Source organism: Streptomyces sp. NPDC052701 (genome assembly GCF_040678355.1).
Taxonomy (GTDB): Bacteria; Actinomycetota; Actinomycetes; order Streptomycetales; family Streptomycetaceae; genus Streptomyces.
In genome coordinates, this window is record NZ_JBFATO010000001.1 from 640,211 (window position 1) to 695,260 (window position 55,050).

55 protein-coding genes and 5 pseudogenes (2 of these 60 only partly in view) are annotated in these 55,050 nt (G+C 71.5%); 36 read left to right on the forward strand and 24 right to left on the reverse strand.

Going from position 1 to position 55,050, the window contains the following annotated elements; genetic code table 11:
* Positions 1-537, forward strand: the 3' portion of a protein-coding gene (locus tag AB0L29_RS02620) for a TetR/AcrR family transcriptional regulator (protein WP_365822522.1). Its footprint begins 57 nt before the window's first position; the window shows 537 of its 594 coding nt (coding positions 58-594); the start codon falls outside the window, past its left edge; it ends in the stop codon at positions 535-537.
* A 324-nt stretch (positions 538-861) separates the two neighbouring features.
* Here AB0L29_RS02620 and AB0L29_RS02625 read toward each other — a convergent pair whose 3' ends face one another.
* Positions 862-1,308 carry a hypothetical protein gene (locus AB0L29_RS02625; protein WP_365822687.1) on the reverse strand — a complete coding sequence of 149 codons (447 nt, stop codon included), beginning with the start codon at positions 1,306-1,308 and terminating at the stop codon, positions 862-864.
* 97 nt (positions 1,309-1,405) lie between these two features.
* Between AB0L29_RS02625 and AB0L29_RS02630 the strand changes: the two genes are divergently transcribed.
* Complete coding sequence (locus AB0L29_RS02630; protein ID WP_365822689.1) at positions 1,406-1,810, forward strand: HEAT repeat domain-containing protein; 405 nt, start codon at positions 1,406-1,408, stop codon at positions 1,808-1,810.
* Between the two features lie 60 nt (positions 1,811-1,870).
* On the opposite strand, the pseudogene AB0L29_RS02635 reads toward AB0L29_RS02630, so the two are convergent.
* Positions 1,871-1,993 (reverse strand): annotated as a pseudogene (locus AB0L29_RS02635) (IS110 family transposase); the annotation flags it as partial.
* 461 nt (positions 1,994-2,454) lie between these two features.
* Here AB0L29_RS02635 and AB0L29_RS02640 point away from each other — a divergent pair.
* From AB0L29_RS02640 to AB0L29_RS02655, 4 genes are all read left to right on the forward strand, one after another.
* Positions 2,455-2,973 carry a hypothetical protein gene (locus tag AB0L29_RS02640; protein WP_365822524.1) on the forward strand — a complete coding sequence of 173 codons (519 nt, stop codon included), beginning with the start codon at positions 2,455-2,457 and terminating at the stop codon, positions 2,971-2,973.
* Positions 2,974-3,055: 82 nt separating this feature from the next.
* Entirely contained in the window at positions 3,056-3,904 is an 849-nt protein-coding gene (locus AB0L29_RS02645; RefSeq protein ID WP_365822526.1) for a DUF4097 family beta strand repeat-containing protein, read from the forward strand.
* A gap of 62 nt (positions 3,905-3,966) precedes the next feature.
* On the forward strand, positions 3,967-4,968 hold the full coding sequence (locus AB0L29_RS02650) for an ATP-binding cassette domain-containing protein (RefSeq protein ID WP_365822528.1): 1,002 nt from the start codon (positions 3,967-3,969) through the stop codon (positions 4,966-4,968).
* Positions 4,965-5,756, forward strand: coding sequence for an ABC transporter permease (locus tag AB0L29_RS02655; RefSeq protein WP_365822530.1), 792 nt, complete (start codon positions 4,965-4,967; stop codon positions 5,754-5,756). Before AB0L29_RS02650 ends, AB0L29_RS02655 begins: the two co-directional genes overlap by 4 nt.
* Before the next feature lie 159 nt (positions 5,757-5,915).
* Here the strand turns inward: AB0L29_RS02655 and AB0L29_RS02660 are convergent, their stop codons facing one another.
* On the reverse strand, positions 5,916-6,527 hold the full coding sequence (locus AB0L29_RS02660; RefSeq protein WP_365822532.1) for a TetR/AcrR family transcriptional regulator: 612 nt from the start codon (positions 6,525-6,527) through the stop codon (positions 5,916-5,918).
* Positions 6,528-6,721: 194 nt separating this feature from the next.
* Here AB0L29_RS02660 and abc-f point away from each other — a divergent pair, with 194 nt between their 5' ends.
* The 5 genes from abc-f to AB0L29_RS02685 all read left to right on the forward strand — a co-directional run bounded on the left by abc-f (position 6,722) and on the right by AB0L29_RS02685 (position 10,769).
* Positions 6,722-8,338 (forward strand): ribosomal protection-like ABC-F family protein, encoded by a 1,617-nt coding sequence (gene abc-f / locus AB0L29_RS02665; protein WP_365822534.1) that lies wholly within the window; start codon positions 6,722-6,724, stop codon positions 8,336-8,338.
* Between the two features lie 94 nt (positions 8,339-8,432).
* Positions 8,433-9,047, forward strand: coding sequence for a CatB-related O-acetyltransferase (locus AB0L29_RS02670; RefSeq protein ID WP_365822691.1), 615 nt, complete (start codon positions 8,433-8,435; stop codon positions 9,045-9,047).
* Positions 9,048-9,085: 38 nt separating this feature from the next.
* On the forward strand, positions 9,086-9,391 hold the full coding sequence (locus AB0L29_RS02675; RefSeq protein ID WP_365822536.1) for a hypothetical protein: 306 nt from the start codon (positions 9,086-9,088) through the stop codon (positions 9,389-9,391).
* A gap of 91 nt (positions 9,392-9,482) precedes the next feature.
* Positions 9,483-10,145: an erythromycin esterase family protein gene (locus AB0L29_RS02680; RefSeq protein ID WP_365822538.1), complete on the forward strand. Its 663-nt coding sequence runs from the start codon at positions 9,483-9,485 to the stop codon at positions 10,143-10,145.
* 195 nt (positions 10,146-10,340) lie between these two features.
* Positions 10,341-10,769, forward strand: coding sequence for a VOC family protein (locus AB0L29_RS02685; protein WP_365822540.1), 429 nt, complete (start codon positions 10,341-10,343; stop codon positions 10,767-10,769).
* Between the two features lie 88 nt (positions 10,770-10,857).
* On the opposite strand, the pseudogene AB0L29_RS02690 reads toward AB0L29_RS02685, so the two are convergent.
* From AB0L29_RS02690 to AB0L29_RS02700, 3 genes and pseudogenes are all read right to left on the reverse strand, one after another.
* Positions 10,858-11,450, reverse strand: a pseudogene (locus AB0L29_RS02690) (transposase family protein); the annotation flags it as partial.
* Positions 11,451-12,379: 929 nt separating this feature from the next.
* Positions 12,380-12,922 carry an NUDIX domain-containing protein gene (locus AB0L29_RS02695; RefSeq protein ID WP_365822542.1) on the reverse strand — a complete coding sequence of 181 codons (543 nt, stop codon included), beginning with the start codon at positions 12,920-12,922 and terminating at the stop codon, positions 12,380-12,382.
* Positions 12,923-13,565: 643 nt separating this feature from the next.
* On the reverse strand, positions 13,566-14,621 hold the full coding sequence (locus tag AB0L29_RS02700) for a YihY/virulence factor BrkB family protein (RefSeq protein WP_365822544.1): 1,056 nt from the start codon (positions 14,619-14,621) through the stop codon (positions 13,566-13,568).
* Between the two features lie 558 nt (positions 14,622-15,179).
* On the opposite strand from AB0L29_RS02700, the gene AB0L29_RS02705 reads away from it, so the two are divergent.
* From AB0L29_RS02705 to AB0L29_RS02720, 4 genes are all read left to right on the forward strand, one after another.
* Positions 15,180-15,722 carry a hypothetical protein gene (locus AB0L29_RS02705; protein ID WP_365822546.1) on the forward strand — a complete coding sequence of 181 codons (543 nt, stop codon included), beginning with the start codon at positions 15,180-15,182 and terminating at the stop codon, positions 15,720-15,722.
* A gap of 268 nt (positions 15,723-15,990) precedes the next feature.
* Positions 15,991-16,248, forward strand: coding sequence for a hypothetical protein (locus AB0L29_RS02710; RefSeq protein ID WP_365822547.1), 258 nt, complete (start codon positions 15,991-15,993; stop codon positions 16,246-16,248).
* A 23-nt stretch (positions 16,249-16,271) separates the two neighbouring features.
* On the forward strand, positions 16,272-17,333 hold the full coding sequence (locus AB0L29_RS02715; RefSeq protein ID WP_365822549.1) for an NAD(+)/NADH kinase: 1,062 nt from the start codon (positions 16,272-16,274) through the stop codon (positions 17,331-17,333).
* A gap of 180 nt (positions 17,334-17,513) precedes the next feature.
* The gene (locus AB0L29_RS02720) at positions 17,514-18,545 is read left to right on the forward strand and encodes a helix-turn-helix domain-containing protein (RefSeq protein ID WP_365822550.1); all 1,032 of its coding nucleotides are present in this window, start codon (positions 17,514-17,516) and stop codon (positions 18,543-18,545) included.
* 40 nt (positions 18,546-18,585) lie between these two features.
* On the opposite strand, the gene AB0L29_RS02725 is transcribed toward AB0L29_RS02720, so the two are convergent.
* Both AB0L29_RS02725 and AB0L29_RS02730 read right to left on the reverse strand, forming a co-directional pair.
* A complete protein-coding gene (locus AB0L29_RS02725; protein WP_365822552.1) occupies positions 18,586-19,950 on the reverse strand; it encodes an N-acetylmuramoyl-L-alanine amidase in 1,365 nt (454 codons plus the stop codon).
* 186 nt (positions 19,951-20,136) lie between these two features.
* Positions 20,137-21,261 (reverse strand): SH3 domain-containing protein, encoded by a 1,125-nt coding sequence (locus AB0L29_RS02730; protein WP_365822693.1) that lies wholly within the window; start codon positions 21,259-21,261, stop codon positions 20,137-20,139.
* Positions 21,262-21,741: 480 nt separating this feature from the next.
* On the opposite strand from AB0L29_RS02730, the gene AB0L29_RS02735 reads away from it, so the two are divergent.
* Positions 21,742-22,557 carry a M23 family metallopeptidase gene (locus AB0L29_RS02735; RefSeq protein ID WP_365822554.1) on the forward strand — a complete coding sequence of 272 codons (816 nt, stop codon included), beginning with the start codon at positions 21,742-21,744 and terminating at the stop codon, positions 22,555-22,557.
* 137 nt (positions 22,558-22,694) lie between these two features.
* Here AB0L29_RS02735 and AB0L29_RS02740 read toward each other — a convergent pair whose 3' ends face one another.
* The 5 genes from AB0L29_RS02740 to AB0L29_RS02760 form a co-directional block, all read right to left on the reverse strand.
* A complete protein-coding gene (locus AB0L29_RS02740; protein WP_365822556.1) occupies positions 22,695-23,303 on the reverse strand; it encodes a hypothetical protein in 609 nt (202 codons plus the stop codon).
* Between the two features lie 299 nt (positions 23,304-23,602).
* Complete coding sequence (locus tag AB0L29_RS02745) at positions 23,603-24,463, reverse strand: endo alpha-1,4 polygalactosaminidase (RefSeq protein ID WP_365822558.1); 861 nt, start codon at positions 24,461-24,463, stop codon at positions 23,603-23,605.
* Positions 24,464-24,524: 61 nt separating this feature from the next.
* Positions 24,525-25,370 (reverse strand): HAMP domain-containing sensor histidine kinase, encoded by an 846-nt coding sequence (locus AB0L29_RS02750; RefSeq protein WP_365822560.1) that lies wholly within the window; start codon positions 25,368-25,370, stop codon positions 24,525-24,527.
* A 30-nt stretch (positions 25,371-25,400) separates the two neighbouring features.
* Positions 25,401-25,856: a hypothetical protein gene (locus AB0L29_RS02755; RefSeq protein ID WP_365822562.1), complete on the reverse strand. Its 456-nt coding sequence runs from the start codon at positions 25,854-25,856 to the stop codon at positions 25,401-25,403.
* 107 nt (positions 25,857-25,963) lie between these two features.
* Positions 25,964-26,638 carry a response regulator transcription factor gene (locus AB0L29_RS02760; protein WP_365822564.1) on the reverse strand — a complete coding sequence of 225 codons (675 nt, stop codon included), beginning with the start codon at positions 26,636-26,638 and terminating at the stop codon, positions 25,964-25,966.
* A 309-nt stretch (positions 26,639-26,947) separates the two neighbouring features.
* On the opposite strand from AB0L29_RS02760, the gene AB0L29_RS02765 reads away from it, so the two are divergent.
* Complete coding sequence (locus tag AB0L29_RS02765) at positions 26,948-27,418, forward strand: hypothetical protein (RefSeq protein ID WP_365822566.1); 471 nt, start codon at positions 26,948-26,950, stop codon at positions 27,416-27,418.
* Between the two features lie 136 nt (positions 27,419-27,554).
* Here the strand turns inward: AB0L29_RS02765 and AB0L29_RS02770 are convergent.
* The 3 genes and pseudogenes from AB0L29_RS02770 to AB0L29_RS02780 all read right to left on the reverse strand — a co-directional run bounded on the left by AB0L29_RS02770 (position 27,555) and on the right by AB0L29_RS02780 (position 28,631).
* Positions 27,555-28,081: pseudogene (locus AB0L29_RS02770) on the reverse strand (serine hydrolase).
* 12 nt (positions 28,082-28,093) lie between these two features.
* The gene (locus tag AB0L29_RS02775; protein WP_365822568.1) at positions 28,094-28,237 is read right to left on the reverse strand and encodes a hypothetical protein; all 144 of its coding nucleotides are present in this window, start codon (positions 28,235-28,237) and stop codon (positions 28,094-28,096) included.
* Positions 28,238-28,346: 109 nt separating this feature from the next.
* The gene (locus AB0L29_RS02780) at positions 28,347-28,631 is read right to left on the reverse strand and encodes a hypothetical protein (protein WP_365822570.1); all 285 of its coding nucleotides are present in this window, start codon (positions 28,629-28,631) and stop codon (positions 28,347-28,349) included.
* Between the two features lie 349 nt (positions 28,632-28,980).
* On the opposite strand from AB0L29_RS02780, the gene AB0L29_RS02785 reads away from it, so the two are divergent.
* Positions 28,981-29,202, forward strand: a complete 222-nt coding sequence (locus AB0L29_RS02785; protein ID WP_365822572.1) for a hypothetical protein — start codon at positions 28,981-28,983, stop codon at positions 29,200-29,202.
* 497 nt (positions 29,203-29,699) lie between these two features.
* The gene (locus AB0L29_RS02790) at positions 29,700-29,999 is read left to right on the forward strand and encodes a DUF3566 domain-containing protein (RefSeq protein ID WP_365822574.1); all 300 of its coding nucleotides are present in this window, start codon (positions 29,700-29,702) and stop codon (positions 29,997-29,999) included.
* Between the two features lie 203 nt (positions 30,000-30,202).
* Here AB0L29_RS02790 and AB0L29_RS02795 read toward each other — a convergent pair whose 3' ends face one another.
* A complete protein-coding gene (locus AB0L29_RS02795) occupies positions 30,203-30,868 on the reverse strand; it encodes a ScbR family autoregulator-binding transcription factor (protein WP_365822576.1) in 666 nt (221 codons plus the stop codon).
* Between the two features lie 526 nt (positions 30,869-31,394).
* Between AB0L29_RS02795 and AB0L29_RS02800 the strand changes: the two genes are divergently transcribed.
* Positions 31,395-32,153 (forward strand): HAD family phosphatase, encoded by a 759-nt coding sequence (locus AB0L29_RS02800; protein WP_365822578.1) that lies wholly within the window; start codon positions 31,395-31,397, stop codon positions 32,151-32,153.
* A 215-nt stretch (positions 32,154-32,368) separates the two neighbouring features.
* On the opposite strand, the gene AB0L29_RS02805 is transcribed toward AB0L29_RS02800, so the two are convergent.
* Positions 32,369-32,956, reverse strand: a complete 588-nt coding sequence (locus AB0L29_RS02805; protein WP_365822580.1) for a dihydrofolate reductase family protein — start codon at positions 32,954-32,956, stop codon at positions 32,369-32,371.
* A gap of 70 nt (positions 32,957-33,026) precedes the next feature.
* Between AB0L29_RS02805 and AB0L29_RS02810 the strand changes: the two genes are divergently transcribed.
* The 5 genes and pseudogenes from AB0L29_RS02810 to AB0L29_RS02830 all read left to right on the forward strand — a co-directional run.
* Entirely contained in the window at positions 33,027-33,617 is a 591-nt protein-coding gene (locus AB0L29_RS02810; protein WP_365822582.1) for a TetR family transcriptional regulator, read from the forward strand.
* A 340-nt stretch (positions 33,618-33,957) separates the two neighbouring features.
* Entirely contained in the window at positions 33,958-34,389 is a 432-nt protein-coding gene (locus tag AB0L29_RS02815; protein WP_365822583.1) for an NfeD family protein, read from the forward strand.
* Positions 34,390-34,392: 3 nt separating this feature from the next.
* A complete protein-coding gene (locus AB0L29_RS02820) occupies positions 34,393-35,442 on the forward strand; it encodes an SPFH domain-containing protein (RefSeq protein WP_365822585.1) in 1,050 nt (349 codons plus the stop codon).
* A gap of 135 nt (positions 35,443-35,577) precedes the next feature.
* The gene (locus tag AB0L29_RS02825; protein ID WP_365822587.1) at positions 35,578-36,471 is read left to right on the forward strand and encodes a universal stress protein; all 894 of its coding nucleotides are present in this window, start codon (positions 35,578-35,580) and stop codon (positions 36,469-36,471) included.
* An 819-nt stretch (positions 36,472-37,290) separates the two neighbouring features.
* Positions 37,291-37,728, forward strand: a pseudogene (locus AB0L29_RS02830) (transposase family protein); the annotation flags it as partial.
* Positions 37,729-37,815: 87 nt separating this feature from the next.
* On the opposite strand, the gene AB0L29_RS02835 reads toward AB0L29_RS02830, so the two are convergent.
* On the reverse strand, positions 37,816-39,018 hold the full coding sequence (locus AB0L29_RS02835) for an MFS transporter (protein WP_365822589.1): 1,203 nt from the start codon (positions 39,016-39,018) through the stop codon (positions 37,816-37,818).
* A 93-nt stretch (positions 39,019-39,111) separates the two neighbouring features.
* Here AB0L29_RS02835 and AB0L29_RS02840 point away from each other — a divergent pair, with 93 nt between their 5' ends.
* Positions 39,112-39,717: a TetR/AcrR family transcriptional regulator gene (locus AB0L29_RS02840; RefSeq protein ID WP_365822591.1), complete on the forward strand. Its 606-nt coding sequence runs from the start codon at positions 39,112-39,114 to the stop codon at positions 39,715-39,717.
* Positions 39,718-40,178: 461 nt separating this feature from the next.
* Here the strand turns inward: AB0L29_RS02840 and AB0L29_RS02845 are convergent, their stop codons facing one another.
* Positions 40,179-40,754, reverse strand: coding sequence for a CGNR zinc finger domain-containing protein (locus AB0L29_RS02845; RefSeq protein WP_365822593.1), 576 nt, complete (start codon positions 40,752-40,754; stop codon positions 40,179-40,181).
* A 205-nt stretch (positions 40,755-40,959) separates the two neighbouring features.
* On the opposite strand from AB0L29_RS02845, the gene AB0L29_RS02850 reads away from it, so the two are divergent.
* The gene (locus AB0L29_RS02850) at positions 40,960-41,583 is read left to right on the forward strand and encodes a LysE family translocator (protein WP_365822595.1); all 624 of its coding nucleotides are present in this window, start codon (positions 40,960-40,962) and stop codon (positions 41,581-41,583) included.
* Here the strand turns inward: AB0L29_RS02850 and AB0L29_RS02855 are convergent.
* The gene (locus AB0L29_RS02855) at positions 41,558-42,142 is read right to left on the reverse strand and encodes a transposase (RefSeq protein ID WP_365822597.1); all 585 of its coding nucleotides are present in this window, start codon (positions 42,140-42,142) and stop codon (positions 41,558-41,560) included. The two genes, AB0L29_RS02850 and AB0L29_RS02855, sit on opposite strands and share 26 nt — an antisense overlap.
* 3 nt (positions 42,143-42,145) lie before the next feature.
* Here AB0L29_RS02855 and AB0L29_RS02860 point away from each other — a divergent pair, with 3 nt between their 5' ends.
* The 4 genes and pseudogenes from AB0L29_RS02860 to AB0L29_RS02875 all read left to right on the forward strand — a co-directional run.
* Positions 42,146-42,271 carry a hypothetical protein gene (locus AB0L29_RS02860; protein WP_365822599.1) on the forward strand — a complete coding sequence of 42 codons (126 nt, stop codon included), beginning with the start codon at positions 42,146-42,148 and terminating at the stop codon, positions 42,269-42,271.
* A 400-nt stretch (positions 42,272-42,671) separates the two neighbouring features.
* Positions 42,672-45,167: a hypothetical protein gene (locus AB0L29_RS02865; RefSeq protein WP_365822601.1), complete on the forward strand. Its 2,496-nt coding sequence runs from the start codon at positions 42,672-42,674 to the stop codon at positions 45,165-45,167.
* A gap of 240 nt (positions 45,168-45,407) precedes the next feature.
* Positions 45,408-46,388 (forward strand): LysR family transcriptional regulator, encoded by a 981-nt coding sequence (locus AB0L29_RS02870; RefSeq protein WP_365822603.1) that lies wholly within the window; start codon positions 45,408-45,410, stop codon positions 46,386-46,388.
* Positions 46,389-46,915: 527 nt separating this feature from the next.
* Positions 46,916-47,326, forward strand: a pseudogene (locus tag AB0L29_RS02875) (DUF1707 domain-containing protein); the annotation flags it as partial.
* Between the two features lie 508 nt (positions 47,327-47,834).
* Here the strand turns inward: AB0L29_RS02875 and AB0L29_RS02880 are convergent.
* Positions 47,835-48,017, reverse strand: coding sequence for a hypothetical protein (locus AB0L29_RS02880; RefSeq protein WP_365822605.1), 183 nt, complete (start codon positions 48,015-48,017; stop codon positions 47,835-47,837).
* Between the two features lie 222 nt (positions 48,018-48,239).
* Here AB0L29_RS02880 and AB0L29_RS02885 point away from each other — a divergent pair, with 222 nt between their 5' ends.
* The 3 genes from AB0L29_RS02885 (at position 48,240) to AB0L29_RS02895 (ending at position 50,953) form a co-directional block, all read left to right on the forward strand.
* The gene (locus tag AB0L29_RS02885; RefSeq protein WP_365822607.1) at positions 48,240-48,917 is read left to right on the forward strand and encodes a maleylpyruvate isomerase N-terminal domain-containing protein; all 678 of its coding nucleotides are present in this window, start codon (positions 48,240-48,242) and stop codon (positions 48,915-48,917) included.
* A gap of 42 nt (positions 48,918-48,959) precedes the next feature.
* Positions 48,960-49,811: a GNAT family N-acetyltransferase gene (locus tag AB0L29_RS02890; protein WP_365822609.1), complete on the forward strand. Its 852-nt coding sequence runs from the start codon at positions 48,960-48,962 to the stop codon at positions 49,809-49,811.
* Between the two features lie 620 nt (positions 49,812-50,431).
* The gene (locus AB0L29_RS02895; RefSeq protein ID WP_365822611.1) at positions 50,432-50,953 is read left to right on the forward strand and encodes a DUF4232 domain-containing protein; all 522 of its coding nucleotides are present in this window, start codon (positions 50,432-50,434) and stop codon (positions 50,951-50,953) included.
* 394 nt (positions 50,954-51,347) lie between these two features.
* On the opposite strand, the gene AB0L29_RS02900 is transcribed toward AB0L29_RS02895, so the two are convergent.
* Complete coding sequence (locus tag AB0L29_RS02900; protein ID WP_365822613.1) at positions 51,348-51,974, reverse strand: TetR/AcrR family transcriptional regulator C-terminal domain-containing protein; 627 nt, start codon at positions 51,972-51,974, stop codon at positions 51,348-51,350.
* A gap of 64 nt (positions 51,975-52,038) precedes the next feature.
* Here AB0L29_RS02900 and AB0L29_RS02905 point away from each other — a divergent pair, with 64 nt between their 5' ends.
* Both AB0L29_RS02905 and AB0L29_RS02910 read left to right on the forward strand, forming a co-directional pair.
* Positions 52,039-53,508, forward strand: coding sequence for an FAD-dependent monooxygenase (locus tag AB0L29_RS02905; RefSeq protein ID WP_365822615.1), 1,470 nt, complete (start codon positions 52,039-52,041; stop codon positions 53,506-53,508).
* Positions 53,509-53,749: 241 nt separating this feature from the next.
* The gene (locus AB0L29_RS02910) at positions 53,750-54,529 is read left to right on the forward strand and encodes a DUF5995 family protein (RefSeq protein ID WP_365822617.1); all 780 of its coding nucleotides are present in this window, start codon (positions 53,750-53,752) and stop codon (positions 54,527-54,529) included.
* A 215-nt stretch (positions 54,530-54,744) separates the two neighbouring features.
* On the opposite strand, the gene AB0L29_RS02915 is transcribed toward AB0L29_RS02910, so the two are convergent.
* Positions 54,745-55,050, reverse strand: partial view of an MFS transporter gene (locus AB0L29_RS02915; RefSeq protein WP_365822619.1) — the 3' end only. It continues 1,065 nt past the right edge of the window; only the last 306 of its 1,371 coding nucleotides appear in the window; its start codon lies off the right edge, out of view; its stop codon occupies positions 54,745-54,747.

Genomic DNA, 55,050 nt, shown 5'->3' on the forward strand with positions numbered 1-55,050 from the left:
ATCCTGGAAGTGGCCCTCACCGAACTCACCCGCTCGGCGGAGTGTCCGCTGAGCGTGATCGCCAAGAAGGCGGGTGTCGGCCAGGGCACCCTCTACCGCAATTTCCCGAGCCGTGAGGCGCTCGTCCTGGAGATCTACCGGCACGAGATGCAGCAGGTCGCCGACAGTGCGGCCAGGTTGTTGAGCACCCGGGAACCCGACCGGGCCCTGCGCGAGTGGATGGACCGGCTCGCCCGGTTCGCCATGGCCAAGGCCGGGCTGGCCGACGCCATCCGGCAGGCCACCTGCGGGCCGGGAAGCCTCGCGAAGCCGGGCCACAGCCCGGTGACCGAGGCGGCCGAACTCCTGCTGCGCGCCTGTGAGGAGGCCGGAGTCATCCGCCCGGGGGTGACCGCGGACGACTTCGTCCTCGCCATCGGCGGCCTGTGGCAGCTCGACCCCGCCGACGACTGGCAGCCACGCGCCACCCGGCTGCTGGACCTCGTCATGGACGGCCTGCGCGTGGGAGCACCCGGACGGCAGCGCTCCGCCGGGTGACCGCCGTCGGCGACACCTCCCGCAGTTCCGGCAGTTCCGGCAATTCCCGAAGAGCGGCCTCCACCGCCGGGCGGGCGGAAGGCGCCCGCCGAGCCGCCCACGCCGCCGGAGGCGGGGACGAGGTCCTGCGCGGGAGGGTCCGCGAGCCGGGGGAGGAGCACGGGATCCCGCGGAAGACGGCCGGGCATCTCGTCGGGGAGACACGCCGGTGAACCGCTTTCCGGCTCGTCGCCGGCCGCCGGCGCCGCCACGACGCGAAGCGGCCGTGCCCCGTCCCGGGCGTCGCCCGCTGCGGCTCGGGTCCGTGATGTCGCGGGGCCGGGGTCACGCCTCCCTGCCGGCGCGCCCCAGGCGGAAGGCGGAGGCGAGGAAGAAGGCGCCGCCGAGGAAGGCGTAGCCGGCCGGAGCGCCCACGGAGGCGCCGTCCTTGCCTGCCTGCGCGAAGAAGGACGCGCCGGCGACGGTGGAGATGGCGTCGCCGGCGATCATCACCCACCGGCCGCCCAGCCGGCGTCGGGTGGCGCCGACGACGAGCTGGACGATGCCCGCGGTGACGGCCCGGGCGCCCCAGACGCGCAGGACGGCCGGGATGCCCGACGTGGCTGCGACCGCCAGGCCGATGCCGGTGAGGCTGCTGAGCGCGATGTTCGCGTACGGATCCCGGACCGGGCCGCCGTTCGCCCGGGTGGACCGGACGTCGACGACCGCGCACGCCACGTCGAACAGGGGGTAGACCGCCAGCAGCGTGAGGCGGGCCGTCGGTCCCTCGATCCGGGGGCCGCTATGTCCTTCGTCAAGCGTGCGGGCGGCTTCGGTTCGGGGTTCGGCCTTCTTCAGGGTATGAGACTGTCTGGTTGTGCCAGAGATGATGAGCGGGTTGGCGGCGGCCTTGGCCGAGGCTTCGTCTCCTTCGTGGTCGCAGCGTGTTCGTGCCGGGCGCGACCTTGCTTCCTTCGCTGATGTTCCCGAGGCTGCGGAAGCGTTGGTGAGGCTGCTGCTGGACGTCGAGGACACGGCGGTGACCCGGCAGACGGCGGAGGCCCTGGCCCGGGTGGGGACGGTGGCCGCCGTAAGGCTCCTCGCTCTCGCGGTTGCCGCGGCTGACGACGGCCAGGCGGACTGGCTGCGGACCGGGGTGCATGACGCGCTCGTGGGACCGGACGGTGCGCCGGACGTCGCAGCGGTCTGCGGGCAGCTCGCCCGGGACCCGGAAGAAGCCGTCCGCCGGGGTGCCGTGGAGATCTCGGCATGGGCGCACGACACGAGATGGTGATCCAAGTCGACCCGCTTGGGGACTGGTTCATGCGGCCGTCACCCGGAGGACGTGGGATTAGTGGAGCAGGGCCTCGATCCGGGCTTCCGGGGTCCGACGCTGTTCGTGGACGGCGGTGGGCGAGCGGGCCAGGGGCGGGATCACGATGCCGAGGGTGCCGGTGCCCGGGACCACGGCGGTCTGCCCGGAGTCCGTCCGCCGACTGCGCAAGGCGCCGGGCGTGAGCGCGCAGGCAGACGACGACGTCCTCGGTGCCGTCGACGGCGAACACGGCGCGGCGAATGCCCAGCGTGCTCGCCGGAGCGTCCTTCGGCTCGGCGCTGACCGTCCGAGGTCCCTCGATCGGTGCCTCGCCTTCCAAGAGCCTCTTGACGCAGCGGTCCCCGTCGCACGTCGGTCGTACCGCTTCGAGGGCGACCGCTTTGTCGAGGCGTCGCGTGGCATCACATGGCGTCGCATGGTGCCATCCAGTGCCACGCGGCGCCACTCTGTGCCCTCAGAGGTGTATGGGCGGTCATGGTGCCACCGTGAGCCGGATCGTCCTCTTTGTATTTCCGCAGGTCAGAGCGATCATGATCGAGCTTGTTCGGTAGGAGCGCCCTCTGGTCTTGCGCGTGACGCCATCATGGTGCCATGATGGCGTCATGGACCTCACCCCGTATGTCGACACCCTCCGCCGTGAACTCGCGGTGGCCGCCGAAGCCGGCGGGGACGAAGCCCGCGAGCTGGCCGAGCGGCTCACCGCTCCGCTGGAGTCGGCGGCCCGGCTGACCCTGCTGAACGTGCTCTCCGCCGCGATGGACGAGATCACCCGCGAGCTCGCCCCCGGCTCGGTCGACGTACGGCTGCGCGGGTTGGACCCCGACTTCGTGGTGACGCCGCCACCCACCGACGGCGGTACCGCCGCGGAGCCGGCCGCGCCCGTGGAACCGCTCATGACCCCGGCTCCGGCCGACGGGGAGGAGGGCGGCACCGCCCGCGTCAACCTGCGTCTGCCGGCCCACCTCAAGGCGCGCGCCGAGGAGGCCGCGAGCCGCGAGGGCCTGTCGGTCAACGCGTGGCTGGTGCGGGCCGTGTCGGCCGCGGTCGGCGGCGGGGCCCGGCCGCGGCCGACGGAGAAGGCCCAGAGCGTCGGACAGAGCTTCACGGGCTGGGTGCGCTAGCCGCACCCCCGCCCGCATCCCTTCACCCACACCACGTCCCACCAGCGGGGACGCCCTGAAGACCCAAGAGGACGGGACAGCCATGCCTTCTTTCGACACTCCCGAACCGATTTCGGCCACCGCGCGCGTGGAGGCCGGTTCCATCCAGTTCACCGCGAGCGACCGCCCCGACACCGTCGTCGAGGTGCGCCCCCGCGACCCGAAGAAGGACCAGGACGTACGGGCGGCCGACCAGACCGAGGTCGCGTACGCGGGCGGTGCCCTGACCGTCCGCACGCCCAAGCCCAATCTGCTCGGCCTCGGCCGCACCGGCACCGTCGACGTGACGGTCGAACTGCCCACGGGCTCGCACATCGACCTGACCGGCGCCTGGGCGCAGGTGCTCGGCGAGGGCAGGCTCGGTGAGGTCCGCGTGAAGACCTCCTCCGGCGACGTCCGCCTCGATGCGACCGGGCCGCTGCAGCTGACCGCCTCGCACGGCTCGATCACCGTGGACCGGGTCGAGGGCATGGCCGAGATCACCACCAGTTCCGGCAGCCTGCGCGTCGGCCTCGTGGACGGCCCCGCGGTTCTGAAGAACTCGCACGGCACCACGACCGTCGGCACCGCGACCGGCGAACTGCGGATCAGCGGCGCCAACGGCGACATCGACATCGCGCGCGCCGAGGACTCCGTCACCGCCACCACCGCCCACGGCACCCTGCGCGTGGGCGAAGTGGCCCGCGGAACCGTCCAGTTGGAGACCTCCTACGGTGCCATCGAGGTCGGCATCCGCGAGGGAACGGCCGCCTGGCTCGACGTCCACTCGGGCTCCGGCCAGGTGCGCAACACGCTCACCGTGTCCGAGACCCCGGAGAACACCGAGGACGCCGTCAAGGTCCGCGCCCGCACCCGGTACGGCAACATCGACATCCGCCGCGCCCGGGGCTGAGCACCCGCCCCGCCAACTCGCCCCTCACCCCAGTCACTTCCCCCTTCGAACGGGAGGGCTCCATGCCTTCATCTGTCATGCCCACGCCCAGGCGAGGTGACGGTCCGCAGTCACCCGCCGCCGTCTCCGCCGTCGGTCTGCGCAAGGCGTACGGCGACAAGACCGTCCTCGACGGCATCGATCTGCACATCCCGGCCGGCTCCGTGTTCGCGCTGCTCGGCCCGAACGGCGCCGGCAAGACCACCGTCGTCAAGATCCTCTCCACGCTCATCACCGCCGACGGCGGGCAGGCCCAGGTCGCGGGCCACGACATCGCCACGTCACCGGACGGGGTGCGGGCCGCGATCGGTGTCACCGGGCAGTTCTCCGCCGTGGACGGGCTGATCACCGGCGAGGAGAACATGCTGCTCATGGCGGACCTGCACCACCTGCCCAGGCGCGAGGGGCGGCGCATCGCCGCCGAGCTGCTGGAGCGCTTCGACCTGGCCGAGGCCGCGAAGAGGCCCGCCGCCACCTACTCCGGCGGCATGAAGCGCCGCCTGGACATCGCCATGACCCTGGTCGGCGACCCGCGCATCATCTTCCTCGACGAGCCGACCACCGGCCTGGACCCGCGCAGCCGCCACACCATGTGGCAGATCATCCGCGACCTGGTCGCCGGCGGCGTCACCGTCTTCCTCACCACCCAGTACCTGGAGGAGGCCGACCAGCTCGCCGACCGCATCGCGGTGCTCAACAACGGAAGGATCGCCGCCCAGGGCAGCGCCGAGGAGCTCAAGCGGCTGATCCCCGGCGGGCACGTCCGCCTGCGCTTCACCGACCCTTCCGCCTACCGCTCCGCTGCCGCCGCGCTGCGCGAAGTGCAGCGGGACGACGAGGCGCTGGCGCTGCACATCCCCAGCGGCGGCAGCCAGCGCGAGCTGCGCGCCCTCCTGGACTGGCTGGATTCGGCCGGCGTCGAGGCCGACGAGCTGACCGTGCACACGCCCGACCTCGACGACGTGTTCTTCGCCCTGACCGGCCCCGCCGCCGCCCCCCACCAGCCGAAGGAAGATGCCCGATGAGCGCCCTCTCCCTCGCCGTGCGCGACTCCTCCACGATGCTGCGCCGCAACCTGCTGCACGCCCGGCGCTACCCCTCCCTCACCCTGAACCTGCTGCTCACGCCGATCATGCTGCTGCTGCTCTTCGTCTACGTCTTCGGCGACGCGATGAGCGCGGGCATCGGCGGCGCGGGCGCCGACCGCTCCGCCTACCTCGCCTACCTCGTCCCGGGCATCCTGCTGATGACCATCGGCGGCACCGTGGTCGGGACCGCCGTGTCCGTCTCCACCGACATGGCCGAGGGCATCATCGCCCGCTTCCGCACGATGGCGATCCACCGCGGCTCGGTGCTCATCGGGCACGTCGTCGGCAGCGTGCTGCAGTCGGTCGCCAGCGTGGTCCTGGTCGGCGCCGTCGCCGTGGCCATCGGCTTCCGCTCCACCGACGCCACGGCCCTGGAGTGGCTGGCGGCGCTCGGGCTGCTCGCGCTCTTCGCCCTGGCGCTCACCTGGATCGCGGTCGGCATGGGCCTGATCAGCCCGAACGCCGAGGCCGCCAGCAACAACGCGCTGCCGATGATCGTCCTGCCGCTCATCTCGAGCGCCTTCGTCCCGCTCGACGCGATGCCGGGCTGGTTCCGGCCGATCGCCGAGTACCAGCCGTTCACGCCCGCCATCGAGACCCTGCGCGGGCTGCTGCTCGGCACCGGGATCGGCCACCACGGGTGGCTCGCCCTCGCCTGGTGCCTGGGCCTGACCGTGCTCGGCTACGTCTGGTCGAAGGCGGTCTTCAACCGCGACCCGAAGTAGCCGGCCGGGTCGGCCGCAGGCGCGGCTTCCCGCGGCTCGCTCCGCTCGAGGGCGGCGTACTCCGGCACCGCGTCGGCGTACGCCGCCCCGTCCGCGTCCGTAGCCTGCCGGGCCGGGGACGCGGACAACGTCGCCGACGTGGAACCGGTGAAGTCCCCCTCAGGCGCCGTCCGCTGACGGCGGCTCGGTGAAGGCGCCGGCGGCCGCGGCGAGGGCGGCGGTCCTGGCCGCGTGGCCGGGCAGCCGCGGGTCGGGTGGCGTGCGGAGGAGCACCAGCTGGTGGTACAGCGGCGCGGTGGCGGCGATGAGCAGTCGCCGAGCGTCGGTGTGCGCGGGCAGCCCGCCGCGCCGGACGGCCCGGCTGACGATGATCTCGCAGCGCGCGTACCGGTCCTCCCAGAGCCGCTGTTGGGCACGGGCGGCTTTCTCGGAGCGGAACGAGGCGGCGATCAGCGCCGCCACGATCGGTGGCTGCGCAGTCAGGGCCGTCTGGATCTCCTGGTTCAGCGCCGTCAGGTCGCCTTCCAGCGAGCCGGTGTCCGGCGGCTGCCAGTCGTCGTCGCTCGCCGCGTCGAGAACGTCGGCGAGCAGGCCGCCGACGTCTCCCCAGCGCCGGTACACCGTTGCGCGGTGCACGCCGGCGCGGGCGGCGACGGCGTCCATGGTGAGCCCGTCATAACCGTGTTCGCCGAGTTCCGCGAGGGCCGCGTCCAGCACCTGCGTACGGATACGGGCGGTACGGCCGCCGGGGCGGCGCCGGGTCGGTGGCACGGGCCGGACGTCCTTTGGGCGTGGAGCTGGGGGAGTCATCGCCGGTAATTCGGTTGCTCGGGGGACGGCATCGTGACAGCATCTTAAAGCAACAGTTGTCGCACTAGTGGAGTCTTCGATGCTCTTCCGAAACGTTCGCCCGGCCACGCGGCCCCTGACGGCCGCCTCGTCCTCGAATGCTTCGGAGCGTCCCCATGCCCACACAGATCACCGCGCTCGCCGTCAGCAAGTCCTTCCACGGCAGGCTCGTCCTTGACTCGGTGACCTGCTCGCTCGCCGCGGGCGAGCGCACCGGGATCGTCGGTGAGAACGGATCGGGCAAGACCACCTTGCTGCGCCTGCTCGCCGGACGTGAACGGCCCGATCAGGGCGAGGTCGTCGTCCAGGCCGCCGGCGGCGTCGGCTATCTCGCCCAGGACGAGCGGCCGGAGCCGCGGACCACCGTCCAGCAGCTCATCGACCGGGCCCTCGGTGACCTGCGCGCCCTCGAAGGGCGGATGCGCCGCCTGGAGGCGGCGATGGCCGACGGCGACGAGTCGGGGATGGCTGAGTACGGCGAACTGATGACGGCCTTCGAACTGCGCGGCGGCTACGACGCCGACGCCCGCGTGGAACGCGCCCTGCACGGCCTCGGCCTGGGACCGGTGGGCCGTGACCGTACCGTGGACAGCCTGTCCGGCGGAGAACAGGTCAGGTTGCGACTGGCGGCCCTCCTGGCGGCCGCGCCCGAGGTGCTGCTGCTGGACGAGCCGACCAACCATCTCGACGACGACGCCCTGAACTGGCTGGAAGAACACCTGCGCACCCGGCGGGGCACCACGGTGGCGGTCTCCCACGACCGGATCTTCCTCGAACGTGTCGCCACCAGCCTGCTGGAGGTGGACGCCGACCGGCGCCGCGTCGTCCGGTACGGCAACGGCTACACCGGCTACCTCGCCGAGAAGGCGGCGGCCCGGCGGCGCTGGGCCCAGGCACACGACCGGTGGCGGGCCGACGTCGACCGGCTCCGCGAGGCCGCCGCGACCACCGCCCGCCAGGTGGCCCCCGGCCGTGCGATGAAGGACGGCAACAAGATGGCCTACGACCGGGCGGGCGGCCGGGTGCAGCAGTCGCTGGCCAGCCGGGTGCGCAACGCCGAGGAACGGCTGCGCCGCCTCCTGGCGGATCCGGTCCCGCCCCCGCCGCAGCCGCTGCGCTTCACCCCCGTCCTGCGGGCCCGTCGCCTGCGGGGCGTCGTGCTCGACGCCGCAGACATCGCCGTCGCCGGCCGGCTCGACCGCACGAGCCTCACCGTCACGGCGGGCGAGCGCCTGCTGATCACGGGGCCGAACGGAGCGGGCAAGAGCACCCTGCTCCGCGTCCTGGCCGGAGAACTCGCGCCCGACAGCGGGAGCGTCACCCGTCGCGGGAGGATCGGCCACCTTCCCCAGGACCCGCAGCCCGGGGAACCGGACGAGACCGTGCTGGCCGCCTTCGCACGCGGCCGGGCGGGAGACGCCGCCGGGCACGCCGAACGGCTGCTGTCCCTCGGCCTGTTCGACCGCGAGCAGTTCCCGGTACCGGTCGGCCGGCTGTCCACCGGACAGCGGCAGCGTCTCGCCCTGGCACGCATGCTCAGCGAGCCGTCAGAGGTCCTGCTGCTCGACGAACCCACCAACCACCTGTCGCCCGCCCTGGTCGAGGACCTGGAAGCCGCCCTGGCCGACTACGACGGCACCCTCGTCGTCGTCAGCCACGATCGCCGGCTGCGCCGGCGCTGGCAGGGCACCCACCTGGCCGTGCGGCCGGCAACGGCGCCCGCCGACGCCTGACGCCCCAGAGCCCCGAAGCCCGCGCACACCCCTTGCCGAAAGGAGACGACCGGTGACGCCGACCGTGCCCGCCGACCCGACCGTGGTGCACCCGATGCCCGGGCAGCCGCGTGTGGTGCTGCTGAAACCGCTGATCACCTCACCGCTGATCGAGGTCGGGGAGTTCTCCTACTACGACGACCCGGACGATCCGACCGCCTTCGAGACCCGCAACGTGCTGTACCACTACGGGCCGGAAAAGCTGGTCATCGGGAAGTTCTGCGCGCTGGGCGAGGGCGTGCGGTTCATCATGAACGGCGCCAACCACCGCATGGACGGCCCCTCGACGTTCCCCTTCCCGATCATGGGCGGTTCCTGGGCCGAGCACTTCGACCTCATCACCGGCCTGCCCGGACGGGGCGACACCGTGGTCGGCAACGACGTCTGGTTCGGTTACCGGTCCACGGTGATGCCCGGCGTCCGCATCGGCCACGGAGCGATCATCGCCTCCGGCTCCGTCGTCGTCGACGACGTCCCCGACTACGGGATCGTCGGCGGCAACCCGGCCAGACTCATCCGCCGCCGTCACAGCGACGCCGACATCGACCGCCTGCTGGCCCTGGCCTGGTGGGACTGGCCGCTCCAGCACATCACCGAACACCTCCGCACGATCATGTCCGGCAGCATCGACGACCTGGAGAACGCGGCGCCCGCGTCCCCGCACCGATGATCCACCCACCTTCCAGCACCCGGAATCGAGCCGCCGGCATGCCTGCTCAGCCCCGCCCCGACCCGTTCACCGACTGGCTCCGCGACCATGCCGTCCCGCTCACCCGCCTCGACCCCGAGGCGCCGCTCGACGACCTGGAGCCGCTGCGCGGCATCATCGGCGATGCGCGCGTCGTCGCGATCGGCGAGCACTCCCACTTCATCGGCGAGTTCGCGCTCATGCGCCGGCGCATCCTGCGGTTCCTGGCCGAACGCTGCGGTTTCACCGCCCTGGCCTTCGAATACGGCTTCAGCGAAGGCTTCCCCCCTCGACGCCTGGGCCCGCGGGGAGGGCACGGACGGTGATCTCGCGGCCCACCTCGCCGCGGCGATCCCCGTGGGACTCGACGAGCCGCTGCGCTGAATCCGCCGGCACAACCGCACAGCCTCACCACCGGTGCGCTTCGCCGGCATCGACATCCCCGCTGCCGGCGGATCCCTGCTCCCCGCCCTGGCTCCGGTCGCCGACTACCTGCGCCGGACCGATCCCGAGGCTCTGCCGGTGCTCCGGACAGCGATGGGCATCGCCGAATCGTTCGCCGGCGGCTCGGGGGCCGTGGCCGCACCCGCGTGGGCGCGCCTGACCACCGCCGACCAGGACGCCCTCACCGCGGCCCTCACGCGCCTGCTCATCCGATTCCGCTCCCTCGAACCGCTGTACGTCTCCCGCGGCGACCAGCACGGCTACGACATCGCCCTGCGCCGCCTCGAAGGCGCCTGCCACGCCGACCACACCTTCCGCGCCATGGCCGACCTCTTCGCCGGAAGAGGACTCACCGCCGACACTTCGGCCCGGGACGTCTACATGGCCGGGTCGGTCCTGTGGCACCTGGAGCGCTTCGAACCCGTAACCCTCCACCGGCCAAGACCGTGTCCCGTGTGGTGGGGCGGACGAGTCGCTTGCAGCAGCGCAGGGCTGCGGCCAAGCCGGGAAGACCAGGCCGGTGCGGGGACCGCGTCCGCAGCGGTGGTTGAGCCCGCGGTGGCCGGTCGGCCAGGTGGCTGTGTTCATGAGAATGGACAGCAGATGTCCGACCCTCAAGGGCTGCCCCGTGACTGACCTTGGCATGGGAGCGGTGGGTCAGGACCGCATCCTGGGGCCACCGGTGAACTGCGCCGCCAGGGCCGCGTCGTTCTGGTGGCAGGTCCGGTTCGATCGCTCGGCGTCCAAGGTGGCCCAGAGCGCGGCGGGGGCGCGGGCGCACCCACCTGGAAATGGGTGGAGCGGCAGAGTCCGCCCTGGTACGGTGCCTCGATGTCAGAGATCAGGAAGTTCCAGGTCACCTTTGACTGCGCAGAGCCTGAGCGCCTGGCTCGTTTCTGGTGCGAGGTGTTGGGGTACGTCGTACCGCCGCCGCCGGAGGGGTTTGCCACTTGGGACGATTACAAGCAGTCGCAGCCTCCTGAGCAGCGGGATTCATGGTTCGCCTGCGTCGACCCCACAGGTGTGGGCCCGCGCCTGTACTTCCAGCGTGTCCCCGAGGGGAAGGCTGCCAAGAACCGGCTGCATCTTGATGTGCGGGTCGCCACCGGACTCGTGGGTGAGGAGCGCCTCGCCGCACTTGAGGCCGAATGTGCGCGACTGGTCCCGCTCGGTGCGGTACACGTGCGAACGCTGTATGACGGCAACGATGCGTGCATTCCCATGCAGGACATCGAGGGCAACGAGTTCTGTCTTGACTGAGCATTCTCGAGCCGGGGAGGCGGGAACCGCCTTCCCTTGACCTCTCCGGTCTCGTGTCGAGCGGGAGTCGCTCCGTGAGGGTGGGGGTGTGCGGCCGGGCGATGCCGGGCATCGCGGTGTGAACGCCGTCGCCCTTCAGACGGCGGTCGCGAAGGACCTTCCAGGCCTTCATCCGCGCGGGAACGCGCTCGGCGCGGGCCCGGACCCTGCGGTGGGAGGTGTTGTGTTCCTCCTTCCCAAGCACACGGTTCGGTCCGGCCGTGTTCACGGCGGTGCGGGATGATCAGGCCGGTGCCTCGCGGTATCCGCCGTCCGCGATGACCGTGGCCCGGCCGGTCGCGGCCTTCACACCGGACGGTTCCCACGCCTTGCAGTCGTTGCGGTTGCCCGTGACTGGCCGGCCGACGGCGACGACGAGCCGAGGCCGTCGACGATGCGGTCCGCGGCCGGCTTCGACACCCCGAACAGTGGCGCCAATTGGCGCAGGGTGAGGTTCGTGCGCCAGTACGCGGCGACCGGCAACACCCGGCCTTGAAGCGGCAGGCTCCAGGGCCGGCCCGTGCGCACCGGGCCCGCGCCCTCGCGCCGCAGTGCGGTGACCAGCTTGCCGAACTGCCGAGGGATCAGCCCGGTGAACGGGTCTATCAAGGACGGCTGCGACACCGTGATCGCACCAGCCACACATTGATCGTCTCACCACAGCTTGGGCTCCTCAGCCGGCTTCCCGGCCGCCGGCCAGACGGCGCCGCCACCAGCGGTCAGAACGCCACTGCCGATGAGTGGCGAACGGATCCGGCAGCGTGCGCTCGACGTACCTGGCATCCAGGACACGCACTCGGCGTCCAAGTTCGGCGCAGGCCCTACGAGGCAACTGCCGCAGGACCTCTTCAAGCACGTCACGGGCGTGCCGCACGTCGTCGAAGGAACAGCCGCGGCACGAACACTCCGCATCCTGTGGATAAAGGGGCCGTCGTCCCGGTGGTTGCAGAAACGCTCGATACCGCCGCAGCGCACGGTCGGTGGCGCCGGGGTAGATGTAGTGGTCGCCCGAGAGTCTCTCTACTCGATCTATCGCGTCGCTGGTTCGGGCGGAGAGGCCGTGGATCCGGTCTGGAGGCAAGCTCCACGCGACACGGAGGGACTGTTCTGTGCGCAGCGCGCCGGGCCGCTTACGCGGCATCGGCCTTTCGGTACGTGGACATGGACATCATCATGCCAGCAGCTACGGTCGCTGACAGCCAGGAAGCCGCATCCAGCATCGGCCCATCGCCCCAGGGCTCCAACCCCGCAGGCTGTCCGGGACGGAGCAGCGGGACAGCCCTTTAGCCATTCGCTGAAGCCGATTCCCTCGCGGGCGATGCGTACGCCGACCCGCTTGCCACGCAGCCACCCGTGCAAGGGGGAGACGTCGCAGGCCTTGTCCGCGTGGAGACCGCTGGCCTTGAAGTACCTTCCCCGAGAGCGGTGCGTCTCGTTCGGGGCCCCTCCACCGTGGCCCCCATTGCTTCGCCGCCGTGAGTGCTGCCGGCCGCGTCCCCGACTCGGCCGGGACAGCAACGGACGGATGAACTCCAAAGTCCGTGAGTTCACCAACACCGACGTGCTGACCATTAAGAACCCACAGGTGAGGGCCGATGAGGGCCCTGACCCAAGGGCCGCTCCGTCCGGCTCAGGTTGCGGTACCGATCGAATGCCTCGCGGGCGTCCGAAACGAACTCCTGCTGCCGTACAAGGGATTCGAGCTCCGTCTGGGTAAGCCAGCCGTGCCAGGCGACTTCCTCGATACTCGGCCGGATGGGCGTCGTGATGACGACCTCGTGCAGTCCCAGCCAGTAAGGGCTGACAGCGCCCGCGCACAGGAATTTGAGCACGAAGCGCGGGGCGGCATGAACCCCCAGCTCCTCCGACAGTTCTCGGGCTGCTGCGTCCTCGTACGACTCGCCGACATCAGCGGCACCCCCGAGCATCCAGTTGTACTGGCCCGGAAAGCGGGAGGAATCGTCCGGTCGGCGGTGGACGAGGAACCGTCCGCCTTCGTCGCGGCACACGATCGTGGCGATGCGATGCAGCCAACCCTGACGAATCGCCTCGGCTCGGTCAACGACTCCCAGCACCTGATCCTGTTCATCGACGCGGTCAACCAGTTCACCCATGGGACACACGATCTCAGGGGGCGCTCGTGGCAGAGCCAGCGGGTATTCGCGCTGGCTCGCACCGGGGACTGTCAACGCGTGGCTCTGCCGCACATTCGGTGGTAACGGACAGTGAACGTTGACTATCTCTACCTACAGAGAGCGCGGTGGCGCTCTGGCCTTGATGCTTCGAGGCGGGCGACATTACGCCGGGTCACCGACCTTGTCGCGTAGAACTCCCACGACCAGACACAAAGTCGATCGGTCGATTCCGGGGAACGCCAGCTGCGGGGCGTAGGCCTGCGGTTTTGCAACCGATGGTCTGTCCGTCGTCGTCATGACCTACCGTCATCGCCGAATGTGGGACAGAGCCGAACGTCTTGCCGTCCCCTTTGCCGGTGCCGGATGTCCTACGGTGCGGAGCGACCGGCAGAACGCCGGTGTTCACGCGGTTTCACGATCGGTCCTCAAGGATGGCGTGGGCCTCACGGGCCGGGTCGCGGAGCCGGCGGCGAGCCGCCCGCACACACCGTCGGGGACCAGTTGGGCCACTGCCACGGGCCTGGCCTCCGTGGCAGTGGCCGCACCGCACCACAGGCGGGCTCCTTATGTCATCCCCTCCATGGACCACCGGCCATGTCCGAGGGCCGTTGCGCGCCGTGCGTCAGGCTCCGTCCACGCGACGGCGGTCCTCCTCGTCCCACTTGCTGGTGTCGCGCGGCGGGACGTAGGGCTCTTCCTCGGGCGGCAGGCCGCCGGCGATGGCACGCTGACGGGCCATCTCCGCGTCGAACTCCAGGCCCAGCAGGATGGCGATGTTGCTGATCCACAGCCACACCAGGAAGACGATGACGCCGGCCATGGTGCCGTAGGTCTTGTTGTAGGAGGCGAAGTTGGCGACGTAGAACGCGAATCCGGCGGAGGCGATCAGCCAGATCACCAGCGCCACCACGCTGCCCGGGGTGACCCACTTGAAGCCGCGGCCCTTCACGTTCGGTGTGGCCCAGAACAGAATCGCGATCATGACGGTGACCAGCACGACCAGCACGGGCCACTTCGCGATCGACCACACCGTCAGCGCCGTGTCCCCGATCCCCAGCGCGGAGCCGGCCTGGTGGGCGATCCCGCCGGTGAACACCACGATCAGCGCACTGGCCACGGCCAGGACCAGCAGCACCACCGTGACGCCGACCCGCACGGGCAGCACCTTCCACACCGGGCGTCCCTCGGGCATGTCGTAGACGGCGTTCGCGGTGCGGATGAACGCCGCGACGTACCCGGAGGCCGACCACACCGCCAGCAGCAGACCGATGATCGCCATGATCGAACCGGTGCCGCCGTTGCCCTGCAGCTGCTGGACCGCGTCGCTGATGATGTCCCGCGCCGATCCGGGCGCGAGCTTCTGCAGGTTCTCCAGCACCTGATCGGTCGCCGACTTCCCCGCGATCCCCAGCAGTGACACCAGCACCAGCAGCGCCGGGAACAGCGACAGCACCCCGTAATACGTCAGCGCCGCCGCCCGGTCGGTCAGCTCGTCGTCGTTGAACTCCTTGACCGTGCCCTTCAGCACCGCCCACCAGGACCGCTTCGGCAGCTTCGTCGGCTCGTCCGGAGCTCGCTCCTCCACCTCGGCGTCCGGTCCCACGACCGTCTCCGGCTCGTGCCCACCCGTGTCCGGACCGCGCCGGACCTCCTGCTCAGCATCTGACGTTCTTGCCATACCAACCGGAGTAACCTCCGGCCGGGCCTCCATGCTTGCGGGATCGGAAACCGGCCCGGTTGCCCGGTCCTGCCGGTGCCCCCGACGAGCCCTTTCCCGCCTCGTCCGGATTGCTGACGCGGCTCATCCCCGGCTGAGGGGGGCAAAGGTGCCGAGGCGGGACGGACCCCGTGCCCACCACGGTTGTCGAGATCCACGTACCGCTGCTGCCGGCGCCGAACCTGCCGGACGGCGCCTGCCCGTTCCCGTCGGATGTCCTCCAGCGGCGGGGCGTCGTCCAGGCGTCGCCGAACGACCTCTGCTGTGCCGGAACCGCGCAGCGCCTTGGCGCACTGGAGGCAGAAGGGCCCACTCGCGCGGGAGTGACGACCCGACGGCCACTCAGCCAGCATCGTTGAACGTTCACGCTTTGGTCGCGGTTGCGCCACTTCCCCCTCCTCGCCGCTTTGCCGGGGCATCCCACCCCTTACGGTCATCTGGCGCCAACTGACCCATAAGAAACGCGTGTTGTACAACCGGCCGCCGCCTGCCCAGCCGCCCTACCCGGGACCGCCGTCCATGACGCCGCCCGGCAGGCCCGGGCGGGCGCGGAAGCGGGTCGCCCTCCCGGCCGCGGCCCTCGTCTTCTTCGTCGGCGTCGGCATCGGAACCTCCGGCGGCAGCGACCGGGAGGAGACCGGCGCCGGCGGCAAGGCCGAGCCGCAGCCCACCGTTACCGTCACGAAGACCGCCGCCGCCAAGCCGGCCGGGGACGAGGGCGCGAAGCCGGTGAAGGTCGACAAGCCCGCGGCCGACGAGGACAGGAAGGCGACCGTTCCCGACTTCGTGGGCATGGGCCTGCAATCCGCGCAGGACAAGGCGCAGAAGGCCGGCTTCCACGGGCTCGCCTCGCACGACGCGCTCGGCCGGGACCGGATGCAGGCCTTCGACCGGAACTGGAAGGTGTGCAGCCAGAACGTCAAGGCCGGCACCGCGACGTCGACCGACACCACCCTCGACTTCGGAACGGTGAAGCTGGCGGAGGACTGCCCGGCGAAGGAGGAGAAGCCGCCGACCGCGAAGGGCGGCAGCGGGCCGGCCAACGGTGCGTCCAGCCAGTAGCGGGGCCGGCCGGCAGTGCGTCCGGCCGTCGTCCGGCCGGCCCTCGGCCGGCTTCGTTCCCGGCTCGGGAGGCACGCCCCGGTCGGCGACCGCGGCTCATCCGACACGATCCGCGGCCGCGACCGCCCCTTCCCACGGTCCGGCCGGCGAGCGGACAGGCGCGGCCACCTGATCAACGGTTCTTGCCGGAGCCAGTGGGAAGCCATGAGCCAGGGGGACACCGAGGCTCTCGACGACTATGCTCGACGACGGCTTTACCCTGACCGATATGACCGGCGTGACCGGCTATGTGCAGCCGAAGGCCGACTGGATCTCCCAGGTGCGGGACGGGTGCTCCGTCCACCACGCGACGGACGGGGAGGACACGGCACCCGGCACCGCGGGCGACACCGCCCGTCTCGCCGTGCGGACCGTCACGGATGCCACGGCGGACGGCACCCGGGCGAACCGGGGACTGCGACCGGCCACCGCCTGCGCCCGTGACGGCGGGGCACGGAGGACGCTGCACACCGTGGCCACCCGGTGACCACGCACGTCCAGGAGGCAGATGTGACAGTGAACCGGCTGGGCCTGGTCGTGCACGGCGGGCGCGCGGAGGCCCTGGAGGCGGCGGAAGTGGTCCGCGCGTGGTGCGAGGAGCACACCGTGCGGTGCACGGACATCGACGTGTGGCACGACGGGGGGCGGCGCACCGCCCGCGAGGAGGTGGACGCCGCCGGTGATCCCGACCTCATCGTGACCCTGGGGGGCGACGGTACGTTCCTGCGCGGTGCGCGCCTGGCCGCCCAGAACGACGCCCTGGTGCTGGGTGTCGACCTGGGGCGGGTCGGTTTCCTCACCGAGACGTCGGTGTCCGCGGTCCGCTCGGCGCTGGACGCGGTCCGCGAGGACCGGATCAGGATCGACAGCCGCATGCTGCTCACCTTGCGCGCCTCCCGCCGCCTGGAGGTGCCGGCGGAGATGGAAGCCCTGATGGGGTACGGCCGGGGACCGCTCCTGCCGCCTCCACAGGTGCGCTCCGATTGCGAGGTCGACGACGAGTGGGGCATTCCGCTGAGCGTGACCGCGCTCAACGACATCGTCCTGGAGAAGCTCTCCCGGGACCGCCAGGTGTCGGTCGGGGTCTACGTCTCCGGCCGGCTTCTGGCGTCCTACTCGGCCGACGCGCTGCTGGTGGCCACACCGACCGGTTCGACGGCCTACAGCTTCGCGGCCGGCGGGCCCGTCGTCTCGCCGCGCGCGGAGGCGCTCGTCTTCACGCCGGTCGCCCCCCACATGGCCTTCGACCGGTCGGTCGTCACAGCCCCCGACGAGCCGATCGGGCTGCGCCTGCTGGAACGGTCGGGAGGGGCCGCCGTCAGCATCGACGGCCAGCTGCGGGGCGTGCTCGACCCCGGGGACTGGATCGGCGTGTACGCCGCCCAGCGCCGGCTGCGGGCCGTCCGGCTGGGGCCGACGGACTTCTACGGCCGGCTGCGCGAGCGGATGAACCTGACCGACGCTCCGGCCGCGGTCGCCGACGGAACCCCGGCGCCGCTCTGGTCGGTGACCACGCCTCCGCCCGGGGACCTCGCCCATCTGGCACTGCTGACGGTCCCGGACGGTCCCTGACCGCGCGGGACTTGTCCGGGCGATCATGGGCGGAGCCGGACGGCCAGGGCCGCGGCGGCCTGCCGGGACGGCGGCTGCCGCTGTCCGATCGGCCCTTGACGCGACCGGGTGTTCACTATAGTGGCCACCGATTCCGCGACGGTCGTGGCCCTTTCAGGGGGTGCGTGCACGGTGCTGCAAGTGGACTTCGACGAAGGGGCGTTGGCTCGGTTACGTGTCGCCTGCGGAACGGATCCGCTGTGGGACGTGTCGCTCAGCCTGCACCTGCTGCAGAACAGGCAGGAGTCACTGGTGTACGACGCGTGGCGGCGCGAGGTGCGTGCGACCCTGCACCGCGAGGGACTCACCGAGGACGTCCGGGCGTTGATGCCGCTGTGCCCGGCCTCGGGTTACTTCCCCGACTTCCTCACGCCCGGCACCGGCGAGGCGAGTCTGGAGCACGGCATCGACCGGGTGATGTCCACACCCCGGCGCAGACTCGTCACCGAACTCACCCGGCTCTGCGCGGACCTGCGGGGACCGGTGCCGCGCAGCGTGCGCTGGGTGGCCACCGGGGACCCGGCCGCCCTGCGCTGGCTCGGCACCACCTTGCGGCGGTACCACGCCGTGGCCGTGTCGCCCTACCTGGGCGCGATCGGGGCACGGGTCGCACAGGACCGGGCCCGGCGCGCCGAGGCGGTACTCGGCGGCGGCGCCGAGGGGTTGCTCGCCAGCTACACCGAGCTCCCCGGCTGGCAGTGGCACGGCACGCGCCTCGCGGCCCCTTACCCGGAAGCCCGGCTGATGCGGTTGCGCGGCCGTACGCTCACCGTGGTGCCGGGCTTCTTCTGCGTACGGGCCCCGCTGACCCTGGTGAACGAGACGTTGCCGCCGGTTCTGGTGTACCCGGTGCCCCCGGACCCCGGCTGGCTGCCGCGGCTGCGCGCCGGGGCGGGCAGGCCGTCCATGGCGCAGCTGATCGGCACCTCGCGTGCGCAACTCCTGGAACTGCTCCACAGGCCGATGACGACGACGGCGCTGGCCGCGGCGCTGCGGCTCGCGCCGTCGACCGCGAGCCGGCACGCGGCGGTGCTGCGGGAGGCGGGGCTCGTCGTGACGCGCAGGGAGGGCAACCGGGTGCTGCACCGCCGGACCGCCCTGGGACGGGCGCTGCTGGAAGGAACGGCCCCTGAGCCGGCGACCGCCCCCGGCGCGTCGCCGGACACACCGTAGGGTGCGGGCGGATGCGGGGCATCCGCCCGCCGGGGTGGGCTCAGCAGGTCGGGACGCCCGGGAGCCAGGCGTCGGGGACGTCGATGAAGATGTTGGAGATGTAGCCGCCGTAGTCGGGCAGGTAGGACCAGGCGTCGTTGCTGTGGCCGTCGTAGGTGACGAGTTGCCCGTGGACCTGGCACCCGACGCGCACGGTGGTCGGGCCGGGCAGGGTGGCCACGCGGGTGGAGTCGGTGGTCGCCTGCCGGCGGATGCTCACGTCCGCGCCCCAGGTCGGGAACGACGTGGTGCCGCCGCCCTCCCCGCGTACGAGGCTCATGTAGTACGACCAGTCCCAGTACGGGCCGGGGTCGGTGTGGTCGTTGCCGGGCACTTCGCTGTGGCCGACGATGTGCGCACGGTCCCGTGGGATGCCGTATCTGTCGGTGAGGTGGCGGGTGAGCGCGGCCGAGGACCGGTACATGCTGTCGGTGAACCAGGAGGGGGTGCTGACGTAGCCCTCGTGCTCGATGCCCACGGAGTAGGGGTTGGCCGAGCGGGCGTGCCAGGCGGTGTCGCGTTCCCGGACGGTCTGGGTGACCTGGCCGTCGGAGGACCGGATCACGTAGTGCGCGCTGACCTTCGCGGCCGGGTCCTTGAACCAGCTGATGGCGCCCGCGTAGGAGCCCTGCGTGACGTGGAGGACCACCGTGGTGACGGCCGAGCTGCGGCCGGCCGTGTAGTTGCCGGCGTAGGCCGCGGACCAGAGCGCCGGCGGATAGTCGACGGCGCCGGCCAGTCCCTCCGCGGCGGCCTCGGCGTACTTCCCGCGCCGGGGGTTCACCCGGTGCGGGGCGATGCGGACCTCCTCGCCGCCGGCCACGTGGGCGCGGACGCCCTGCTCCAGGACGTCGTAGACCGCGTCCGCGTACAGGCGGCCCGCCGTGTCGCTGCCGGGCGCGCCGTAGCGGGCGGCGACCGGGTACCAGGCGTCGAGGCGGTGCCGGCCGGCGGCGCGGAGACCCGACTCGTCGGCCATGGCACGCAGTACGGCGGCCCCGCCGCGGATGTTGGCCGCGGGGTCGTGCTTCAGTTCGGCGACCGTGGCGGTGGTGAGCCGGGCGGCCTGTTCCAGCGTGTGCCGGGCGGGATTGCTGACCAGGTGCATCATCCCGAAGCCGTTGTCCTGGCTGGGCCGGCCGCGGTGGTCGGCGAGGCGTGTTTCGGCGTAGGCGACGGCCACCAGCAGATCGCGGGGTACGTCGTAGGCGCGTGCCGCCCGCGCGAAGGCGTCGTTGACGGAGGCCGCGGCCGACGGGGAGGGGTGCGTGGCGGCGGCCGGCTGACCGGTCAGGACCAGGCTGGTGGCCAGGGCCATTCCGAGGAGGGCGGCACGTGCGCGTCTGAGGGGAGGTGCGGAGGGCATGTGGGGGCTGCTCCGTTTCTTGGGTGCCGGGTGGGGTGGGACGGCGTTGCGCGGAACTGTCGGACATCGGCCGGGGGAGGGGCGCCGGAGTGCGCGCCGGGTGCCGGGGAGGGGGAAGGCCGACGGTGACGGGCCCTGTGCGCAGCGCCCGGGCAGGGGCGCGGCGGGAGCGGCCGGGGCTGCCCGTCAGCACACCGGGATGTCGGGGAGACGGTCTTCGGGAGTGTCCACGAGGACGTTCGTCAGATAGCCGCCGTACTGGGGGACATGGGCCCACCAGTCACTGCTGCGGGCGGCGACCGTGATCGGCTGGCCCCGCTTCTGACAGGTGACCAGGACCTCCACGCCGGCCGGAAGCGTCGTGACGACGGCGGAGTCGGTCGTGGCGCCGGCTCGGACGCGCACTCCCGAGCCGAGCGTGGCGAAGCGGACACCGGAAGGGCGCCGGGCGCCGGGCACGTCGAGCGAGTCGACCAGGCGGGTCAGCCGGGAGTACGCGGTTCCGTACGGCGTGCCGTCGGGGTGCAGGGTCAGGACGGCCACGATGGACCGGTCGTCCGGGCCGACGGTGCCGGTGGAGTGCAGGGCCCCACCGGCCAGATCGACCCCGCCGCCGTCGACGGCGGCCGGGGGGCGGCCGGCGGTGGACGCCCCGTGAGGCCGGGCGCCGTGGACGGAGGCCGGGGCGGCGGGCGCCGGTGCTTCCCCGTCGGCGGTGCAGCCGCCGGAAGCGAAGCCGGACCATCCCTGCTTGACCGCCCAGGGGCCGGTGAACGCCGACGGGATGCCGAAGTACTGGTCGTAGCCGTCGTTCGCGCACCGGGTCGAGCGGCGCAGACTGCCCATCACGACGTCCCGTACGGGGGCGGGAGCGCGGTCGAGGAGGTAGCGGTAGATCCGCACGGTGTCCGACGCGGTGAGGGCGGTGTACCCCCAGAAGCCGGGGTGGGTGGCGGGCGGGGGAGCCGTGCCGGTCAGCCCGAGCCGGGCGGCCATCCGCTCGATGATCCGGCTGCCGCCCCGCTGCGACCAGTAGTGGCTCGCCTCGCCGTCGTCACTGCTGCGCAGCATCGCCTCCAGCCGTGCCTGGTCCTCGGCCGGGACCCGGTGGTCGGGCCCGAGGTCCCACAGGACGTCGAGGGCCAGGAGCAGCTTCACGACCGACGCGGACCGGAACTGCCTCTCCTCGTCGAGCAGTTCGGTGAACCGGCCGGTGGACCGGTCGAAGACGGCGACGCCGGCGGTGACGCCGGCGGGGACGTCCGGGTCCGGCGACGGGGGCGGTGAAGCGGCGGAGGCGGACACCGTCATCAGCGTGCCCAGTGCCCCCAGGGCGACAGCGAGGGTCACGAACCGGCCGAGGCGGCGCAGGGCACGGCGCCGAGCGCGACGGGACGTCCCTGCCGACGGCCGGGCGGCGGATGCTCCGGACACAGCCGGAGAACTCCCGAGCCGCGGGCCACGGCCGGGCACGTCCGCCGCCTGGTGCTGCGGACATGCCGGCACCTGCTGTTCCGTACGTACCGAGACCCGGTGTGCCGGGCATCCCTGTCGCACCGTTGCCCACTCCGTCCGTCATGCCGGCGAAACCCGCGGCGGCGCGAACCGGCCGCGCCCCGGCCACGCATGATGGACCGTCAAACTTGTCATGGGCAAGACATTGCGTTCTGAACGAAAGACACCGTCCGTTCCTTGTGCCGCACCAGGCCCGTCCCTACCTTGTGCCCTGGCCCGCCGTCCGCTCGGACGCCGGCGTCTTCAGCTGCTCTCCCCACGAAGGAGCGATGCGCGATGCCCCTCGGACGCCTTTGGACCACAGCGCTGACCGGCCTGATCGCACTGGCCGGCCTGCTGCTCGTCCCGGTCCGGCCGGCCGCTGCCGCCACCACCACCGGAGCCGCGGTGGCAGCGGCGCCGAACTTCAAGGCCCCCTACCCGTGCGGTCAGAAGTGGACCTACAGCCATCACTCGGCCGAGGTCCGCCGCGCACTGGACTTCGTCCGCGCCGACGGCGGCACCACCAGCGGAACCCCGGTCCTCGCCTCCGCCGCGGGCACCGCCTACCGGCACTACCAGGCGAACGGCGCGGGCAACTACATAGTCATCGAGCACGGCGGCGGCTGGCGCACCTACTACTTCCACCTGTCCGCCTACAGCGTTCCCGACGGTGCCTACGTCGAGCAGGGCCGGCAGATCGGAACCACCGGGAGCACCGGCAACTCCTCCGGCCCGCACATCCACTACGAACAGCTCTACAACGGCGTCGGCCAGGACATCCGCATCAACGGTGCCGCGCTGGCCTACCCCGGCAGCTACCACCAGTACTTCCTGACCAGTGACAACGCCTGCGGTGGCGCGGGCGTGCCGTTCACCACCTGGGGCAGCGGGGTGCGGGTGCGCAGCGACGCCTACCTCAGCGCGCCGGTGGTCGCCACGCTCAGCGGACCCACGAGCGTCCGGGTCCTGTGCCAGAAGCAGGGCGACACCGTGAACGCGGAGGGCTACACCAACAACTGGTGGAGCAAGCTGCGCGACCAGAACGGCTTCATCAGCAACATCTACATCGACAACCCCGCGGCGCAGCTCCCCGGCGTCCCCGTCTGCTGACCTGGGCGCGATGAACGGGCCGGCCCGGAGACGTCCGGAGACGTCCGGGGCCGGCCCCTACGAGCCGGTGCGTGACGGCGGGTGAGGGTGCCGCCGCCGGCGGACGTCATGATCTGCCGGTGACGACCACGGTGACGTCACGTGTCCGGCAGGCTCACCGCCAGGCGAACGGCTGCGTCGACCCGCGCGTCCAGCCACAAGGACCCCTCGGGCCACCCCTCGTACCGCACACACAGTGCCCGCCCGCCCGTCTCCACCGACTCCACCCTCTGCGGCAGGTCCAGGTGGTGTGTCTCCCGGCGGCGCAGCCGTGCCGGGGGCCGTTCCCGGGGGAGGCGGACCAGGACCGTCGTGTGCCACGCGGTTCCCGCCTCGCCGACATCCACGGTGGAGCAGGCGATGCCCACCTCGACGCCCTCCCGGCGGCCCACGGCCAGCAGTTCGCCGCGGAAGAGCGGGCTCACCGGCAGCTCCCACCCCTTCCCGCCGGTGACGAACTCCGCCGGGACGGTCCCGTAACGCCCCCCGTTGCGGCCCGCCCAGGTGATCAGCGTGTCGCGGCCGGTCGCCCGCAGCCGTGCGTCGAGCCGCACGGCGGGCAGCGACATGGCGCACAGCAGGCCGGCGAGCACGATCGTGCCGGCGACGAGGAGCAGCAACAGCTGCCACGGGAAGCCCCAGAAAACCCCGACGCCGACGAGGACCGCCGACGAGCCCACCGCGAGGAGCACACCTGCTCTCAGCACTTGCCGCTCTTCGTCCGCAAGGGGCATGGAAACCAGTAGACCACCGCCTGCCGCCCATGGCCCTGCCCCGGCACGTTCTCGTGCCACGCCACAACGGATCCCCGCGGTGGAGGGGCCTGGGCGACAGCGGCCACCGCTGGATCCGACCCGCGTCCCGCCCGCACCGCCGCCCGCTGCCCGGCCCAAGGACCCGAGTGACCGGCCTATCCGCTCACATCCGCCCCGACCGCCCGCCGCGCGGGACACACCCGCTCGCCGCGCCCCTCAATGCGGTGCCACGGCAGGCAGGTTCGCCCGGGTCAGCAGGTCCGGAAGACGTGGCCACCGGATCCGCGGGGGGCGACGCCGAGGTCGCGCCGGACGATGCCCAGCTTGGCGCCGAAGGCCGCGCAGGCCCGGCTGAAGCCGCTGTCCTCGTACTCGATCACGAAGACACGGTTCGCGTACGCCTCGGCGTAGTCGCCGCACTCGTCGTACTGGCCGCACTCCTCGGCGACGGCGAAGTCGAAGCCGATCCGCGTGCGGTCCGGCAGCATGTCGACGGTGTTCTTCTGCCCGATGGCGAGGCCCGCGGCGTGCGCCCGGTCGGCCAGGAGCCTGGCGAAGGCCGCGTTGTGCGCCTTGGTCAGACGGCCGCCCGAACGCTCGTAGGAGTCGAGGTTGTCCGGCTCCACGGCCTGGAAACCGCTTCCGGCGCAGCCGTCCACCCACGCGCCGACCACCTCGGCGAGCCGGGTGCGCTTGTCCGCCGTCGACGTGTCCAGGAGAGCCTCGTCCCAGTCCTCGTCGATCACCGGACGCCCGCCCTCGTCACGCAGGACCAGGTCGGGGTGGTTCTTCTGCCACCAGCCCAGCGCGTCGGGCTGCGCCTGGAACGCGTTGACGTAGCAGATGTTGTAGAGGCCCTTCGCGGGCTCGGCGGACCGGTCGCGCGACACGACGGTCACGCCCTTCGCCGGGGTGTACGCGCCGCCGATCTGGTAGTCGAACGGGGCGCCGGCCGTGGGGCGCACCACCTTCGGCTCCGTCTTCGCGGCCGGGGTGTCCGCGAGGACGCCGGACAGCGTCAGGCCGGCCCCGAGGGCGACAGCGGCGCCGACGGCCCCGGCGACGACGGTGCTTCTGCGGCGGAGGAAGGGGACGGCGGAGTGCTTCGACACACGGACTCCTGTGCGAGGTGCGTACTGACACGTACATCCTGGGCCGGGAACCGTGAGGAATTCATGAGGCGGGATCCCGGTCCGGGGAACGCCGCGGTACCCGGCGGTGCCCCGCCGACCGCTGCGCCGGCCCCAGCGTGAGCACGAAGGCCGAGCCGCCGCCGGGCCGCCGCCGTACCGCGACGTCTCCGCCGTGCGCGGCCGCGATCTCCCCCACCAGCGACAACCCGATGCCGGTGCCGCCGCCGGGGGAGCGGAAGCGGACCAGCAGACCGGGCAGGCCCTCCGGATCCACCCCGGCGCCCCGGTCGGCCACCGTCACCGCCGCGCCCCGGACCGTGACGTCCACTTCGGCCCGGTCCTGCGGGTCGCCGGGGGTCCGTCCGTGCCGCAGGGCGTTGGCGAGCAAGTTGCGCACCGCGATCCGCACCAGTTCCGGATCGGCGGTCACCACCGACGGGCCGAGGTACCGGGTCACCGTGTGCCGGGAGGGCGGCAGCTCCTCGCAGACCCGCTCGACGAGTTGGTCCAGGCGCAGCGGGACGGGACGGAAGGCGTCCGCCGCCTGGAGCCGGCCGCGGGTGAGGATGCTGTCCACGACGTCCGTCATGCGGTCGGTGGCCCGCCGCAGGCGCGGCAGGTGCGCGTGCAGCCCGTCCGGGTCGGCGTCCGCGATGTCCACCGAGCCGCGCATCACGGCCACCGGTGTGCGCAGTTCGTGCGCCGCGTCCGCGAGCAGCCGCTCCTGCGCGTCGAGGGCCTCCCACGCCGGGCGCAGACTCCGCCCGGACAGCACGTGTCCGGTGACGGCGGCGAGCAGCACCAGCAGCGCGGAACCGGACAGCACCGCCGCCACCAGCCGACGGTGTTCGCTCCGTCCCTCGGCGGGGTCGCCGACCACGACCACGGCGCCCGAGGTCTTCTGCGTCCAGTCGTGCTAGAAGGGCAGCGCCAGCAGGTACACCGGCCGTCCCGCACGCGCCCGGCCCTCCGCGCGCACGGTGTCGTCGCGGGTCATCGCCGTGCGCGCCACCCGGACGACCGCGTCCGCCGCGACGTCCGCCGCGGGACCGCGCGAGGTGAACACGCGCCGCAGCCCGTCGCCGCGGGCCTGGAGCACGAGCACCTGGGGACGGCCGCTGGTCGCCTCGTCGTCGTCCAGGCCGTCGAGCTGGATCCCCGCGTCGGTGTAGTAGATCAGCGAGGCGGTCACCGCGGCCCGGCGGCGCATCTCGTCGTACTCGGCGGCCTGCCAGGACCGTCCGTCCGTGCGGATCACCAGCCAGGACAGCGCCCCCACCCCGGCCAGCGTGATCAGCGTGTACGCCAGGGTCAGCCGCCGCTGGAGACGGCCCAGGCGCCTGCGGGCCGGGGACGGCCGCGTACCGCGCACCGCACCGGCGGTCCGGGTGCCCCGGGCCTTCACCGGCCGCCGCAGGAGCTGTCGCCGCGGTGCGCGGCGCGGACGTCCCGCGGGCCGCTCCCCGTCCGGGCCGCCCGTCACGACGGGTCCGCGCTGCCGGTGAGCCGGAACCCGTGACCGCGCACGGTCCGGACCAGGGCGGGCGCGCCGAGCTTGCGCCGCAGGCCCGCGACGACCGCGTCGACGACGTTCGAGACGGGGTCGGCCATCTCGTCCCAGCAGTGGTCGATCAGCGCGGTGCGGGTGACCACCTCGTCCCGGTGCAGCAGGAGCTGACGCAGGACCGCGTACTCCTTGGGGGTCAGGGACAGCAGGACACCGGCGCGGCGCACCTCGCGTCGGGCCTCGTCCAGCTCGACGTCGGCGTGTCGCAGGTGCACCGGACGCCGCTGCGGCGCCCGGCGGGCGAGACTGCCGACGCGCAGCACGAGTTCCTCCATGGCGAAGGGTTTCGCCAGGTAGTCGTCCGCGCCGGAACGAAAGCCGTCCACCCGGTCCGGGAGCCCGTTCAGGGCCGTCAGGCACAGGACCGGCGTGGTCCAGCCGCGACGGCGGCGCTCCCGGAGCGCGTACAGGGTGTCCCCGGACGGCACCCTGCGGTCGAGCACCACACAGCTGTAGGGCACGAGGTCGAGCATGACGTCCGCGTCGGGCCAGTCGGACACGGCGTCGACGGCGTACCCGGCGCCCCGCAGGCCCGCCGAGATCACATACCGGAGGTCTTCTTCGTCCTCGACCAGGAGCACGCGCATGGTTCCGATCAGTCCTTCGGGCTCGGGCCGGCGCGTGGGGAAGGCGGGTGCGCGCGGCTGCGCGGGTCGGTGCGGGGACCGGGGGACGACATAGTAGGCAGCTCCTTCCGGCCTCCCGCACCCTGCGGCGGCCCGGCCCGGAAGCCCCAGCGTCGGCCTGACCCTCCGACAGCTCCTGCCGGAAGTGGTCCCCGACGCCGAGGAGATCGACATCCGGCTCCGGCAGCGTGGCCGGTGACGGAAGTGGTTCACTTGCTGCCGGTTCCCGGGAACGGGCCGCCCGCCCACGTGCCGAAGGAAGCCGCTTCGATGACTGCGTCCGCCCCCGTACCGCCGCTCCCCTCCACCCCGCCGCCTCCTGCCGTCGGCGGACGCGCCCCTTCCCGGTGGATCGCGCCGCTGGCGGCCGCCGTCGTCGCCGCCGGTGCGGGCATCGGCGTCGGCTGGCTGCTGTGGTCCGGCCCGGACAGCGCGGCGTCCGGGACCGGCCTGGACGACGCAGCGGCTGATGCGGCGGGCGCCTGCCGGGCGTGGAGCCGGGTCCCGCCGCTGAGCAAGGTGTTCAGCGAGGACCGCAGCACTTCCGGGTCCTACTTCGACCGCGCCGCCGGCGCTGCCGCGCTGGCCCGCTCCGCGGCCCTGCTGGATCACCGCTACGACGCTCTGGACAAAGCCCTGCAGAACGTCACGAGGCGCCTGCAGACCTATGACGTGAAGGGCGCCGAGGCGGTGGCCGCCCACGAGAAGGTGGGCACCCTCTGCGCGGAGCTGGACGGCTGAAGGAGGAGGAGCGCCACACCCTCCCAGGAAGGCGAACGCCTGCTGTCCACCGGCGGCTGACCGGCGCCGCCCGCACCGCCGGACCGCGGCGCCGCCTTCGCGCGGGAGGCCCTCGATGAAGCGCGGTCCCTTCGTCTCAGCGGTGCACGAGGTGCTTCGGGGCGGCGTACGCGCTCCGGACGAAGTGGTTGCCGCGGTGCGGACCTGCGTTCGCCGAGGCCGCGAGGGCGGTGCCCGTCTCGGGGACGTAACCGGCGAAGGCGGTGAACCCGCGGGTGGTGCCGGAGTGGAGGAGGAAAGCGGTGCCGCCGACGTCGCGCAGGCGCCAGGCCAGGCAGAGGTGGTCGCCGTTGCGCCGGGAGCGCAGCCGGGGCTCTTGCACTTCCTTCAGGGCCGCCGCGAGGGGTGCGCCCTGGGGCTGGAGGTGCGCGTGGAGGTAGCGCAGCAGGTCCTGGCCCGTCGAGCGGATCACGCCTGCCGCGGGCATGGCGGGCAGCGTGAGCGGCGGGACCGGACGGCCGGCGCGGTGCCCGGTGGCCTGCCGGTGGGCGGCGGCCCGCAGCGGGTGGCGGTGAGACCGAGGGGGCGGCACACGCGTTCGGCCAGGAGAGCGGGGCAGTCGGTCCCGGTGCTCTCGCAGAGGGTCCGGCCGAGCAGCGCCATACCGTAGTTGGATCAGGTCAGGCGGGCCGCCGCGCGGTGGTCGCGGCGCAGTACCGCTCGTACCGCCCCCCCCGCGAGGGCCAGCGACTCGGCCCGCACGGCGGCGTGGACCGGTCCGTCGGGACCCGGCAGCGCCAGCAGGGCGAGCCGCGTCAACCCGGGGGACCGAAGGTGCCAATCGCCGAGGGGCGGAGCACAGGCCGGATCCTGCACGGACACCGGTACGCCCAGGCTGCCACGGCCCGCGAGCCGGACGGGGACCCGGTCATGCCAGGCCGTCAGGTCGTCGTCGCCACCCGCGGCGGGAGAAGACCCGGTACGCCTCGGCCAGGACCTCGGCAATTCCGTCGTCGTCGGACGGGGCGTCCGAAGAGCCGGCGGCGAAGGGATCCGGTCCCAACCCCCGTACGGCGGCCAGCCCGGCCCTGCCAGGTGGCCGGGAGAAGCCGAACGCGCCCCCGGTGCCGTCGAGGGCGCCGAGGAGACGTCCCGCCAACCGCTCGACTTCGGCCTCGTACCCGGCGTGCAGTTCCGCATCGGTGACCGGCATGCGGGGAGGTCTCCTGCCACGGCGGGTGGCGTCGAATGAAATCCAATCGATCGTCACGTTCGGTGATGTGTGAGTCAGGGTCGCCCGGTGGCCGCACTCGACGGCCTGGCCCGCTCTGTGCTCCCTCGCGATGCGGCCGTCGTCGGGCGGTGGCGGGCCGGCCTGCCGACAGCCGGGCTGTCTGCCGGTCCCGTACCCGGTCGGGTGTATCGAGGGTGCGGGCGGCCGGGTGCCGACGAAGCATGGGATGGGCGGCCGGGCCGGCCCGTCTCCTTGTGGCCAAGCAGGGGACGCACGGCCGGGCCGGCCCGTCATGCCGGTACGCATCCATGAATTCCGGAGGCCCGAGATGCCCGTCAGCGTCGATCTCGACAAGGTGTTGGACAAACGGTACGAGAACCTGCCGCTGGAGCAGGTACTGGACGCGCCCGTGGCCGCCTTGCAGGGCGTGAGCGACCAGCACGGCGAAGCCCTCCAGGCCCTGCGTGTCAGCACGATCGGCGACCTGGGACGGAACAAGTACATCCGCTGGGCGGTCGCCCTGGCCGATCTCCACGACCGCGTCCACTGACGGCCGCCCGGCCGCATGACCGCCTGCACGCGACACACGTACCGCCGGCCGTACGGTCCCCGGCGCCATGCGCCGCACAACCGGTACCGAGCGCAGTGAACGCGGAGAAGACAACCTGAGACGGCGTAAGGACGGTTGTCGTGAACCCAGCCGAACGCGCAGCGAACGAGAACGGTGACGGCGGGAGGCGCTCCCCAGGAACGGGGCGTTCCGCCACCGGGAAAGGCAGCTGTCGGAAACAGGCATGTACCGGGGACCAGCGCACCGCGGCAGCGCCGGAGGAAACCACGCGGGCGGACCCGAGTGCCTCGCACGGCCGGCAGCCGGAGCACCGCCAGGCCTCTGACACGACAGCGCCCCACCGCTCGCCCGAGCAGCAGGATCACGGGCAGGAGTCGTCTGCCGGTCAGGCGCAGGGGTCCGCCAGGGCACGGCGGGACGGTGTCGGCGCGCGCCGGGCAGGGGCGGCGGGCCGCCACACGGCGGGGGCCCGGAAAGTGCGGTTGCGGATGGCGAGGACCGACCCGTGGTCGGTGATGACGGTGACCTTCCTCGTCTCGCTCGCCCTGGGCGTGTGCGTGATCGTGACGGTGGCCGTGCTGTGGACGCTGCTGAGCGCGATCGGCCAGGACCCGTGGCCGTCGCTGGGCTGGATGCTGGTCATCACCGCTGCCGTCACGGTCCTCGAGGTGGTGCTGGTCACGGTGCTGGCGACGCTGGGCGCCTTCGCCTACAACCTGTCGGCAGGGTTCATCGGCGGTGTCGAACTGACACTGGCCCAGGACGCACCCGAGTGAGACGCGGCCCCGAGGAGCGTGCGCATGCACGAGCGAGTCGTGCGCACAGCCGCTCCGGGCGTCGGCCGGCGTGGATGATCGCGCCGATTGCCGCAGGCAGCACCGCAGGACCGTGCTGATCGGCCGCCGGCCTTCGCCGGGGTCGGACAGGGCGGGGCCGGGCCCGATCCGCCGGCCGCCGCCGGGCTGTTCGAAAGCAGCCGTCAGACAGTGACTTTGGGAGCCACCTTGCTCGTCACCCCGGCCCGCGCCCTCCCCACCGTCTCCGCCGGGTCGGCGCCCCGTTGGAGGGAGGGCAGGGTCAGGTGCCACCAGTCGGTGAGCCGGTGGGCGATGGTCTGGGGACCCTCCAGGGCCTCGGTGAGGGTGCACAGGCCGAAGAAGGCGCGGACCAGGGTGCGGGCGGTCGGCGCGGGGCGGACCCGGTGCGCGAGGTGGCCGGCGGCCCGGGCCTGGGCGAGGAGACGGGTGGCGGCGGCCGTCCAGAGGGCGAAGGGATCGGGAAGCGGGACGTCGATGGCGTCGCGTTCCGCCCACAGGCGTGCGCCCGCGCGCGTGAGGGTGTCTTCGGCCAGGGCGTGCGCGATTTCGTAGCTGAGGGCGACGAGGCGCTCCAGGGGTGGTACAGCCGGATTCGCATACCGCGTGGCGAGGCCCGGCCAGGTGGCGAAGCGGTCCCGGATGACGGCGAGGGCGAGTCCTTCCTTGCTGGCGTAGTGGAAGTAGACGGAGCCGCTGGTCCGGCCGGACCTCGCGCTCACGTCGTTGACGCTGGTTGCGGCGTAGCCCCGTTCGGCGAAGAGGCAGGCGGCTGCCTCCAGCAGAGATCTGCGGGTTGCCCTCGCCCGTTCCTGCACCGTGCCGTCCACCTTCGCTCAGCGTTCTCCGGACGACCGAGAATGTAGTGCGCCCGCGTACGCCGGAGGTAATTAGCGACTTCTGTGCGCTGTAATTGCGCATTTTTTCGACAGTGAACGCTCACGGGTGGTTTCGAGGCCATCTGCGGCGTGGTTCCTGGTGTCGGACTGACCTCTTCCGTCCGGAGGAGGAGGTTCGCAGTTGTTTCCCGGATGCGCCTCAACTTCTCGGAGCCCGCGCGTGATTGAAGGACGCGGGGCGACCGGCCGCCCACCGGATACCGGCTGCGACTTACACCCGTATCCCGGTCTTTGTCGAGCACTCGAAGTAGTGATTGCACATCACTGCGCAGCAAAAATAACGTAGTAGTCGCGATGTTTCCCGTTTGAGGCGGATTGCCCGGGCTGAAGGCCGTCTGTCCGTACGAGGGCGCCGGAGGAGGCATACGGTCCCCGCGCGCCCGGCACGGGGAGTCGCACCCCACCTGATCCGCGGTCCCGCCACGAGCCTGACCGCCCCTCCCCCCACGAGGCCACCGTGATCACTCAGACACAGCCCCTTCTCGACTGGTCCCCCGAAGCCGTCGTCTTCGACTGCGACGGAACGCTGATGGACAACGAACGCCACTGGCAGGACGCCCGGAACCGGGCTTTCGCCGCCTTCGGGCTGACCCCTCCGCCCGGCTTCGCGGAAAGGGCCAAGGGGGTGCACTACGCCGACTGCGGGCGGCTGATGGCCGAGGAAACGCACAAACCCGAGCTGGCCGCCGACCTCACGAGGGCGCTGCTGGAGCACTTCCTCGCGCTCGTGGCCGACGATCCCGCGACGATGCCGGGGGCCGGCGAGTTCGTGCGGCTGCTCTCCGGCCGTCTGCCGCTCGCCGTGGCCAGCAACTGCCCCCTGAAGGTGGTGGAGGAGAGCCTCGGCCGGGCGGGACTGCGTCGTCACTTCCAGCACATCGTCGTCCCCTCCGGTACGGCGCCGGCCGCGGGCGGCGTGCACCCGGCGGCGGACGGGCCGCAGATCGTGCGCCCCAAGCCGTGGCCGGACGTGTACGCGACGGCGGCGCGACTGTGCGGCGTCCCACCGCAGGCGGCGCTGGCCGTCGAGGACTCCCTGACGGGTGTCGAATCCGCGTGCAGAGCGGGGCTGCGGGTGCTCGGAGTGGGCCCCCGGCCGGCTGGGGAGGGCGCAGGCCGGGCTGACCTGTGGGTGCCGACACTGCGTTCGCCGGAACTCCTGGCGTGGGTCCGGGCACGGGTGCCGGGACGGACCGAGGCGAGCGGACGGGACTGAAGCCGAGCGGGGGCGGAGGGAGGGCGGCGGGGGAGAGGGGCGGGCGGGAAGGGACATCGCGCCGGCCGCTTCGATGGCCTTCCCCTGCCCCTCAGTGCTTCGGTCGCGGCCCGGGCTGCGGCATCGCGCCGTGCACGCAGTGGCGCGGTGCCACCCGCATGGACGGCGAACGGCCCGGCATCGAGAAGGGCCGGGTGACGGGTCCCCCGGGCGGGCTACCGCCGCGTGAACCAGGTGACCGTGACGTCATTGGCGAACGACCGGCGTTCCGTGACGCTGAAGAGCGTGGGGTCGAACTCCCCGTCGAACGCCGGGACGCCGGCCCCGGCCACCACCGGATAACTCTTGATGATCAGCCTGTCGACCTCGGGCAACAGGGCACCCGCGAGCCGGCCGCCCCCGCACAGCCAGATGTCCTTCCCTTCTTCTTCCTTGAGCTTGCGGACCAGGCCGAGCGGGTTGTCCCCGATCACGGTCACATCCGGGTCGGGGGCGGCCCCGAGCGTGCTCGACACCACGTATTGACGCAGGTGGGCGTATGGGCTGGTGATGCCCGCCGCCAGCACGGCGCGGTAGGTGCCCAGCCCCATCAGCACGGTGTCGAAGTGGTGATGGGGTGCGTCCGCCAAGCCGTGCGCGGTGCGCATCGCGGTGGGAACGGTGTCGGGACAGCGCTCGTTCATCCAGGCGCTGTAGGCGGCTGCCTGCCGATCGTCGCCCACCGGGTAGAAGTCGACCTCCCCGCCGGGGTCGGCGATCCGGCCGTCGAGGGAGACGGCGACGTAGTAGACGAGTTCTCGCATCGAAACAACTCCATGTGTAGTACTCTGCATGAAGTGCTGTGAACGTAGTACTGCAGATGGGGTGACGTCAATGGTGCGCAGGAATGATGAACGAAGGGCGGCCCTCGTGGACGGCGCCATCGAGGTCCTGGCCAGGGAGGGCGCGCGCGGCCTGACGTTCCGGGCGGTGGACGCCGAGGCCGGCGTGCCCGCCGGTACCGCCTCCAACTACTTCGCCAACCGCGACGATCTGCTCACCCAGGCCGGAGCCCGTGTCTACGAGCGGCTCCGGCCCGACGAGGCGACCCTCGCCCGGCAGCGGGCGAGCACCCGTGACCGGGAGGCCTACGCGGTGCTGATGCGCGAACTCGTCGGCCGGATCAGCGACTTCCGCACCGGCTACCTCGCATTCCTCGAACTGCGCCTGGAGGCCACCCGGCGGCCACGGCTTCGCGCGATGCTGACCGAACAGGTGCGTGCCGACCTCCAGGCCAATGTGGCCTACCACGAGGAATCCGGCCTGCCCGGCGACGCCACCGCCGTCCAGTTGCTGTACCTGGCGCTCAACTGGCTGATCGTCGAGCAGCTCACCCTCCCGGACGTGCTCTCGGAGGACGAGCGCGAACGGCTCGTGACGGCCGCGGTCGAACGGCTGACGGCGAGCCTTCCCCGTCCGAGCTGAGTGCCCGCCCGGCCCGGTGCCGTGAGCGCCTTCCACTCCGGCACCTCGAACCGAGGACGGAAAGGGCTCGGTGCCGGTGATTCCGGTGACCGGGTCCGGACAAGGAGCCGGAAAGCCGCTGATGGGCGGCATGGCCGCACTCGGAGGGCACTGCAAGGAATCCATATCGGCCGAACAGGGTAAAATTTCCCTATCGAAAATGTGATCTAGTTTCCTGGGTGCGATGACCCGGCGCAGTCCCGCCGGGCTCTTTTTCCTCCGGTCGCGCAGATACGCCGTATCGGCGGCGAACGGAGGATGTCGGCCACCCGGTATCCGCGTCCGCCAAGAGGGGCACGCAATGGACCCATGGCTCATCTGGTTGATCGTGGCGGCAGCGCTGACGGTGACGGAGATCTTCACACTCACCGCCGCGCTCGGGATGCTGGGTGTGGCCGCGTTGGTCACGGCGGGATGCGCCGCGCTCGGAATTTCACTTCCTTTCCAGTTCCTGGTGTTCACCATCGTCGCCACCGTCACCGTGCTGTTCGTGCGCCCCGTCGCGCTGCGCCATGTGCTCCGGCCGCAGGCGGAGCGATTCGGCATCGACGCACTGGTCGGCAGCGCTGCCTATGTCGTCTCGGAGGTGACGGGCCGGGACGGCAGGATCCGCATCGGGGGCGAGGAATGGACGGCCCGTGCCTACGACGAGACGTTGGTGATTCCTCCAGGAGCGGCCGTCGACGTCATAGAGATCACCGGCACCACCGCCCTCGTCTACCCACGGGAATGAACCATGGAAGCTTCGGCGTTCCTCATCGCTGGCCTGATCGTGGCGCTGATCGCGGTTTTCACCGTGGTGCGGGCGGTACGCATCGTGCCCCAAGCACGCGCCCGCAACGTGGAACGGCTCGGCCGCTACCACCGGACGCTCACACCCGGCCTGAACCTCGTCATCCCCTACATCGACCGCGTCCATCCAGTGATCGACCTGCGGGAGCAGGTCGTCTCCTTCAAACCGCAACCCGTCATCACCGAGGACAACCTGGTCGTCGAAATCGACACCGTCCTGTATTTCCAGGTCACCGACCCGCGCGCGGCTTTCTACGAGATCGCCAACTTCCTCCAGGCGGTCGAGCAGCTCACCGTCACCACCTTGCGCAATGTCGTGGGCTCCATGGATCTGGAAAAAACACTCACCTCACGTGACACCATCAACAGCCAGCTCCGTGGCGTGCTGGACGAGGCCACCGGAAAGTGGGGGCTGCGGGTCAACCGAGTGGAGATCAAGGCGATCGACCCCCCGCAGACCATCAAGGACGCGATGCAGAAGCAGATGCGAGCCGAGCGCGACAAGCGGGCCGCGATCCTCGGCGCCGAGGGACAACGCCAGTCGCAGATCCTCACCGCGGAGGGCGACAAGCAAGCCGCCGTCCTGCGCGCGGAGGGCAACCGTACCGCCGAGATCCTCAAGGCCGAGGGGCAGTCCCGGGCCATCGACGAGGTGTTCCAGGCCGTGCACCGCAACGATCCCGACCCCAAACTGCTCGCCTACCAGTACCTCCAGGTGCTGCCCCAGCTCGCGCAGGGCCCGGGCAACAACTTCTGGGTCATCCCCAGCGAGATCACCTCCGCGCTGCAGAACGTGTCCCGCGCCTTCAGCGAGGCGCTGCCCCGGTCGCCGGCCACCCGCAGGAAAGCTTCGGACGACATGGCCGCTCAGGCTGCCGACGACACGGCAAAAGCAGCGGAAGCCGCTGCCGAGGCCCTCGCCGACGCGGCCAAAGCAGATGGCGCCGCCTCCGGCAGCCCCCTTGCCTCCGACCCCGTCGGCGGGAATGGATGACCCCCGCCACGGCGGTCGGCACCCGGAGGCCGGTGACGCGGGGCGTCCGGTCCATGAACCCACCCGCGGCCGTCCCGTCGCGCCCCACGAGGAGTCGCGCAACGCCGGCCTCGTAAAGCGGAGCGGAGCGTAGCCATGTCTGACGCCGTCCCACCGGACCAGCCCATCGTCGTCGGCATCGACGACGGCCCGGACCAGGAGGAGATCGTGCGCTTCGCGGCGCAGCAGGCGGTGCTTTGGGGAGGCCGGCTCCGCGTTGCCCACGTCATCCGTTCTTCCCTGCCAGGCGGCCTGGCAGGGGGCAGCCAGGAGAAGGACCGGGAGGTCCGGGCCGGAGCACGACTCGTGGAGCGGTATGAAAACCTCGCACGCTCCGAGTTCCCCGGCCTTGCCGTAGCGGGCGAGCTTCCCGTGGGCCACGCCGCGGCCGCGCTGATCGAGCGCTCCGCGGACGCCGGCCTGCTCGTGATCGGCCACCGGGGCAGCGGCGGGTTCCCTCGGCTGCCGCTCGGTTCGGTCAGCCTGCAGGTCGCCACGCACGCCCGGTGCCCGGTGATCGTGATCCGCCCGGGAGACACCGGCGGCCGGCCGGACAGCCGTGTGGTGGTCGGAGCGGACCCGGCCGACGACTCGCCGAGGGCCCTGGATTTCGCGTACCAGGAAGCCGGCCTGCTGGGCGCGCGCCTTGAGGTGGTGCACGGCGCCTACCCCACCGGGATGGTCCCCGCCGGCCCGATGGGAATGGTGCCTTCGGATTTCGAGGTGCTGGACCAGGGGCCGCGGGACTTCCTGGAGAAGGAGATCGCCAGACGGCGTGACCGGTACTCGTCGGTGCAGGCGGACCTGCGCATAGCGCACGGCAGGCCGGCGACCGTCCTTGCGGAAGCCGCCCGCGGCGCCTACCTGCTGGTCGTGGGATCCCGGGGCCGCTCCGGGGTGAAGAGGCTGCTTCTCGGGTCGGTCAGCGCCGAGGTACTGCACACGGCCGAGTGCCCCGTGGCCGTCGTCCCTGGGCGGAACGGCGACTGAGCCACTCTCCGGCCGATGGAGGATCACGGGTTGCCCGGGGACGGCCGGGGTTCCGCCCCGGTAGGACGTGACGGCGCTGCCGGCTTCATGCGCGTGCCCCGCTCCGACGCACCGCCTGTGTCCCGCGGCCGGCTGCACACCGACCGCGGCGGACCGACGGCCGGCACCCCGCGAGCCCTCGGCGGGGACTCTCTCCTCACCCGGGGGCATCGCGCTCCTTGCCCGCGCTCGACTGCGCGGTGCCCATGCGCTTGGGGGAGGAGCCGGCACCGCCCCCCAGCCGGGACGGGCCTTTGCGGTCTTCCGACGAGGAAGGGCAGCAGAACTCCGGACGGCACTGTTCCTGCAGGGCAGCGTCGAGCGCCGCAACGGGGCACCAGCTTCTCCCGCCGAGCGAACTGCGTGCCGACCGGAATGATCCCGGTGGCCGGTGGGCCGGCGGCCGCAGCCCGGGCTCCGAGTTCCGGGGCGATCCTCCCGGAGGACGCCCGCCGTGTGGCCTCCGGTCGGGCCGGCAGCGGCAACGAGGACCAGAACCACCGGAAGGACGAGCCCGTCGGTGATGCCGCTTTCCACGTTCGGCAACCGCCGCGGTTCGGAGGGCACTTCCGCGCGGCTCACGACCGCCGGGGCGAACACGGCGTCTACCGGTACCAGGACGGCGCCTGCGGGGAAGGACGCCACAGAACGAAAGAGGTTCGGTGAGCTCTTTCCGCGTGGCCACCGATCGGATGAACACGTCGGTGTCCGCAACGCACGTGGCTCCTGTGCCGTTGAGGGAAGTGCTCGGCCTCTCAACTCGCGAGCATAGGAGCCTCGTTGGTTCCCTATCCGGCCGCACTCGGCCTGCCTCACGCCTTGGCCGAGTGGGCCACCATGCTCGTCGTCACCCATGAGGGTGACCGTCGCTGCAAGCTCCCGCCGCACCAGCGTGCCCCGGTCGGCCCGGCGCACCTGCGCCGCCACGACACCCTCGCCCGACTCGCGGCCGGCTTCGGCGTCTCCATCGGCACCGCCCACGCCTGCACCGCGGCCGTCATCGACCTGCTCGCCGACCGTGCGCCCGGCCTGCTGTGCGCCCTGCGTGAAGCCGACCCCGACTACGTCCTGTTCGACGGCGCCCTGGCGGAGTGTGACCGGGTCGGGGACGGCCGGACCGGCTACTCCCACAAGCGCCGTCGGCACGGGGTGAACGTGCAGGTGGTGACCGATCCGGCCGGGCGACTTCTGTGGATCTCGCCCGCGCTGCCCGGCCGTCCCCGCCCTGGAGCGGCAACGCTGAAAGTGCGCCGTGACGGGGGCACGCTCAAGTCGAGCCTCAGGTGCGTGACACAGGAATCTCGGTCATCGCAGGTTCTCGTCGGTGCGGGCGCTCCGGACCGCAAGCGCGGCTGCCAGGGCGCAGGCGCCGCCGAGCCACAGAACGCCCTGGAGGGTGAGTGCGTCGACGATGACGCCGCCGACCAGCGCGCCGAGGCCGATCGACAGGTTGAATACCGCCACCCACAGAGACGAGGCCGCTTCCACCGCCTGCGGCGCGGCCTTGATCATCCAGGTCTGCAGGCCGACCGACACGCCTCCGTAGGCCAGACCCCAGACGATCAGCAAGATCGCGCCGCCGACCGTCGTCCGGCCCAGCAGGAGAAAGAGCGGCATCGCAACCGCGAGAGACACGGCGGTGATCAGCACGCTCCGGTGCACCCTGCGCGAGAGCGCCGCGCCGGCCACGAAGTTGCCGATCATGCCCGCCACACCGAACCCGAACAGCAGCGGACCGACATAGCGTTCGTCGATGCCCGACAGCCTCTGCAGTGCCGGGCTCACGAACGTGTAGGCCGAGAAGTGCCCGAACACGATGAAGACCGTCGCGATGATCCCGATGCGCACACCCGGGTTGCGGAACTGCTCCATCAACAGCTTCGGCCGGACGGCCTGCGAGGCGGCCAGCGACGGCAGCACGGCCAGCAGGGTGATCAGCGTGATGAGCGCCAGGCCGCTCAGCGACACGAAGGCGATGCGCCAGCCGGTGAGTTCACCGATCAGCGTGCCGAGCGGGACGCCGAACACGTTCGCGGCTCCGACGCCACCGAAGACGATCGCAGTGGCGCGTGGCACGTTCTCGGTGGATACGAGCCGGACGGCCAGGCCGCTGGCGATGGCCCAGAAGCCACCGATCGCCACCCCCACCAACACCCGGGACGACACAAGGACGGCGAAGTTCGGCGCCACGGCCGATGCCACGTTGGAGAGGGTCATCAACGCCATCAGCCCGAGCAGCAGGAGTCTGCGGTCCAGTGCGCCGACGAGTACCGGAACCACTGGTGCCGCGACCGCGGCGACCAGGCTGGGCACCGTCACCATGAGTCCGGCTGTTCCTTCCGGGACCGACAGCGCCGACCCCACGGCGGTCAGCAGGCCGATCGGCAGTTGCTCGGCGGTCACCAGCAGGAACGTTCCCAAGGCCACTGCGCTGACCGCCAACCAGTGGTTCTTCTGTAATGCCTGCGGGGCGCTTTTCAAGGCGTCGGACTGTTCTGCGGTCGTCACTGCGTCTCCTCCATCAGTTCGGGAGCGATCGCTCCCATACGCGAGGACAGTAGTATGGGAGCGATCGCTCCACAAGTTCGGTAGACTCGGGGCATGGCACGCCCCCGGCAGTTCGACGAGCAGGACGCGGTCGTCAGGGCGACCGAGCTGTTCTGGCGACGCGGTTACCACGCCACCTCGGTGCGTGATCTGGGTGACGAGCTCAAGCTCACGCCCAGCAGCCTGTACCGGACGTTCAAGGACAAGCACACGCTGTTCCTGCGCGCGCTCGACCACTACCGGGCCACGGAGTCCGTTCAGGCCGAGCGATTGCTGGGCGCCGACAGCCGGCCGATCCGGCACGTGCTGCGGGACTGGATGCTGTGGCTGGTCACCTGCCCGCCCGACGGCGAGACCGGTCGAGGCTGTTTCGTGGTCAATACCGCCACCGAGCTCGGCACCACCGACGGCGAGGTCAGCCGGCGTACCGAGGCCGCCTTCGAGGTCACCCGGCAGGCACTGCGCTCATTGCTGCTCCAGGGGCGGCGCAAGGGCGAACTGCCCACCGATCTCGACGCCGACGCCGCCGTGGAACTGCTGTTCACCACGGTTCTCGGGCTGCGGGTCCGAGAACGCGCCGGCCACGACCCCGCACGCCTGGCCACCGCGATCGACGTCGCGATCCGGGCATTGGGGCCCACGCCGACGACACCTTCCTGACCACCAACGGCACACCGGCACCCCCGACCGCGGGCCCCATTTGTGTTTCCACCTCAAGCCCGGCAGTTACGACACCACCGCTCTCATCGAAGTTCTGGAACAGCTCAAGGTGTTCTGCCGCGGGGAGCGAGTGGTGCTGGTCCGGGACGGACTGTCCTCCCACGGGAGCCGGGCCATGCGCGCCTGGACCGCCGAACAGGACTGGCTGACCCCCCGAGCGATTATCCGTCTACGCCCCTGAGGTCAACCCGGTGGAACTGCTGTGGTCGTCGCTCGAGAAACGCGAACTCGCCAACCTCGTCGGCCACCACGTCGCCGACGTCGCAGACGCCACCGAATCCTGACCATCCACCCACCGACCCCACCGAACCAACGAAAAGATCAGTGAGAGGTCGTCTCGTTTGGCAAGCCTGCGCCAGCGGACGAGGGGAGAGGCGATGCCGGTGAACGCATGGAAGTGGTCAGCCGGCAAGGCTTGAGTTGTTGCGCTTGTTGGCGAGGAAGCGTGCCTTCTTCTCGCGATTTCCACACGTATTCATGTCGCACCATTTCCGTGTGCCGCCTCGGCTGGTGTCCAAGAAAGCGGCTCGACACGTGGGCGATGCGCACAAGGAGATCTTTCCCTCCCGCTCTCCCGCAAGGAGACTGATCGCATCGGCGGCGATCACGCTGAGCGCATCTTCCACGGAAGAAGAACTCAGCCGCCATTTCCGGCCGCCCTCGGACGTCAAGACCGCCGAGGCCAGACCCTGAGTACTGCAGTCATTGATGACCTGGACGGCTGAAGAGGGAAGCGGGTTCTGGTTTGCAACGGCGGTGGCAACTGTATGAATTGATTCCCTCAGCTCTCGAGCCCGGTCGAGCTGGGACTGGGTGCAGGAGTCGACCGCGAGTCCATTGACTGCCAACCAGTCTGCGAGCCGAGAGGGTACAGGAATTCGCTCAAGAGTTTCACCGTAACGCTCTGACAGGGTTCCCGTGAAGCTGGTCGCCAGCACTTTACCGAGGCGAAACTCAGGGAAGTAGACAGTAGCCACGGAACCACCTTAGCCGGTTGCCACCTGAAGTGCAAACATGTTAGAACCGTCACAGGTGGTTCTGCGTCGAGTCGGGGGTCCCATGGACTCCTCCAAGGTCAGCAGCAGGCGCCCGGCCACCGACTGGGGCGACTCGGCGCGGATCGATCACTGTCGGCATCGAGGGACTCCTGGCACGCCACGCCGAAGCCGGAGGTAGTTGACTATGGTGGATTTAGCGGTACTGCCGAGTTTCATTGCGGTGATCCTGCTCTTCCTCGCTCCGCCCGGGCCTGATATGGCCTACATGCTCGCAGTGGGCCTCGAAGGCGGTCGCCTGTCCGCGCTGAGAGCCATCCTCGGTATAGGGACGGGTATGAGTGTTTATGCCGCCGCCGTCGTTGCCGGGATGGGGGAGATCGCCCGATCGCACCCATCGGTGCTTGATGCGGTGAGAATACTGGGTGCAGCGTATCTGCTGTGGTTGGCGTACGTGACAATGCGAAGCGCGCGTCGCGCGATCAATGGGCACGGCGATATCGCGACAGGTAGGTGGTATCTGCGAGGAGTGTTAGTCAGCCTGACGAATCCGAAAATAATTCTTTTTTACCTCGCGGTACTTCCGCAGTTCATGGGGAATGCAGAGAATCCTGAATTGCAGATGGCGATTCTCGGTGCAATCAATGTCTTGATGGAGGTAATTCTTTACGGGTGTATCGGAGTGTTGTCGGGATTCTTTCATGTGCGACTCACCGGCTCAACAAAAGCGACGGCTGTGCTGAATTATGCCGCGTGCGCCGTTTATGTTGTGCTGGCAGTGGCGATCACTGTCGAAATTCTTCTGACCTGAGAGGGTCATCTCGTTTGGCGAGTCTGCGACCGTAGATGAGGGTGTATCCGAGGCTCGTGAAGGCGAGGAAGTGCTCAGCTTTGCGCCCGTAGCGGCGATGGAGCCGACGGCATCCAGCGAGCCAGGCCATCGTGCGTTCGATGGTCCGGCGGTGCCGGCCGAGCCGTTGGGCGGGCTCGCCTCCCTTTTTCAGAGTCCGCATGTTCACCGAGTCGATCGCGCAGCGGGACCAGTCCGGATTGCCGCGAGAGCCGAGTTCGTCGGGGACCGGGCGATGCGGCTTGCCCCACACGCGAGCCTTCGTCCACTCTGTGAACCGGCGGTGAGCTGTCGCTCCGGACAGGCCGAACGACGACGCCGGCAACCGCTGCCACGGGCAACCCGACGTCGCCACGAACACGATCGCCGCCGGCACCTCACGGTCGCCATGCCGGCGCCGGCCGCCACCTCGAGGCCGCGATGGCCCCTCCGGCACAACCCTCTGGAACACTTCCCACGGCTCATCCGGCACCAGCCGCTCAATGATCCCCACCACGACCGACAGACCACTCGGCCACATGAGATGACCTCTAGAACCCTGCGGGACGACGCCGACGCGCTCGTCGAGGCGATGCGCGACTGGGCCGACAAGCGGCGCAGAGCACCCGACGCCAAGAAGGCGGCCCGTGCCCACCATGCAGATCTGTAAGGGCCAGGGCATCCCGGTGCTCGCCGACCGCGTCCGGTCCCGCGGCTCGGCCACCGCGGCAGCTTGCATCAGGTCAACGCCGGGGCATGCGCATCGGACGATCGAAAACCCCCCGGAAGAGGGAAGAACCTCTGGGAAAGCGCATCCCTGCGCTACCCGGCTGCTACAACCTACGCGCCTGAGGCCGTGGTTGACGCGGCCGGTACTCAAGGGGGAGGAATCCATGCTTCGTGCGCGTTGGCGCGATGGGGAGGGCACAAGGGCTTCCGGCGGGGACCCGCCGGGTGACAGATGGGAGGGCAACAGCCTTCTCCGCCTTGTCGGTCACCTCGTCCGGCGCACCGGAAGTACCCAGAGCCGCCTTCCGCTGATCTGGATTGGCGGAAGCGGAAGTTCCGCGATGCTGAGGGCCCTGAACTGCCAGGAGAAGCTGCCCCGCGGCAAGACGGAGGCGGGCGATCTGCTCGAGATGCTGAAGGAGCTGCGCGTCGCTCTCGCGAACCACAGTGGCGGGGAGCGGCTGTGGTTCCCGCGTTCGACTCTTGCCGCGTGGATGATGGACCGTCGGCTCTGGGACGAGATCGACGGCCTGGACGCCGACGTGCGTCCCGCTGTCATAGCCGCGCGTCTGCGCAGCCGGGGGCGCTCGGCGCAGGGGAATCGCCAGGAGCGCTTCCAGCCCCCCGAGGGTTTCGTCCTCACCGTGCTGTGGCTGCTGCTCCTGTACGGCGTCCCGGCGGCGCTCTTCCGTGCTGCCGTCTCCGGGCGTTTCCCGGGGATCGGGCGCCCTTTCAAGTGGTTCCTGCGCCAACCGTATCTCGCCCGCAACAGTGGCTCCTTCCTGGCCTTCACCGAGCGGCTCGTCGCCACGGCCCGCGCCGGGGAGGAGCCCGACAAGATCGACAAGCTCCAGGTCCACGCCTTCCTGGAGGACCTGAGGGCGGCCTACGCCCGCCGGCCCTGGAGCATGAAGGGGTGGCGGCGTACGGCCTACCCGGTGGTGGTGATCGAGGGGGCCGCTCCCGGCAACCCCGCGCACCATTTCCTCAGACTCGTCCACGAGGTCCGGAGGGAGACGGCACAGAGGGATCCCCTGCTGGTGATCTGCGCCGGTGACGCGCAGGCGCCCGCTGTCCTCACCGCCTACCTGCCGCCGCAGAACGCCCTTCCCCTGAGGGACGTGGAGAGGGCCGTGGACCGCGCCGACCCACCCGCGTTCCTCGACTACTTACCCATCGACGCGGACGGTGTGACGAGCGCCGCACAGGCCGCCGATGTGCTCCAGATCCAGGTGCCTCCGCCTCCGTGGCCGGCCCGCAGCAAGACCGTCGCCACTGCGCTGTGCCTCGTCCTCCTCGCACCTCTCCTCGGCTGGACCGTGCAGCGGCTCGGCGGGCTCGACTGCCTGCACCGGCCCTTCGCGGGGCAGGTCTCCGTGCGCGGCATCGGCGGTGACTGCATCGGCTACAGCGACAGTGCGAGCTTTACGTTCAACGACCAGCCCGGGCAGAAGAAGCTGATCCGCATCCAGGAAAAGATCTTCTCCCACAACGAACAGGTGCACGACGTGTGGCTGCGGAGCGGAAAGCGCCGACCGTACGTCACCATCGTCTACCTCGGCTCGCTGACCGGTCGCCCCACACGCGCCGACGAGGAGGCCTACGCCGCCGAGCGGGAGGAGTTGGAGGGCTTGGCCGTCGCGCAGCACCAGGGACTGCAAGCCGCCGCAACCGACTACGCCGTGCCCCTGGTCAGGATCGTCGTCGCCAACGCCGGCTTCCAGATGAGACACGCGGCCACCGCGGTCGGCATGGTGGAGGACCTGGCACGCCGGGGCGGCGATGCCCCGGTCGTGGGAGTGGTCGGCCTGGTGGAGAGCCGGACCACCACGGCCGCGGCCCTCCGGCGACTCCACCAGGCCGGTCTCCCCGTGGTGGCCCCCACTCTCTCCGCGGACGGCTTCGCCGAAAACTCCAAGCTGTACCTGCAGTTGGGAGCGCCGAACAGGGACCAGTCCCGGATGGTGGCCGCGTACGCTCGCAACGTCCTTCATGTGAAGAAGGCGCGTGTCTACTACACCGTGGGCCAGGGATCCAGCCGCGAGGAGGACCTCTACGTCGACACGTTGCTGAACGATCTGGAGGACGACCTCGTGGACCTCCTCGAAACCCCGGTGACCCCGTTCACCAGCGGGACGGACCTGCGCGAGGTCTGCGGCTATCAGGGCATGGTGTTCTTCGCGGGCCGCTGGTCCGAGTTCAGCTCCTTCCTGCAGGCGCTGAAGAAGTGCGACGGCAACCCGCCGCGTCACCTGGTTGCCGACGACTCCGTCAACCGCTACGTGGCCAACACCTCGCTGCGTCACCACGCGCCCGGCCTGCCCCTGACCTACGTGTCGAAGGGGGCACTCGCCACCTGTGAGTCCCTGCGGCGGCGGGTGCGCCAGGGCACGGACCAGACCGCCCACAGTTTCCTGAAGTGGATCGGCACGGACGGCGTGCTCACGCCCCCGCGCTGCCAGGGCGAGGGCGGGGAACCCGTGGGGGAGCGCGTCGGACTCGCGTACGACTCGGCCATGCTCCTCCTGGACGCCGTGGAAACGCTGACGGCCCGGGTGCGCCCCGACGGCCGGCCGTGGGAACCGGAGCGGATCGACCCGGTGGTCGTCCACACCGAGGTCTTGCGGAAGAACGAGATTCAGCCCTTCTCCGGAGCGGCGGGCACGGTGAAGTTCTCCGCCGAGGGGGGTGAACCCGTCGACAAGCGCATCACCCTGTTGCGCATCGAGGACGTCAGCAAGCCGCCCCTGCCGTCGGTCGAGGTGTACCACTGCGGCGTCGCACGGATCGGCGAGCGCCCAGGGTGCGGTGAAGGAGACGGGCACGGCCACCGCTGATCATCGATGTGTGACGGCTGGAAAAACACGCGGCGGCCTCGGTAGCGGCCCGGTGCAGCCAGTGGATGCCGAGCGCGGTGAGGAAGAGGCCGCCGAGGGTGGCGGGGACGACCGCGGCGGCCGGCGGGACGCGCCGCCCGCCCCGCCCCGCCCCGGCACCGAGCAGCGTCTGCACCTGGGGACCGGACAACCGCAGGACCGCTCGGCCACAACCAACGGTTGTACCCATAAGGTGTCGATATGGACCTCGATACCGTCCGCACCTTTGTCGCCGTCGTCGACGCGGGTCAGTTCCAGGAGGCCGCCGCCGAGCTGGCGGTCACCCAGCAGGCCGTCTCCAAGCGCATCGCCGCATTGGAACGCAGCCTCGGCGTGCGGCTGTTCACCCGCACCGCGCGCGGCGCCGAGCTCACCATCGACGGGCAGGCGTTCCTGGCCCACGCGCGCGAGCTGTTGCGCGTCGCCGAGCGCGCGGCCGCGTCCGTGCGCCCCGGCCGCCGCCCGCTGCGCGTCGACGTGATCGCTTCGCGCGGCGCGGCGTCGGGCCTGATGCGCGGCTTCCACCGCGCGCACCCCGGGATCGAGCTCGACGTGGTGTGGCTGTTCGACATCGAAACGGCCGTCACCGCCGTCCGGTGCGGTGAGATCGACGCGTCCTTCCGCGCCGTCGCCGCGCCCGGCCGGCCCCTTCCCGACGACATCGAGGCCGTCCGGGTGCTCGACGAGCCGCTCCAGCTCCTCACCGGACCCGCCCACGCGCTGGCGGGCGCCCGGTCGGTGACCGTCGCTCAGCTCGCCGGGCACCGGATCTGGATGCCCGGCATCATCCCCGGCACCGAGTGGGCCGCCTACTACGACGACCTCGTCGCCGAGTTCGGCCTCACCATCGAGGCGACCGGCCCCAACTTCGGCTCCGACGCGCTCCTCGACACCATCGCCGACACCCCGGCCCTGGCCACCTTCATGGGCGCGCACACCCGCCTCGTCTGGCCCGCCGGTCACGGCCTGCGCCGCATCCCGGTGACCGACCCGACGCCCGTCTACCCGCACTCGCTCCTCTGGCACCGCGACAACCCCCACCCAGCACTGGCCACCCTCCGTGCCCACCTCGCCGCCACAGCGGCCGGCCCCGGCGCCGCCGGCACCTGGGTGCCGAACTGGGCGGTCCGCGCCGAACGCCGCCGCGCCCTCGACCACCGTGGCCGGATCGACGGACGGTGACGCGGGGCCGGGCGTGGCCGTCGGCGCACTCCGGCCCCGCTCCTCCGCACGCCGCACCACGGACGACCCTCGCCGCCGATCGGCAGTGGAGGCCGGTGCGTCCGTCCGCCGAGCCGCCGAGCGAGCCGTCCCCGCCGTCCGGGCTCGACACCGGGCCGCCGTCCGCGCCGGCGGCCCGGTGCGGCTCTGCTCCGGGTACGAGTACCGCGTGCGGCCCAGTGCCGTCAGCAGCGCCACCGCCGACAGGCTGAACTCGACGGAGAAGTGCTCACCGGCGTGGTCACGCACATCGTCCAGGACCTCATCGGCGTCTTTCTCGATCCGGTTCGACAGCCCGGCGGGTGGGGCCGGCCCGCGTGCCCGGCCCGCATCCGCCGGGGCCCGGCGGTTCCTCCGCTCCGGCCGCACAGGTCCGCCGGGCCGGACGATCAAGGCCATGACGACGAGCGGCCGGCCGCCCACCGGACGCCTCACCCGCTGTGGACCTTGACGCGTTCGCTTCACCGGCACGGCAGCAGGGCGAAGCGGTGACCTCCCCACCGGGGGATTCGCCGCCGCTGATCGGCGAAGACGACCGTGATACGGCCGTGCGGGGCCTGCAGCAGGCGTATGCCGAAGACCCCATCCCGCACGAGGAGTCGGACGAACGCCTCCACCGGGTGCTCACCGCCAGGACGTACGGCGAACTCGTGCCGGCCCTGGCCTCACTCCCGGAGGAGCAGCCGGGCACCACGTCGACGATCGCCGCCGCCGGCGGACGGATCCGGCGGCGCGGCGCATGGCGGGTCCCTCGGATCCTCAAGGCCGAGTCCGCGTACGGAAGGGTGCGCCTGGATCTGCCCCGGGCGGTCATCGAGCATCCGCTCGTCGACATCGAGCTGCGGCTTGGAACCGGCGGGGCCGGAATCACGGTGCCTAGCGACACGGTCGTCGACGTGTCATCCGCCTCTACGGGCAGCACCAGGCCGCCGCCGTGCGCCCGGTCCTGCTCCAGGTCCACAGCGAGGTCATGGGAGGACTCTCCCGAGGCGGGCAGGCCAACCCGTTCGACGCCACGCACCGGTTCGCTCGACGACTGGACGCCGGCACCGCCTCCGGGCCGTCCCCGCAGGGGACGCCCTCCGGCAGCAGCCGGCCGAGCGGCTGCGGGAGTCCGCTCTCGCAGGCGGGATCACCGACCATCCCGGCCGGGACAGGCATGATCCGGCGGGCAAGGACCAGGCCCGCCGGACCGTGCGCCGGAAGACCGCGCCGAACGCCTTCGGCATCACCTTCGACGGCCGGCTCCCAGCAGTGCGTCGGTGACCGTCGACCGTCAGAGCGGCCCGGTTGCCGGCGGCGGCCTTCGGCCCCGGTTCGCGGGCCTCCGCTCGTCCGACGCGGGATGCCGGAGCATCCGGACGGGGTAACGGGAAGCCGCCGGGGCCAGGGAACGGAAACACCTGCTCACCCGCGCGGAAGCAGACGGCTCGGCCGGATCTCGCTCAGGTACACCACCACGTCCGCAGACCTCAACGGGTCCACCCGGTCCAGGTCCCGGGGCCATCGCGTGCCGGCGGGGGACGCCGTGACCGCCCCGGGGACGGCGGCGAGCCGGACGAGCAGCGCGGTGGCGAGCTGCCTCGTCATGGAGGATGTCATGCGCCAGCGTCCCCGCCCGGGTGCCGGGCCGCGCTCCGTATGCACCCGGCCGGAGCGACGCCGCGGGCAGGGAGCGGGCAGGGGAGCGGGCCACCGGCGCGGCCCAGGCGTATTGCTCCGTCCGGTGCCGTGACCGCACGGGTTCGCCGGGCTGCACGGCCGTGATCAAAAGGAAGGCGTGACTCCTTCCGGTCGAGATACGGTCCTGCCATGACCCCATCGGCCACGAACGGCCCCTCGCCGTCCCGCGTCACCGCGGACGACCTCGACCTTGCCGTGCAGCTCGCTGTGGCGGCCCTCCGCGAGGCGCCCTCGGCCGCCTGGGACGGCAAGGCCGGTTCGCTGGAGTGGGATTGCTGGGAGACCGTCGAGCACCTCAGTGACGACCTCTTCGCGTACGCCGCGCAACTGGGCCCCAGGACACCGCCCTTGGACGGTGAGGTGCCGTTCGTGTGGGAGAGCCGACGGCCTGGCGGCCCGGCGAACGCCATTCACGCGAACCGTGGGGCGGGGCCCGCCGGCCTGTTGCAGGTGCTGGAGGCGAGCGGTGCGCTGCTGGTCGCCATGGTGCGCACGACGCCTCCGCGGACCCGCGCCCACCACGTCTTCGGCGTCTCGGACCCCGAGGGCTTCGCCGCGATGGGGATCGTGGAGACCCTGGTGCACACGCACGACTTGGCGCAAGGGCTCGGGCTCGCCTGGAGCCCACCCGCCGATCTGTGCGCGCGGGTGCTCGCGCGGCTGTTTCCGGACGCACCGTCGTCCACGGACCCATGGCCCACCCTTTTGTGGGCCACCGGGCGAGCCGAACTGCCCGGGCGTCCCCGGCTGACCACATGGCGCTGGGACGGCACGCCTCGGGCCCAAGCAGTCGGGGCCGTCCGGTGAAAAGAGATGTGCCTGAACCGGCCCGCCATGTACTCTTCCGCGGTGAATATCAACGGAAAACCGTTTTTTTGTGACATCGACCTGGCCGAGCGAATCGAGCGGGCCGAAGTGCGGCTCATCGCGGAGGGGAGTGCGGCCGCACATCGCCGCAATGGAGCCGGTACGGGTTTCCTGAAACCGATGGTGGGAGGCGTGGCCTCTTTCGCCGAGAAGGAGTCGCCCCTCAACAAGGTCGCCGGGCTCGGATTCGGCGGTGTACCCGACGAGGCCCTGCTCGACGAAGTCGAACAGGCCTTCGCCGACCGGGGTGCGCCCGTACAGGTGGAGTTGGCTCACTTGGGTGATCCGGCCGTCGGCGCCGTGCTGACGGAGCGGGGATACCGGCTCACGTCCTACGAGAACGTGCTCGGCCTCCCCCTGTCCGGAGAGTACGAACGCCTTGAACCGGAAGGGATCGAGATCAGGCCGAGCGGCGAGGAGGAGTTCGAGCGCTGGATCGAGGTCATCTCGGACGGCTTCGCACACCCGGACGCACAAGGCGTCCCCTCCCATGAGGAGTTCCCGCGCGAGGTGATCGCTGCGGCAGTCCGCGATCTGGTGGGCGCCGCCGGCATGAGGCGGTACAGCGCGGTGCGCGACGGCGCGGTGGTGGGAGGAGCCAGTGTCCGCATGACCGACGGGATCGCCCAGCTGACGGGAGCGGCCACCGCGCCGGCTCACAGACGCCGAGGCGTTCAGACAGCCCTCCTGGCGGCCCGGCTCGCCGACGCCGCCGCGACAGGCTGTGACATCGCCGTCGTCACCACGCAGCCGGGCTCGAAATCCCAGGAAAACGTGCAGCGCCAGGGATTCCACCTGCTCTACACCCGCGCCGTGCTCGTGAAGCAGATGTGAGATCACACGCGATGCGCGGCGTCCCGCATTAGGTCGTCGAGTGCGTTTCCCGGCTCATCCGAGAGGCCCTTTCCTCCCGTTGTCTCATCCCGGAATCCGCGGCTCGTGTGTCTTTGCGGGGGTGCGCCGGGAGAGGGCGTTCCCGCCGCTGAGGCGGCGGGCCATCAGGCCGGCCGTGGCCGGGCGGATCATGGCCTGCGGTGGCGGTCCGCTCGGGCGGACGGGCGCCGGCGGGGGACTTCTGGCCCCGGCCGCGGTGACCGGCACCGCCGGCAGCGGGCCGGGAGTGTCGGTGACGATGCCCCGCTTGCGGTCCACGGACTTCCTCGCCGCGCCGATGCCGGCGGCGCCGGCGGGGGAAGCCGGAGCGGGCGATGCCTCGGTGCGCGTCGGTCGCGCACGGGAGGGGCACCTCGTACGGCCCGCGCACGGGTTCAGCGGCATCCTCCGTCCCAGCGGTCCGTCCCAGGCCATCAGCGTCTGTGCTGGTCAGCGCCCGTTCCAGCGTTCCGGCGTCCCATAGTGACCGCCTTGTGTGGCGGGCGGGACGGATCGGGCGACAAGCTGCGGTCGTCCGAGCAGCCCGCCGGACGACCCACTTCCGCACCATGGAGATCTCGATGCGTTCGTGCTTTGCCGCCCGCTCCGCCCGCCTCCTCCTGGCCGCAGTCGCGTCCGTCGCCCTCACCGCCACCGTGACCGCCACCGCCGGCGCCGAGAGCCGGAGCACCACCGCGCAGGCCTGCAAGACCGACGACCTCACCTTCGAGGTCAGCTCGAAGACGCAGGCAGGTGGCTACTACCTCATCACCGCCAAGGCCAAGCCCGGCATCACCTGCTATCTGAAGGGAGTCTTCCCTTCCGCGTCCTTCGGCTCCTCCGCTGACACCGAGGTGTCGCCGGCCGAGCATGCCGTCAGCGAGAACGTCACTGTCTCCCCCTCCACCGCCGCCTACGCCGGCATCAGCCCCAAGACGACCAACAGCGACTACGGCAAGCAGTTCGACGTGCTCCACCTCTCCGTCGCGGGCGACGAGGTCAACGCCGTCACCCTCGACCTCCCCGACACCGCCACCGTCGACAGGCCCATCGCCACCAACTGGCACGCCGACCCCGCCGACGCCGTTCCCTTCCCCGGCTGACGCCCGCGCCGGGCGCCCGCACCGGGCCCGGCGACGGCGGCGTCACCTACCGGCAGGTCATCGCCGTCCGCCTCCTGGCCTGGTGACGAGCCCGCACCGGCCATCCCCGGGCCGGGGATGCACGCACCCTTCGACGGCGCAGGACCACGGTCCGGTCGACGGCCCGCACAGCCCGGCAAGCCGGCCTGTGCGGGCCGTTTGGTGTGACGGACGCCTGTCACGGCAGGAGTTCACCGGAGCGGCTCACGAAGTGCGCCGGCCGCTCCCGCGCGGAGCGAGACGCTGCTGCAGCCGCTGCGGCTTCATCACCGGCATCCTCACCCGGAACGCCGCCCCGTCGCAGGAGGCGCAGCGCGGCCTGTGCCGGCGGGCCGGCGCTCGGGCGGAGGCGCTGTCACTCGGGCACGCGGGACAAGATCGCGTCCAGCCCGAAGGCGAAGCGTTCCTCGAAGGATCCTTGCCGCAGGTAGGCCACGGTCCTCTGCAGCGCCGGGTACGTGTCGGCGGTGACGGCCCGGGCGAGGCCGTCGTCGCCCTGTGCGGGCGCGGCCTGCTCCTCCTGGGCCAGGCCGAGAGTGAAGTAGCTGACCGTCCACGCCGTCCACGCCGCCTGCTTCTCGTCCGCTCCCGCCCGGAGGAGTGCGTCGACGAGGCGGTCGGCGAAGCGCAGGGTGTGCGGTTCGGCCGGGTACGTGCCGGTCACCAGGGCGGCACCGTCGCGGCACGCGAGCAGCGCCTGCCGGTAGCGGCCGGCCAGCTCCCGCACGCGTTCCCGCGGCGCGGCGGGCAGGTCGTCGTAGCGGATGCCGGCGAGGACGGCGTCGGCCATCAGCTCCAGCATCCGGGCCTTGGTCTTCACATGCCACAGCACGGTGTTCATGCGGACGCCGAGGCGGTCCGCCACCGCCCGGGTCGAAAGCTTTTCCAGTCCGCGCTCCTCCAGCACCTGCAGCGCGGCATCGATCACGGCCGTGCGGGTGAGCCGGTCCACGGCGTCTTCCCCGACTTGCTCATTGGTCACTGACCTAGTTTACTGCGGAACACCTCTTGGTCGCCGACCAAGAGTCAAGGGGAAGGGGAAGATCATGGACTATCAGGTCGTCGTCGGAGGCGCAGGCCCCGTGGGCCTGTGGCTGGCCGGCGAGCTGCGCCGCGCCGGCATCACCGCCGCCGTCGTGGAGGCCCGTACCGAACGCGACACCCGTTCCCGCGCCCTGACCGTGCACCCGCGCACCATCGAGACGTTCGCCTCCCGCGGCGTCCACGAGCCCTTCATGAGGGAGGGCATGCCGCTGCCCGGCGGCCACTTCGGCGTACTGGAGTCCCGGTTGGACTTCCGCCGCCTGCCCAGCCCCTTCCCCCACACCCTCGCCCTGCCGCAGGAACGCACCGAGGCACTGCTGGAGCAGCAGGCCCTCGATCTGGGCGCGGACATCCTGCGCGGGCAGGAGGTCACCGGCTTCACCGAAGACCCCGACCACATCACCGTGCACATCACCGGCCCCCATGGGCCCTCCACCCTCCAGGCGGCCTACCTGGTCGGCTGCGACGGCGCCCGCAGCACCGTGCGCCGGGCTGCCGGCATCGACCACCCCGGCACTCCCTCCACCGTGCTCGGCTGGCTCGGCGACGTCATCCTCGACCAGCCCCCCGCCCCCGGCTACAGCCGCTTCGGCCCGGCGGGCACGCTCATGGCCGTGCTCATGCCCGGCGGCATCCACCGCCTGGTCGGCATCACCCCCCGCGACCTCACCACCACCTGGCCCGGCGACCTCACCCTGGACGAACTGCGCGAGAACGTCATCGCCGTGGCGGGCACCGACTTCGGCATGCGCGACCCGATCTGGCTCTCCCGCTACGGCAACGCCACCCGCCTGGCCGCGCAGTACCGCAAGGGCCGCGTCTTCCTCGCCGGCGACGCGGCCCACCAGCACTTCCCCGCCGGCGGCGTCGGCATGAACGTCGGCATCCAGGACGCCGCCAACCTCGCCTGGAAGCTCGCCGCCACCCTCAACGCCTGGGCTCCCGAGGCCCTGCTGGACACCTACCACGCCGAACGCCACCCGGTCGGCGCCGACCTCACCGAGACCAGCCGCGCCCAAGTCGCCCTGATGACCGCCTTCACCCCCGAGGGCCTGAGCCTGCGCGGCCTGCTCGCCCGGCTGATCAGCACACTGCCCGGCCTCAACGACCACCTGGCCGCCCAGGTCAGCTCACTCGCCGTCGCCTACCCGCCCACCGATCCCCGTGCGCATCCGCTGGCCGGGACCCGCGCCCCCGACCTCGCCATCGGCGACACCGGCCTGTTCGCCCTGCTGCGCGCCGACAGCTACCTCCTGCTGGACCTCACCCCCGGCGGCCGCCTCGGCCGGCTCACCCGGCCCGGACTGCGCGTACACACCGGCACCCTGCACCTGCCCCCGGCCGACTGGACCGGCATCCGCGCCGCCCTCATCCGCCCCGACGGCCACATCGCCTGGGCCGGCGCCCACCACGACGACACCGCCCTCATGGAGGGCCTCGGCGCCGCCCTCGCCGTCACACACCGCAAGTGAGCCGTCCCGTGACCATCCAGTGCACCGGCCCCCCCGTACGCCGGTGATCTCCTCGGCGAGGGCGGTCTTGCCCAGCACGCCCGGGTCCCCACCCCGGGGACCGAGGTCGAAGCCCACGCGCGTCATGGCTGTGGGGCGGGGTCTTCCCCGGTGTGCGGTGGTGGGGCGAGGCTGTAATCGGTGCTGCGGGCAGCAGCCGGAGTGCGGGCCGAACAGGCAGACCGCAGGAGGGGAGTTGGACATGGCGGCAGAGAACATCGACGATGTCGTGGACGGGCTTGCCGGGATCGTGCGGGAGGCCGGCCGCGCCGGCGAGCGGGTCGGGTACTTCGCGGCGCTGTACCGACAGGTGACCGTCGAGGTCCGCACGGCCATCCACAGGGGGTTGTTCGACGACGGCGTCCGAATGGACCGCTTCGACACGCTCTTCGGCAACCGCTACTTCGACGCGTACGACGCCTGGCGTCGTGACCGGAGCGGGCCGCGTTGCTGGCGTGAGGCGTTCGGGCTGCTGGACGACGCCGACACGGTCATCGTCCAGCACCTGATCCTCGGCGTGAACGCGCACATCAACCTCGACCTGGCCGTCGCCGCCGCGCGGACCGCTCCAGGCGAGGCCATCCATGCGTTACGGCGCGACTTTCTGCTGATCAACGACATCCTCGCGCGGGTGGTGCTGGCGGTGCAGGAGTCGATCGGCGCCCTGTCGCCACTCATGTCGCTGCTGGATCGGGTCGGGGCCCGCACCGACGAGCGGATCCTCGACTTCAGTGTCCGTCAATCCCGTGAGGAGGCGTGGTACAACGCCGTCCTGCTCGCCGGACAGAACGAAGAGGAGCGCGAGGCCACCATCGAACGGCTCGACATCCGGGCCGCCGTGCTCGCACGGTTGACAGCCCGCCCGGGCGGCCTCGTCCGGCCGGCCCTGCAGTTGATCCGGAGCACCGAGAGCGATGACGTGCCGGCCGTCATCACTCATCTGGACAACGCCATGGGAAGTGATCGGCCATCCCCGCGGTGAAGCGTTCGACTCCTGCCGGCGGGCCGAGTACGAGACCCGGAAGGGGGAGTACAAGGAGCGGCCGCACGTCAACGGCGCCGCCAGGCCCTGGTCCGCGGACAGCGCCTGAAGCGCCGCGTGCCGCCGCTCGAACGCCGGCCGGTCCCGCGCCCGCACCACCAGCTCGCCGTTCGTGCGAGCTGCCGCGGCTGTCTCACCGATGCGTCCGGTCAAACTCACCCGACGTCATCCGAAGGGCGGCTGCCGGGCCCGTGAACCGCGGAGCGGCCGGCCGTCAGCGGCGCGTTCTGCCCGGCCGGGAGCGCCCGTCCAAGGCGTGCGAGCGGGGACGAAGCCATCACCACCGGGGACAGCATCATGCCCGCGGCCGTCACCAGGAGGCTGGTGCGCACCCCCCACCCCATCGCGAGAAACCCGCCGAGCAGGGAGCCGAGCGGGGCCGTCCCCATGCCGACAAACGTGATCGTCGCGGCCGCGCGGCCCTGCATCCCGTCCGGAGTGACGGCCTGCCGCACCGCCAT

Excerpts from the sequence above, each read along its gene's own strand:
- AB0L29_RS02650 (WP_365822528.1), top strand. The coding sequence starts at position 3,967 with ATGCCTTCATCTGTCATGCCCACGCCCAGGCGAGGTGACGGTCCGCAG.
- AB0L29_RS02670 (WP_365822691.1), top strand. The coding sequence starts at position 8,433 with ATGCCCGGGCAGCCGCGTGTGGTGCTGCTGAAACCGCTGATCACCTCA.
- AB0L29_RS02685 (WP_365822540.1), top strand. The coding sequence starts at position 10,341 with ATGTCAGAGATCAGGAAGTTCCAGGTCACCTTTGACTGCGCAGAGCCT.
- AB0L29_RS02710 (WP_365822547.1), top strand. The coding sequence starts at position 15,991 with ATGACCGGCGTGACCGGCTATGTGCAGCCGAAGGCCGACTGGATCTCC.
- AB0L29_RS02895 (WP_365822611.1), top strand. The coding sequence starts at position 50,432 with ATGCGTTCGTGCTTTGCCGCCCGCTCCGCCCGCCTCCTCCTGGCCGCA.
- AB0L29_RS02905 (WP_365822615.1), top strand. The coding sequence starts at position 52,039 with ATGGACTATCAGGTCGTCGTCGGAGGCGCAGGCCCCGTGGGCCTGTGG.
- AB0L29_RS02700 (WP_365822544.1), bottom strand. The coding sequence starts at position 14,621 with ATGGCAAGAACGTCAGATGCTGAGCAGGAGGTCCGGCGCGGTCCGGAC.
- AB0L29_RS02760 (WP_365822564.1), bottom strand. The coding sequence starts at position 26,638 with ATGCGCGTGCTCCTGGTCGAGGACGAAGAAGACCTCCGGTATGTGATC.
- AB0L29_RS02810 (WP_365822582.1), top strand. The coding sequence starts at position 33,027 with ATGGTGCGCAGGAATGATGAACGAAGGGCGGCCCTCGTGGACGGCGCC.
- AB0L29_RS02725 (WP_365822552.1), bottom strand. The coding sequence starts at position 19,950 with ATGCCCTCCGCACCTCCCCTCAGACGCGCACGTGCCGCCCTCCTCGGA.
- AB0L29_RS02765 (WP_365822566.1), top strand. The coding sequence starts at position 26,948 with ATGACTGCGTCCGCCCCCGTACCGCCGCTCCCCTCCACCCCGCCGCCT.
- AB0L29_RS02675 (WP_365822536.1), top strand. The coding sequence starts at position 9,086 with ATGCCTGCTCAGCCCCGCCCCGACCCGTTCACCGACTGGCTCCGCGAC.
- AB0L29_RS02705 (WP_365822546.1), top strand. The coding sequence starts at position 15,180 with ATGACGCCGCCCGGCAGGCCCGGGCGGGCGCGGAAGCGGGTCGCCCTC.
- AB0L29_RS02840 (WP_365822591.1), top strand. The coding sequence starts at position 39,112 with ATGGCACGCCCCCGGCAGTTCGACGAGCAGGACGCGGTCGTCAGGGCG.
- AB0L29_RS02785 (WP_365822572.1), top strand. The coding sequence starts at position 28,981 with ATGCCCGTCAGCGTCGATCTCGACAAGGTGTTGGACAAACGGTACGAG.
- AB0L29_RS02655 (WP_365822530.1), top strand. The coding sequence starts at position 4,965 with ATGAGCGCCCTCTCCCTCGCCGTGCGCGACTCCTCCACGATGCTGCGC.
- abc-f (WP_365822534.1), top strand. The coding sequence starts at position 6,722 with ATGCCCACACAGATCACCGCGCTCGCCGTCAGCAAGTCCTTCCACGGC.
- AB0L29_RS02640 (WP_365822524.1), top strand. The coding sequence starts at position 2,455 with ATGGACCTCACCCCGTATGTCGACACCCTCCGCCGTGAACTCGCGGTG.
- AB0L29_RS02825 (WP_365822587.1), top strand. The coding sequence starts at position 35,578 with ATGTCTGACGCCGTCCCACCGGACCAGCCCATCGTCGTCGGCATCGAC.
- AB0L29_RS02850 (WP_365822595.1), top strand. The coding sequence starts at position 40,960 with ATGGTGGATTTAGCGGTACTGCCGAGTTTCATTGCGGTGATCCTGCTC.
- AB0L29_RS02855 (WP_365822597.1), bottom strand. The coding sequence starts at position 42,142 with ATGTGGCCGAGTGGTCTGTCGGTCGTGGTGGGGATCATTGAGCGGCTG.
- AB0L29_RS02885 (WP_365822607.1), top strand. The coding sequence starts at position 48,240 with ATGACCCCATCGGCCACGAACGGCCCCTCGCCGTCCCGCGTCACCGCG.
- AB0L29_RS02815 (WP_365822583.1), top strand. The coding sequence starts at position 33,958 with ATGGACCCATGGCTCATCTGGTTGATCGTGGCGGCAGCGCTGACGGTG.
- AB0L29_RS02645 (WP_365822526.1), top strand. The coding sequence starts at position 3,056 with ATGCCTTCTTTCGACACTCCCGAACCGATTTCGGCCACCGCGCGCGTG.
- AB0L29_RS02735 (WP_365822554.1), top strand. The coding sequence starts at position 21,742 with ATGCCCCTCGGACGCCTTTGGACCACAGCGCTGACCGGCCTGATCGCA.
- AB0L29_RS02820 (WP_365822585.1), top strand. The coding sequence starts at position 34,393 with ATGGAAGCTTCGGCGTTCCTCATCGCTGGCCTGATCGTGGCGCTGATC.
- AB0L29_RS02695 (WP_365822542.1), bottom strand. The coding sequence starts at position 12,922 with ATGGGTGAACTGGTTGACCGCGTCGATGAACAGGATCAGGTGCTGGGA.
- AB0L29_RS02630 (WP_365822689.1), top strand. The coding sequence starts at position 1,406 with ATGAGCGGGTTGGCGGCGGCCTTGGCCGAGGCTTCGTCTCCTTCGTGG.
- AB0L29_RS02870 (WP_365822603.1), top strand. The coding sequence starts at position 45,408 with ATGGACCTCGATACCGTCCGCACCTTTGTCGCCGTCGTCGACGCGGGT.
- AB0L29_RS02910 (WP_365822617.1), top strand. The coding sequence starts at position 53,750 with ATGGCGGCAGAGAACATCGACGATGTCGTGGACGGGCTTGCCGGGATC.
- AB0L29_RS02730 (WP_365822693.1), bottom strand. The coding sequence starts at position 21,261 with ATGACGGTGTCCGCCTCCGCCGCTTCACCGCCCCCGTCGCCGGACCCG.
- AB0L29_RS02880 (WP_365822605.1), bottom strand. The coding sequence starts at position 48,017 with ATGACGAGGCAGCTCGCCACCGCGCTGCTCGTCCGGCTCGCCGCCGTC.
- AB0L29_RS02860 (WP_365822599.1), top strand. The coding sequence starts at position 42,146 with ATGACCTCTAGAACCCTGCGGGACGACGCCGACGCGCTCGTCGAGGCG.
- AB0L29_RS02805 (WP_365822580.1), bottom strand. The coding sequence starts at position 32,956 with ATGCGAGAACTCGTCTACTACGTCGCCGTCTCCCTCGACGGCCGGATC.
- AB0L29_RS02865 (WP_365822601.1), top strand. The coding sequence starts at position 42,672 with ATGCTGAGGGCCCTGAACTGCCAGGAGAAGCTGCCCCGCGGCAAGACG.
- AB0L29_RS02780 (WP_365822570.1), bottom strand. The coding sequence starts at position 28,631 with ATGCCGGTCACCGATGCGGAACTGCACGCCGGGTACGAGGCCGAAGTC.